We start from the raw sequence: 46,619 nt of genomic DNA, 5'->3' as shown, positions 1-46,619 counted from the left end.
GTTTTCCTAAATGTTTTAATCGTATCAGAAAGCTCGGCTATAAATGGAATCATAAACGGGTATATCGGGTGTATTGTGAATTAAAGCTTAACCTCAGGGTAAAGCGTAAAAAACGTATTCCTCTACGATGCCCGGAAAGGTTATTAGTCCCCAATAAACAAGGTGAATGTTGGTCAATGGATTTTATGAGTGACAGTAGTCGTAATCAACGTCGCTTTAGAACATTCAATGTCATCGATGACTTTAATCGTGAGGCGTTAGGGATTGATATTGCAGTAAGCTTACCAGCAGGAAGGATTACCCGTTACTTAGATAAACTGGCCGAATATCATGGATATCCATTAAAAATACGAGTTGATAATGGACCAGAATTTACAGGAAAAACCTTTATAAACTGGGCTAAATTACATGATATAACCATTGATTATATAAAGCCCGGTAGCCCTTATCAAAATGGTTACATTGAACGATTTAACCGGACTTATCGAACTGAAGTGTTAGATTTATATCTTTTTAACAACCTAGCGCAAGCAAGGAGAATAACCGAAGAATGGCTAACGATTTATAACACCGAAAGACCGCATGAGGCGTTAAATAACATGACACCGATTGAGTATAAAACACTAAAACAAGCAGCTTAATTTTCTACGTGAGTTGTGTGCTAAGTTTGGGGCATTTACAGTGCCAGTCTTCAACTTCAAAATTATAGACTTTTTTCTTAGTATAAAGAAAGTTTTGTCTTTTTACGCGGTACTATTTTTTATTTTTGGTTTGTATGTGGTCTTGTTCGGTGAGGTCGGCGGCATCTTTCCAGCCTTGTTTGGTGTAGAAGGGGTGTTCGGCGGTGGTTTCTATGGTTTCGCCTTCCAGTTCTATTTGTACGGTGGTGTCTATCTGTTTGCGGATTATGGCGGTTACTTTTTTTAGGCTTATTTCGCCACCGGTTGGGTTTTGCGACCATACCCGATCTCCCTCGCGTATTTGTTCTATTTTTTTTATGCCTTGCTGTGTGTGAACAGGCGTTCCGGCCGGGAAACAGGCGAATACTCATACTTTGCCGTATCGTATGGCTATGTCGTCGGCTTTTTTGGCAAGGGCTTTGGCTGCTACTTTAGCACTTGCTTTGGTTAGCAGTTTTCCGCCTGCGGTTAGGGCGGCTTTACTTATTTTGGATGCTGCCTTACCTACTTTACTGGCCGCTTTGGCCAGTTTTGCTGTTTTTACTGCTGCTGAAGCGGCATTTCCTGCGCCAAATGAAAATAAACCTCCTATATCTAGTGCTAAAAAGGCTGCGCTCAATCCAAATCCTACCCAGTCTCCTTTAATTCCTGAACGTACCATACCGACCACACCGCCTGCAAAGGGTACTATTTCTACTGCATCCCACCAACTTAAGCCTTCTTCTTCTTGCGGTGGGTCTTCGGCGTTTTCTTCGGTCAGTTTATCTAAGTCTTCTCGGCTTACGGGGATTTGTCCGCTGGTTATAAATTCTATTTTGCCGCCCAAACTGCACGGTAAGGTGCTTTTATAGAGTAGGGTTTGGTTGCCTTTGACTTTTACTTTGTAGGTGTCTTTCCATTCTAACGGAACCGGTACGCAAGGTTGTTGCGTTTTTTGACATATCCCAAATGCGGGTATATTGGTTATTGGGATTTTATCGGCGGCGGTGCAGACTTTACATCCGTTTATTTATTCTAAAAAGCTAAGGTCTATTCCATAAAATGAATTATTTATACAAGCTAAGGGAGTTTCTCCTGCTAAGATTGTCACATAATATTGTTGATGATTAAGGCTTGAAAAGGCATATTCAGCCCATTTTTTAGGATTTTTAATTAACTCTAATTCTTCTTTGAATTGTTTTTTTAGTAAATATAAACACGAGCAATATCTTCAAAATACCTACCGATAAAGATCGGCAGGTACACGTTAGATTATTTTAGGTGGTTTGCTGATTTTAATATCGCTATCAATAATTCCCAATAACGATAAACACTTTGAATGTTAACTTTTTCATCTGGTGAATGCGGTGAAACAATCGTTGGTCCAATTGATATCATATCCATATTTGGGTAACTTTGTTTGAATAAACCACATTCAAGACCTGCATGAATCACCATTATTTTTGCTTGCTGAGAAAAAATTTCGTGATATTTATCTTTGGCTAATTTTAGTAGTTGTGAATCTAAATTAGGTTCCCATCCTGAATAACCACCGCTTATTTCATAATTGGCATCTGCTAATTGACTAAGTGATGTCAATGTTGATACAACCGCATCTTTAGCACTATCGACTTGAGAACGAATTAGAAAATGGGCATTAAGTTGATTGTCCTCAATACTAACAATACCTAAATTGAGCGATGTTTCAACCACACCATGAAGTTGATTACTCATTCTAACTACACCATTAGGCGCTGAATTTAACCAGCTTATAATTTTATTTTGATGTTCTGTAGTTAATACGCGTTTTACTTTGTTTGATTCAACCTCCGATAACGTTATTTCGATAGCAGGCTCTACATGACCTAACTCATTGTGTAAAATTGTTTGATATTGTTTAACAATGGCTTCTAATTTTGGCAGATCTTGTTTATTTAGTGTAATTTCAATAAAGGCTTCTCTTGGGATTGCATTACGTAGTGAACCACCTTTTATATCAGCTAATCTAAACGAGATATCTTGTGCATATTGCGCTAAAAAGCGAGCCATCAATTTAATTGCATTACCACGACCAAGATGAATATCACAACCTGAATGTCCACCTTTTAATCCTTTAAGTGAAATATTCATATAACAATCATGCTTTTCTGGCATTACTGCATAAGTAACGGCAAAGGTTGTAGTAAAGTCAACGCCGCCAGCACATCCTGTAAATATTTCGCCTTCATCTTCAGAATCAGTATTAATTAGATAGTGACTTTTTAACCAATTAGGTTGTAAACCAAAGGCACCGTGCATCCCAGTTTCTTCTGATACTGTTATCAATACTTCAATCGGTCCATGTTCAACAGCAGGATCGATTAAAACGGCTAACGCAGATGCTAACCCAACGCCATTATCAGCACCTAATGTCGTTCCTTTGGCTTTTACCCATTCGCCATCGACATAAGCTTGAATTGGATCAGTTAAAAAGTCGTGACTAGTACCTTCATTTTTTTGTGGCACCATGTCCATGTGAGCCTGTAATGCAATTGATGGGCAGTCTTCCATACCTTTGGTAGCAGGTTTACTTAACAAAATATTACCTACTTTATCAAGTTTGCAATCAATACCATGAGTATTAGCAAAATCGACAATATATTTAGTTATCATTTGTTCATGGTGAGATGGGTGCGGAATTTTACAAATATCATTAAAAATCTGCCAAACAAATTTAGGCGTTAAGGTAGAAAGCATAATATAACCTCAATATTAAGTATGTAATAAATTAATGAGTGGTTTTTTTTATTGAATCACATTATAATAAGGTGCAATTTTACATCTATTTTTAGTTCATTAATATTTATTTATTCATACAATCGATTAAAATTGCAGGTTACTCAATGTCAACAGATCAAATTTTATTAACAGAAGAAGAAATACAAGCCAAAAAACAACATAAGGCAGAGCTTATTGCTGAAAAGAAAAAATTCAATGTTACTTGGGAAATGTTGCAATCCTATGGGCGCCAACTTTCTGAGCGCTTATTACCTGCAAATCAATGGAAAGGTATTATTGCCGTTAGCCGTGGTGGATTAGTGCCTGCTGCTATCTTAGCCCGAGAATTAAGTATTCGCTATGTCGATACTGTTTGCATTTCAAGTTATGATCATGATCACCAAAGAGAAAAATTAATATTAAAACAAGCTAATGGCGATGGTGAAGGTTTTATTGTTGTTGATGATTTGGTCGATACTGGTAATACCGCTCATACTATCCGTGAAATATACCCAAAAGCTCACTTTGTTACTATTTTTGCAAAACCTGCTGGCAAACCACTTGTTGATGATTATGTTGTCGATATTGCACAAGATACTTGGATTGAACAGCCATGGGATACAGGAGTCATGTTTGTTAAACCTATTAGCGATCATAAATAATTGATAAGGAAGTTAAGGTTGTTATGGCAACTACCGAAAATCTAACTGAACAGATATTTAAACCACAATTTGATTATCCTGAAACTTCAACACTTATCAATCGCATTGATAATAGTAATGGTAGTAGCATTAGCACCCTAGATGGGGAAATTGACTTCAGATGGTATCGAATTATTAATCCCATTTTATGGCATTGGCGTGGATTACCCAAATTAGAGGCTGAAGCGGTTTTATCAAAAATTGCCGCTTCAACTCGAATCCACACAAATGATACCTGGCTAGACACTGTTGTTGGTTATCAATCTGGCAACTGGACCTATGAATTTTTAAATCAAGCGGCAGTATGGCAAGCTAAAGCTGAATCAATTGATGAAGCAAATCTTATAGATGAAAATAAAAATAATTTACACAATTATTATCTTATAGCCAGCATATATGCAAGTATTGCTAGTTATCCTCATTTTAAAAATGACCAGCTAGCAATGTATGCCCAAACATGCGCTTATCAATATTATGCAAAAGCTCTTCAATTTTCGCCATTTTTGATAAAAGAACTGGAATTTAAAGTCGATAATCGTAGTGTCAAAACAATTTTACATTTACCAAAATGCGAAGGGACTTGCCCTGTTGTGTTGATTTGTAATGCGTTAGGCAATTTGCAGATCGATTATTATCGTTATTTTAGTGAATTTTTAGCGCCGCATGGATTTGCCATGCTAACTGTTGATCTACCAACTGTTGGTTATAGCCGTAACTTTGCTTTATCACAAAATAGTAGCCAAATTCATCAAGCTATATTAGAGCAGTTGTCTTCTGTTCCATGGATAGATGATCATCGGATTATTGTTGCTGGATTTAGGTTTGGTTCGCATATTGCTACACGCTTAGCTTATTTGATGCCAAATAAAATAAAAGGCGTATTTAATTTTACTCCGTTTATTCATCAAATCTTTGTTGATAAAGATCTGCAAAAAAATCTACCGAATAGTTATAAAGATATGTTAGCTAGCCGTTTGGGATTACCTTCAATATCCAACCAACAATTGGCAGCAGAATTAAATTATTTTTCACTAAAAAATCAAGGACTTTTAACTCATTCTTGTCATGTGCCTGTTATGAATATCCTCTTTAAGGGTGATAAGTTAAGTGATCTTTGTGAAGCAAAATTAATTCATTCAATCAAACAAAATAAAGTAATAACTGTACCTAAAACACAGTTACAAAAAAGTTTGCATAAGGCGTTAACACAATCAGTAAATTGGATGAAGTCTGTTATATAACGTGAAAAAATAAGAATATGCTATGACTATTAAAAAACAACAAACCCTAGTTGTTAAATTAGGTACCAGTGTACTAACAGGTGGAACGAAACAACTTAATCGAGCACAAATAGTTGAGTTGATAAGGCAATGCGCAAGCCTACATCAAGATGGGCATAAAATTATCATTGTTACATCTGGTGCAATTGCAGCAGGACGTGAATATCTTAACTTCCCTTCTCTACCTAATACCGTTGCTTCAAAGCAATTACTCGCTTCTGTTGGACAAAGTAAGCTTATTCAACTTTGGGAACAGCTATTTTCTATCTATAAGATCTATATTGGTCAAATGTTACTTACCCGTGCAGACCTTGAAGATCGTGAAAGATTTTTAAATGCACAAGACGTTTTAAAAGCAATGTTAGTTAATCATATCATTCCAATCATCAATGAAAATGATGCTGTTGCAACCGCAGAAATTAAAGTTGGCGATAATGATAACTTATCAGCGCTAGCTGCCATTTTAGCCGAAGCTGATAAGTTGATTTTATTAACTGATATTGAAGGTCTTTATACAGCCGATCCAAGAGCTGATAAAAGTGCCAAGTTAATTCATGAAATTGATCATATTGACGATAATTTACGAAGTATCGCCGGAGGTAGTGTTTCAGGGTTAGGTACGGGTGGGATGAGCACAAAATTACAAGCAGCTGAAGTAGCTGGAAGTGCAGGTATAGAAGTTATTATCGCTGCAGGAAATAAACCAAATGTTATTATTGATATTGTCAATAATAAACCTATTGGAACACATTTTTTACCACAAAAAACACCACTAGAACATCGTAAACACTGGTTGTTTGGTGCACCAAAAGCAGGCAAAGTGTTATTAGATGATGGTGCTGTTAATGCAATTTTAAATAATGGTAGCTCGCTATTACCTAAAGGGATTATCAGCGTAGAGAAAAATTTTTCTCGCGGTGAAGTTATTGATATTTGCGATAAATTTGGCAAACCCTTTGCGTGCGGTGTTAGTCGTTATAATAATGATGCTTTAAGGCAAATTGCAGGGCATCATTCGCAAGAAATTAGCAAAATTATTGGCTATGAATATGGTCATGTTGCTGTTCACCGTGATGATATGTTAATTAATTAAGTAATAAACAATAAGGAAAGAAAATTATGGAATTAGCTATTGTTGGTATAATTGCCAATTGGTTGGCAGTATTTTATATTAATGTTTCATTAAAATATGATGAGGCATCTCAGATACTTTTACCATTGGTTATTATTTTTGCTTTGGTTGCTACTATAGGATTAATTATTACAACACATAATAAAAAAATTGGAGGTATATTAATCATTATAGGTAGTATTCTTTTTGTACCGTTAGGATTAATTGGTGTTCTCGGTGGAAGAAAAATTATAAGTCAAGAAAATGCAAAATCTTTAGAAGAAAGACGTCATTTTTAGAACATAAAAAGATATTACAACAACATATAGGATAAAAAAAATGGAATCAAAAAATCAAACCATTAAACAATTTTATGCACGACATTTGGCAATGTTTGGTATTGTCTTTTGTATCATTGCTATCATAGCAATGTTAGTCATATCTCCAAAATTCGGGTATAACATTGCACCGTTACTATCTATACTAGTTATATCAATTTTGCAATATTTTATGGTATATATTACCATTGGTGAAGATTTTATTACATTCAGACCAGCACTAATAAGAAGCAATATAAACGTGCTTTTCGATGAAATCAAATCTATTAGATATGAGCCTAAAAAAGTATTTATAGAATACTGTAATAAAATAACTAAACAGGAATCTACTTTAAAGATATCTTTAAGTGTTTTAGATAATGACACAAAAACAGAGTTTTTAAACACTTTACATACAGTTTTAAAAGATAAAGAGTCATAAATTGATGCTTATTAGAGCAAAGAAGTACTGTTCTTTGCTCTTATTTTTATTCATACAGTAATACTTAAATAGAAAAATATTATTGTTATATCCTACTTAGATTTTATTTCTTTACAAGAAACGTATACTTTTGATATCTATCATCGGCATTAAGAGATGAATAAAATGTAGAAAAACACCAAGTAAATAATGAAATAAAAATTTTTTGGCAAATTTCAATATAATATTAACGTTATGCAAAAAATTATTTTATAAAAAATACCACTTAGCAAATAGAATTGTAAAAAATAAACTTTAGAGGCAACAATAATGTTACAACAAATAGGTAAAGCGGCCAAGCTTGCTTCATATCAATTGGCACAATGCCCTACTTCAACTAAAAATAAAGCTTTAACTATTATTGCTGATTTATTAGAAGAACACAGTGCAACAATTCTTGCCGCTAATAAGGAAGATATTAAATTGGCAAAAGAGCAAGAGTTAAATGAAGCAATTCTTGATCGATTATTGTTAACCCCCAAACGACTATCATCTATCACCAATGATGTCCGTAAAATCATTTCATTAACTGATCCTATTGGTCAAATCATTGATGGTTCTACTTTAGAAAACGGCTTGAAGTTACACCGTCACAGAGTGCCGCTTGGCGTTATTGGTGCGATTTACGAAGCTCGACCAAATGTAACAATTGATATTGCAGCTCTTTGTTTAAAAACTGGCAATGCCGCAATACTTCGCGGGGGTAAAGAAACAATCAATACTAATATGTCCACAATTTCTGTTATCCAAAAAGCGTTAAAGCAAGTTGGTTTACCTCAAACAGCTGTCCAATGTATTAATAATCCTGATCGTAAATATATCCATGAGTTACTTAAACTCGATAAGTATATCGATATGATTATCCCCCGGGGTGGTGCATCTTTACATAAATTATGCCGTGAGCATTCAACAATACCCGTCATTACTGGTGGTATTGGAGTCTGTCACATTTTTATTGATGAAAGTGCTAATTTTGATAATGCTCTACCAATTATTGCCAACGCCAAAACTCAGCGTCCAAGCACTTGTAATACGCTTGAAACGTTACTAGTCCACCGAAATATTGCAGAGCAGTTTTTACCAAAACTTTGTCAGGTCATGGCAGATAATAACGTCGTATTACATACCGACCAAGACTGTTATGACATATTAAAAACAGGTAATGCAACTATCCTACCAGTAAAAAATGAAGAATTACAGCAAGAATGGTTATCAAAAGATTTAAACGTGATCATTGTTGATTCACTTGAGCTGGCTGTAGAGCATATCCGCAAATATGGTACGGGTCATTCAGAATCCATTCTCACGCGTAACTTGCTTAATGCAGAACAGTTCGTAAATCAGGTTGATGCAGCTGCAGTTTATGTCAATGCATCAACACGTTTTACTGATGGTGGGCAATTTGGATTAGGTGCAGAAGTAGCAGTTAGTACACAAAAACTACATGCACGCGGACCAATGGGGCTCGAAGCTTTAACTACCTATAAATGGATAGGTTATGGAGACAATTTAATTCGTCAATAATAAGATTCTGTTTAATATAACTGTTCGAGCATTCCGAACAGTTTTTTATGCTTAACCAAACTAATCAAAATTACGCATTAATAATGCATAATTTAAATCGATTTCTTCAGGAATTGGAATATAAACAATATGTCCATCACCTAAACCAGCAGGAACAGGTTGTCCTTTTTTGTTTTCCATTCGCTCAATCGTGAAAGTTTTATTACCCTTCGGTGTCATAATTTCAACGCTATCTCCAACAGAGAATTTATTTTTTACGATAACTTCAGCCAACCCATTTAATCGTTTACCAGAAAACTCACCAACAAATTGCTGCCTTTCCGAAACTGAATGGCTATGTTCGTAGTTTTGCATTTCTTCATGCTTATGGCGACGTAAAAATCCTTCCGTATACCCTCGATGAGCAAGTGCATTAAGCTCTTGTAACAAGCGAGGATCAAAAGGCTTACCTTCACTCGCAGAATCAATAGCTTGGCGATACACTTGTGCTGTTCTTGCACAATAATAAAAAGATTTAGTTCTTCCTTCAATCTTGAGCGAATGGACACCAATTTTTGTTAAATCATCAACTAGTTCCACTGCTCTTAAATCCTTTGAGTTCATAATATATGTACCATGCTCATCTTCATAAGCTTGCATATATTCACCTGGGCGACCTGATTCTTCAAGCATAAATACTTTACTAGTAGTTTGACCAATTCCTAATGTTGGTTCAACTTGTTTTACCGAGATTGGTTCACATTTATGTATAATTTGCCCCACTTCGTCTTCTTTACCCTCAGCAACTTTATATTCCCAACGGCAGGCATTAGTGCATGTTCCTTGATTTGAATCACGCTTATTAATATAGCCCGAAAGCAAGCAGCGCCCAGAATATGCCATACACAATGCGCCATGGATAAACACTTCTAACTCCATTTCAGGAACTTTTTCACGGATTTCAGCAATTTCATCAAGTGATAATTCACGCGATAAAACGACTCGAGTTAATCCCATTTGATGCCAAAATTTTACTGTTGCCCAGTTAACAGCGTTCGATTGTACAGATAAGTGAATTTCCATATCAGGAAAATGTTCGCGAACTAACATGATTAAACCTGGATCTGACATGATGAAAGCATCAGGTTTCATATTTACAATGGGTTCTAAATCACGAATAAAAGTTTTGAGTTTAGAATTATGAGGAGCAATATTAACTACCACATAAAACTTTTTGCCTTGAGCATGGGCTTCGTTAATACCAATTGCTAAATTTTCATGATTAAATTCATTATTACGAACCCGCAAACTATATCTAGGTTGCCCTGCATATACCGCATCAGCCCCATAGGCAAACGCATAACGCATATTTTTTAAAGAACCGGCAGGAGAAAGTAATTCTGGTTTAGCATATAAAAGTGTCATCAAAAATGCCTCTGATTTCAAGTCAGTATTACATATTAAGTAATAGGTTAAGCAAAATAGAGGGCATTTTACGCTTTAGAATTTTGATTGGCAAATATATATTATCAAAGCAATCAAAGTATCACCATATTTAGCTTTATTTAAAAGCAAAGCAAATAAATCAGCTATTATCAGCATAGCAAATGTTTATAAGCCTACTGCACTAAAAGTTAATAAATATCTTATTGTATAAAGACAGAAAATTAAATTATAGATAAAACATTTATTGCAAATAATTTAATCAGCATTATTAAGTAAAGGTAAATATTCACTCCAGCGATATTCCCTAATAGGCATAGGTTTAGCCCCATTAAAATATAAAACTAATGCCGGTTTAATGTTATTCCAATTATCTACAAATTCATACCGAATAAGACAACCTTTTTTTATTAGATTCTTTGCTTTCGCATGATAATTAAAATAGCTCATAGCCTATCTCAATAAACTAAAAAATAAATATTAAAAACATGTTGAAATATTTAAAGTTAATATAAATCGTTAATATACAATATTTGATTAATGACAAATTCGCATAAAGTGATTATAAGATTATTCTAAATAAAGATTATTAAAATGGAGGCGCGTCCCGGAATCGAACCGAGGTAGACGGATTTGCAATCCGCAGCATGACCACTCTGCCAACGCGCCGTATAGAGCGTTCTATATGAATAGGTTGCAAATATTAGCATTGGCTTATTAAGAGGTCAAGGTAAAATAGATTATAATTACATCAGTCATATTTGAAATTGAAATTTATTTAATCATTCCAAGGTTATATGGTAATTAATCATACTAATTTTAGTATTGATAAAAAATTTTAACTGCAGTTAATATGATATGCCACCTCAATTTACACAAAATAACGACATTTTATTGTGTTGAAGGATGTCTATAAATCTATGTAATATCATTGTTATTCGCAAAATCACTAGGAAATAAATAAACACCACTTAGAAATGGAAAATTGATTGATTGCCAATTAACATTAAAATCGGGTTGAAATTTGATAATGGAATCAAAAAGTAACGTTGTACAATAAAGATGCAGCTCTTCACGAGGGGGTTAATATGAAAGCTTCCCCTTGTTTTGTTAAAAGATCACTAACAATTTGTTACTGTTGCTTATTAGATATAAAATTAGGTTTCGCTATAGCATATGTTTCGGCTAATCCAGGCGTTATAAACTCAGCTAAAGTTGATACAATATTAGCTTTTTTAGATTCTTTGAAAGAGTAATCTATATTTGCTATAACATAGCTATTTTATTTAAGATTAATTAGCCAGTTACCATCAGCCTTAATCACTGATATGTTTTTTTCATCATTAGTATATTTTACGGGTTCAGATTTGACTTTATCAATTCCACCATGTTCATCAGCAAATTGTTTACCTCGCTGTAGTACTTCTTGTATTTTTCTTTTAACGAACATTCGCATATCCATACCTTTATTATCATTATCTTTAGGAAAATTTATAAGATTCATAAGTATCTGAATCACCTTTGTAGATTGCTGTAGTAAATTTTTTTGCTACTTGTTCAGGAGAATCATTATTGGAACATGCAGTTACCATAAACCCTAATAAAATACACTTAAAAATTTCATTATCAATTTAAATTATAATTAATATATTACATAAACTCCCTTTGGTAAAATAAACAACATCAAAGGAAATAAGTTAAATAATACTAGGTAATCAAATAATTACAAAGTAATATGGAATAATGACTACTATTTAAAATTTAAAAGGATATCTTGCCAACTTTGATCTAATTTAGCTTCAATAACTATTGGTTTATGTTGGGTTGGATGTGTGATTTCAAGTTTGCTTGCGTGTAACATCAATCGTTTGATATTAAAATAAGTTGCAAATGCACGATTCTGATGTAAATCACCATGTTTGCTATCCCCCAATATCGGATGGAAAATATGTTTCATATGGCGACGTAGTTGATGTTTACGGCCTGTTTGTGGTTTTAATTCAACAAAACTATACCTTGCTGTTTCAAATTTGCTAACCTTAATCGGAACTTCAATTTTGCTGATAGATTTGTAAAATGTGACTGCATCTTGTGCTGATTTATTCTTATTAGAAAATTTATCTGCAATTTTATCTAATTCTTCAACTAAAGGGTAATCAATCACCGCTTCCCCCTCAACATAACCGCGCACAATCGCATGATACGTTTTTTCAATTTGTTTTTTTGCAAATTCTTCTGACATAATTCTTGCTACATCACTAGAAAGAGCAAACAACAAAACACCAGAGGTTGGTCTATCTAGCCTATGTATAGGGAATACATGTTGACCGATTTGATCACGCAATGTTTGCATCACAACAACTGTTTCATTTTTATCTAACCAACTGCGATGCACAAGCCAACCAGATGGTTTGTTAATGGCAATTAAGTCATCATCTTGATAAAGAATTTCAAACATAGAATATTTATTAAAATATCAATTATAAAAAGAGCTCTTCAAGCTCTTTAGCTATACTAGGGCCATTATTATCGCCAATGGCATAATTTGCTTTGGCTTTCACTTCATCATCAGCATTACCCATCGCAATCCCTAATCCAGCAATAGATAACATACTTATGTCATTATAACTGTCACCAAAAGCGACTATTTCGCTTAAATCAATATTTTCGTGCTCTGCCCAGTGAGTTAACCCATTTCCTTTGGTATTTCCTTTAACTGCTACATCTGCTCGATTTGACCAAGACCATTCACACGAAAACACTCCTAAGGAATCAACTGCATTTGAAAATTGTTGTAAAGCAGGTATATCATGGCTACTAGTAGCAAATTTAAATATAGCACCAGCTTCATCAATCAATTTCTCAAAGTTGTCAATTTTTTTGATCTCTGGTTGTAAAAATAAAGGTAAGGATTTTACCCACTTGAAAAACCCTTCAAGGTGATCATCAAGCACTTCATAAACCATCATTTTATCGGTATAAATTAAAGTATGAATGCCAAACTTATTGACTAAATTTAACAATATTTTAGCTTGTTCTTTAGTCATTGGTTTTGCAGAGAAAGTTTTCTGCCTTTCAAAATCATATAAATATGAGCCATTACAACATATCGCAGGCGTTGCTAATTTAAGTTGATAGTAATAAGGATAAATCACTGAATGATGACGCCCTGATACCAAAATAACTTTAACACCTTTAGCACTGATTTTTTCGATCATATCAATCGTTTCAGGCAAAACTAGACGGTTACTGGTTAATAGCGTACCATCCATATCAAAGGCAACAGCTTTATACTTCATATCAGACCTCGTTTCCTAACTCAATATACCAATAAAACATTTAATATCTTCAATCATTGAATGATAAATTTATAACAAACAAAAGTAATAAAATTCAAATTAGAATTCAATTTTTTGGCGACCTACAAACGAGTGCGATAACGTTGTTCCATCCACCATTTCTAATTCACCACCGACCGGCACACCATGAGCGATACGGGTTGCAATAACATTAAACTCGAAACACATTTGCGCAATATAATTTGCTGTTGCATCACCTTCTATGGTCGGATTGGTAGCCAATATGATTTCATTAATTGATTCAGAAGCCAATTTATTTTTAAGCAAATCCAAACCAATATCGCTTGGTCCAATACCATCTAATGGCGATAAGTGTCCCAATAACACAAAATAACGGCCACTATATTGCCCTGTTTGTTCAATAGCAACAATATCAGCAGGTGTTTCAACCACACAAAGTTGTCCACTACTTTGGCGACGAACATTGGCACAAATAGTACAAATATCTTTTTCTGTAAAAGTTCTACACTGCTGACAATGACCGATATTAATCATTGCTTCATGAAGCACATGCGCTAATTTGATGCCACCTTGTCTATTACGTTGTAATAAGTGAAAAGCCATTCGCTGTGCAGATTTGGGACCAACGCCCGGTAAACAACGGAAAGCTTCCATGAGAGATTCTAATAAAGGACTAATTTGCATAAATTTGTTTATTTATCATAATAAATAGAGTTAGCACTAATAATACCTTTTTTCAAGCTTCTATAAAACAAGAATTACACAACTTCTTAACTTATATGTATATAAAATTCTTAAACACATTTAAATATTTTAATAACGATAACCTAATCCATGAATTGTTTTGATTAATATAGGATTTAAAGGATCTACCTCAATTTGTTTGCGTAACTTTGAAATATGCTGATCAAGAGTTCGGCTATTTGGTGAATAATCATATCCCCAGACATAATCAAATAACATATCACGAGTAACAACTTGATTTTTATTTTTATAAAAACACTCCAGTATTTTAATTTGGCGTAGAGAAAGCTCTATAATTTGTTCACCACGTTTAGCACATAACTCCATAGGTTCAATCATTAAATCCCCAAAAATAAAGAATTCATTTATTGTTTGTTGTGGATATTGCGACTTTAAATAACGCTTTGCAATCGCTTTAATTCTGGCACGAAGTTCATGAATACCAAATGGTTTATTCATATAATCATCAGCACCAAGCTCGAGCGCAACGACACGATCAATTTCTTCATCTTTTGCTGATAAAAACAGAATTGGCACATCATCATTTTGTTTACGAATTTCACGACAAACACTGTAACCATCAAGTTCAGGCATCATAATATCTAAAATAATAAAATCAGGTTGATGCTGCTCAAATAATTCTAACGCAAATTTACCATTTTCAGCTTCAATAATAGTGTATCCTTCTTGTTCTAAAAGATCAGACATACCCCTACGGATATTTTGATCATCTTCGGCAATTAAAATTTTCATTTTTACTCCGATAAAATTAATGAAAAGGCAATGCCAGGCTCCTCATTAGTTACCTCAATTGTGCCACGCAATTGCAATGCTAATTGGTTCGCGATGGTTAACCCAATTCCGGTTCCAGAAACTCCTTCAGTTATTGAAGAATCGATACGATAAAAAGGTTTAAAGATCTGTTTTAAAAGATGATTTGGAATACCATCTCCATAATCTCGTACTGTAATAACTGTCTGTTTTTCTTCCTTATTAAGTAACAAGTCTACTTTTTTACCGTCCGCTGCATATTTTTCAGCGTTGCTTAAAAAATTACTGACAATTTGCATCACCTTGTCTTCATCAGTATTAATAACATAATCCTTATCACAATTAATAATCAAATTAAGCTGTAATGATTTTGTATCTAAAATCGGCTTAAATGTGTGATAAATTCGCTCTACTAACCCAGCTAAGTTAACTAGTTTGACATTAAGTTTAGTCTGCTTATTAAAGTTAAGCACATTTTGTACAAGCCTTGTAAGCCTTTTACTTTCACTAAAAATGACATCTAGATAAGTTGGAATTGGCTCGGGTTCATCAACCAACTGTTCTTTTAACATTTCAGAGTAAAGCGTGATATTGGTTAAAGGTGTTTTAAACTCATGAGACACCTGCCCAACAAAGCTGACTTGTTGTCTGGCTAAACGAACAGTTCGAGTATAATCTCGATAGGCATACCAAACAATTCCTACAATGAAAGTAACAAATATAACCAGAGCCCAACCACCTAACCAATATAGATTAACAATCTTTGGTGATGAGTAATAATAAGTCAATTGCCAATTTTGTAATGGATAATCAAGCATCACATTGATATTGTTAGCAGAAGGCAACTCACCATTAACATAAATTTGTTTATCCCCATCAAACAATTTGAAATTATCTATAATTGGCTGATTTTCGAATAAACAAATAACATCTAATGAAAAGTTAATTAGTGAAAGCTCAAAACCTCTAATAGTATCCCTTTGCTTTGACCAAAAAATAAGATAGCCATAAGATTGATACCAACCAGAAGTTGGCTGAAATAGTTCACTTGAGGTATTAGGACTAAATAAAATAGAATTATCATACTGTATCGACTCAACAATTTTAATCCATTGCAAGTCTGTATTATTACTTAAATAAATAATTTTATTACGATGAATTTCGAATGCATTTTTGATATCTGGTTGTGATGCCAATAAATTATCAAAACTATCGGCATTTTTTTCCAAAAGTTGAAACAAGCTAGTAAGATAAACCAAACGTTGATTAAACAACGATTCAATTGATGATTTTATATTATCGACTCGGCTTTGTGCTAACATTTTTTCATGATTTTCACGCATAAAGACTTCATGTTCAATGCTACGCCAACCTAAATAAATAAAAGCTGCAATTAATATAAAAATAGATAGAATCGCTGCTAATTTCTTCATCGTTTTATTTTTTAATAACACTTTGCTTAGATTCGTATTGTTTTTCCGCCATTTGTTTACGGTAAATTTTTTCATCTTCTTTATAAACAGCATCTGCCATGATCTTATTTTTTTCCATTTGCTCTTTTAATCTTATACTGGCTTCTGGCGCACTATTGCTTAACTTTAAAGCATGTGATTCGAGCATTTTGCTATTATCATCCAATATTTTTTTGGCTGCATCTAAATTTCCTTGATTGTAAAGTTCTAATGCTTTTTCATTTTCAAGTGTAACTTTTTGTATTTCTGATTCAGCCACCACATCTTGAAGAATTGCATCATCAACAACCTCTTGTCTGTCAGTATAAGCAATTTTAATGGTATCTGTCTTTTTTTCGGTCTTCTTAGTTCGCAAGTTATCATATTCAAAAGAAACTTCAGCTAATGTTTTATTTTCACCAACTTTACCTTTAGGTGGAATAACCTCCAATAAAAGATATTTTTCTTGATTTGAATAAATTTGATTCATTCTGACAGTAACTTGGTTATCTTTAATAACCCCATCACGACCGAGTAAACGAACAGGTTTAACACCATCTTTTAGTTGAATAGTAATAATAACATCTTGCGCAATAGCTGACATTACATCATTAAATTCACGTACAAACACATTCTCAAGATCTAAAGAATTATTAACAAATACGTGATTACCGTCACTATAACTAGCAATCGACGACATCAACAACTCATTATAGTCTGCGCCAATACCAAACGTACTAATAGCTATATGCTTTTTAGCAGCAATAATTGCCAGATCTGAAAGCTCACTGACTGAAGTTGGTCCAATATTTGCCTGTCCATCAGATAGTAAAATAATACGATTCACTTTGTCCTTAGAAAGTTGTTTTTCGACTTGATTAATACCTTTACTTAAGCCAGCAAATAAAGCTGTACCACCACCAGCAACAATATTTTCATTAATAAGATTAATCAGTTTCTGCTTATCTTTAACTTTAGTTGAAGGCACAATCACCTTAGCATCATAATCATAAGCAACAATTGATAAAGTATCATCTTCATTAAGCATGTTAACAGCGAAAATTGCAGCTTCTCGCGCTTTTGCAATGCGTTGCCCCGACATAGAACCTGAACGATCGATAACAATCGCCAAATTAATCGGCACTCGAACGGATGCATCTACTTTTTTACCTGTTAGGGATATTTTTAAATAATTTTTTTCTTGATTATTTTCTAAAATAATTGGTGATGCTAATTCAGAACGGATTTGAATATCATCAACTGATTTTGCATAGCAACCAAGAGTAAATATTGAAAGCCAGATAGCAGCTAATGTTTTTATAAATTTCATTGTTGACTCCTCATTCATAGAATAATTTATCCAATTATCGTATTTTTATCAATTAAATTGTCTAATTGATGTATCTAATTGTAAAAAATTGTAAAACACCAAAACATTGACAAATCCTATTGGAAAAAAGATTCGCATTACATAAACATTTTTATATTAATGAAATAACCTTATCACTTGAAAATATTTGATTTTTACAATATGTTGGATTTAAATTAGGTTATTACCCTAATCTACTGAAAAAAATAAATTCTTCATCACAATAAATTATCAACGCTATAAGTTTAATAAGTAAAATACTCAAATAAAAATATTCTATAATTTATTCAAAAATAACCACATTAAATCTGACATATTACACATATAATTCAAACAACATCATGGAATAACCTTTCATACTTAGCAAAGTAATATATCGAATTAATAATACATTCCAATAGCTACAATCTGGAAAAATGTAATGAATAATACTTATATGAATAAAAATATTTGCTTACTATGGCAAAATAATACTTATTTAATTGTATTAATTTATTTCTTATTATTTATGCATAATGTTAAATGCAGCTATTTCCTAAATATTAAATGAAAATTAATAACAATATTAAAAATTTTCAAAAGACAAAATCCTGATAAAAAATTAATTTTATTTTTTACAACGATGTGATCCTTGTTTATTGCAAGCATAAAGAGCAAAGGTATATAATAAAAAATTAGCCATTCTTATAGAGAATATTTAGAGAGCATTGAATATGACTCAATTACAAGAAAAACTTGCACTTATAAAAAATAGTATCATCACTATTCCAAATTACCCTAAAGAAGGGATTTTATTCCGTGACATAACAAGCCTACTTGAAAACCCTATCGCATTTAAAACATCGGTTGAACTTTTTATCGAACATTATAAAGATAAAAACATTGATAAAGTCGTTGGCACTGAAGCACGAGGATTTATCTTTGCTGCACCAATCGCTCTCGCCTTAGGGGTTGGATTTGTCCCTGTACGCAAACCAAATAAGTTACCGCGTAACGTATTTAAAGAAGAGTATCAACTTGAATATGGTACCGATACACTAGAAATACATACAGATGCGATTAAAAAAGGTGAAAGAGTTTTAATTATCGACGATTTACTTGCAACTGGAGGGACTGTTGCAGCAACAGCAAAATTAATTCAAAAAGCAGGTGGCATCGCTCAAAATGCTGCTTTTGTTATTAACTTACCTCATCTACAAGGTAAAACTAAATTAATCAATATGGGAATTAATTGTTTTACATTAGTTGATTTTTCAGGCGAATAAAAACATTATTTAGGGCGAAATATCGCCCTATTTTTAAATATGCCTTCATTAATTTATCTAATTAACTCTTAAATCCCCCTCTTCTTACTACCTCAATTATGACAAGCAAAAAAATAAATTTCTCTGTTTAGATTTCCTATTAACCAAATCACAAGATGCATAAAAAATCAATTTTAATCTTGAAACTCACTTTAACATGAATTATTATTCATAAATAAAGCATAATTATTAAAAGAGGTAAATTGAAATGAAAAAAATTAGCCACATTATCACCAGAACACCTGCCAAATCGCTTATAAATGGACTAACATCGGTTAACTTAGGAAAGCCTGATTATCAAAGAGCCTTAGAGCAGCACAATAAATATATTCAGGCATTACAGCAATGTGATGTTGATATTACCATTTTACCACCAGATGAACGTTTTCCTGATTCAGTATTTGTTGAGGATCCAGTGCTTTGCACTCCACATTGTGCCATCATTACCAGACCAGGTGTAAAAAGTCGACGCGATGAAACCAAAATCATTACTGACACCATTGAAAGATTTTACCCTAATAAAATTGAACGTATTACAGCACCTGGCACAGTTGAAGCAGGCGATATAATGATGGTTGGTGATCATTATTATATTGGTTTATCAGCACGAACTAATCAAGCTGGCGCTGATCAAACCATTGCAATATTAGAAAAATATGGATTATGTGGCTCAGTAATTAAGCTCGAAAAAGTCTTACATCTAAAAACAGGTCTTGCTTATTTAGAAAACAACAATTTATTAGCAGCAGGGGAATTTATTAAGAAACCTGAACTTCAACATCTTAATATCATTGAAATTCCTGAGCAAGAAAGTTATGCAGCCAACTGCATTTGGGTTAATGGTAAGGTAATTATGCCTGCAGGTTACCCAACAACCAAAAACAAAATTATCGCATTGGGTTATCATGTGATTGAAGTAGATACGTCTGAATATCGCAAAGTTGACGGCGGTGTTAGCTGCATGTCATTACGATTTTGAATCAATCCAAATTGTGCTTGATTAATAAAAACCAATAACAAGATTATATTATGAATATAAAAACCCAAATCAAACTAGGCATATTACCACTGACTTTATTAGTTGTAGGCAGTATTGTTGGCAGTGGTATTTTTAGCTTACCACAAAACATGGCTGAAGCATCAGGTCCTGGAGCTATATTAATTGCTTGGGTCATTACCCTATTTGGCATGCTAATGCTAACCAGAATATTTCAATATTTATCCATACGATTTTATAAAATCAATGATGGATTATATGGATACGTACGTAAAGGTTTCGGTGATTATATTGGTTTTAATGCTGCTTGGGGGTATTGGATCTCTGCTTGGATGTCATGCACCAGCTATTTAGTCATTTTATTTAGTGCATTAGGATCATTTGATTATTTTAGTTATTTTGGTAACGGTACCACTCTACCTTCAGTTATCAGTGCAATCATCTTTTTATGGATAGTTAATTTATCTATTTTAAAAGGTATTAACCAAGCATTTTTATTAAATTGCGTGGTAACATTAGCTAAAATTGTGCCTATTTGTTTATTTATTATCTGCATCATTTTAGCTTTTAAAGTGGATACTTTTAAAACCAATTTTTGGGGGACCCCGCAATTAGGATCGGTTGCCGATCAAATAAAACACACCATGCTTTATACCGTTTGGGTTTATTTGGGAATCGAAAGTGCCACAGTTTATGCATCACGCGCCAAAAGTATTTTAAGCATTAGCAGAGCCACTTTTTTCGGCTTTGCAATCACCAGTTTATTATTGATTTGCGTATCGGTACTCTCTTTAGGCATAGTGCCACAGCATGAACTGGCACAAATGAAGAACCCCTCCATGGCATTGGTGATTGAACACGTCGTAGGCAATTGGGGAGCTACCTTTATTAACATCGGACTAATTGTATCTGTTAGTGGCGGCTTATTATCATGGTTGATGCTAGCTACTGAAATGCTATTTTTAACCGGTAAAGGCAACAATCATACTGTACCAAGCTGCTTTGGAAAACTTAATAAAACAGGAACACCAGCCAATGCTTTATGCTTAACCTCAGCATTAATCAGTATATTGATGATTCTTGCACATTTTTATCAATCTGGTTATAACATTTTAATTCAACTATCAACTTCCATGGTACTTATTCCCTATCTACTTTCTGCATTTTTTGTATTAAAATTAGCAATTAATCGTGGTAATACTTTCCTAATTTTCTTAGGAACGGCCGGTTCAATTTATAGCACATGGCTTATTTATGCAGGTGGAGTCTCTTACCTATTATTATCGATGATTTTATATAGTGTTGGTTTAATATTTTATTTATATGCCAGAAAACAACGATCGCTCCCTGCTTTTAGCTTTATATACGATAAAATCTATGCCACCATAATAATCCTATTAGGCATTATAGCAATATTCTATTTTTATGTTATACCTAGTTAAACTTCTAAATAGCTGTTATTTTCGAAACAAATAAAATTCGGCTAATAATTTTCTAAATTCTTGGGAATAACATCCATTATCATCACGCATACAAAGTTGCTGTATTAAAATATTATCCTTTTTACTTAATGAAAATGCCATTAATGACAATGAAAAATCCTTGTTAGCATTGTACTTTACATTCATTACTTGTTGTAAATATAGTTGGTTTGATTCACTCTGCAACCTGAACTGATTAGATAAATTAAATGGCAAAACCAAACAAAATACCCCTTGAGGTTTCAATAATCTTTTAACTGTATCAATGAGTTGATGAAAATTCAAACTTTCTGTATAGCGGGCTAACTGCCTTGAAGCATTCCTACATTCAACTGCTGATGCAAAATAAGGTGGATTGGTCACAATCAAATCATAAAAAGAGGTAATACCGACTTGAAATTGATTGATATCTGCTTGTTGTACAATGATCGATTGAAATCCTGCTCGCTTTATATTTTTCTGACATTGTTTTACAGCGGCTTTATCAATATCAATTGCATCAATTTGGCAAATCTGGTTTTCTAAACGCTGTGCCAGCATCAAAGCGATTACACCACAACCACTACCAATATCGAGCACACGGTGCAATTCAGAGGGAATTGGCGCCCAAGCGCCGAGTAAACAACTATCAGTAGTTACTTGCATAGGGCTTTTGTCGTGTGCAACAAAAAAACGTTTAAAAGTAAAACCTCCTTTTTTTAAAGGCTTTTGATGATTATTTGTCATATAAAAATTTCTTAAATAATGGTTTATTCGACGCAATCGCATCAGCCCAACGTGTTGGTTCAGGTAAACGATAGCCACGCAAACAAAAGTTTACCCATTTTAATGCGCTTTCTTGGCTAACACGGTGTCCTGATGAAATAAATAATGGGTTACAATTATTTTTACTTTGTAATACCCAACCGATTTGATCTTGTTTATCTAATAATTGTGTTGCCTGTCCTACTTGTTGCAACTGAGGATCATATTGTCCGTAAAGCCTTTTTTTTGCCACGCCAATAGTTGGCATATCCAACAACAAACCAATGTGACTTGCAACACCCAATCGCCTTGGGTGAGCAATGCCTTGTCCATCGACCAAAAGTAAATCGGGTTTCTGCTGAATTTGTTGCCAAGCAGCAAGTAAAGCAGGATATTCTCGAAAAGACAAATAACCAGAAATATAAGGAAACTCAGTTTTTAAACGAGCAACATAATACTCAATCACTGTAAAATCAGGGTAACTTAACACAACAATTGCAGCTCGTGTAGTGTTACCTTTATCCTCAAATCCCACATCGGCACCACCAATAAATTTTACAGACTTATTAAAGTCATCTTTCAGTATCACCTGTTTGGCTAATGACTGTTGGGTTTGTTTTAATTGTTGTAAATTAATAGACATTTTAATTCTGTTCAGTATTATTACTTACAATAAATCGATTTTACCAGAATAAGTATGTCATATACATTAGCTAATCCCACAGAACTGACAGAAGAAATTAAAAAAAGCCGTTTTATTGTTAACGCTGCACCTGTTATATCAGCAGAGCAAGCTTTTGACTTTATTAATCAAATTAGCGACCCTAACGCCACTCACAACTGCTGGGCATGGAAAATTGGTCAACAATATCGTTTTAATGACGATGGCGAGCCAACCAGTACTGCAGGGAGACCTATTTTATCCGCCATTGAAGGGCAAGACTGTGATCAAATTGTAGTGGTGATAACACGCTATTTTGGAGGCATAAAATTAGGTACTGGCGGTTTGATTCGAGCTTATGGTGGTTCAGCTAGCCACTGTCTGCAACAAGCAGAACTAATAAAGCTAATCACCCGCATTCCATTGCAATTTCATTGCTATTACAATGAGTGGTCTATTATCGAAAATCGACTTAAAGAACTCAATGCCATTATTGAAAATCAGGATTTTGATGTTGAAGGAGTAAAAGTAAGCATTGCAATTACCCCAGATAACTCACTAATTTTAAAGAAAAACATCTGTGATATTACGCGTGGACGAGTGGTTATTGAATTGTAACTTGTCACTAAGCTAACACCTATTTTCGATTAGTCATTTAAACAAAGAGTTAAATGATTAATCTACTGCTAATTCATTTTATAAAATAGTCAGTTATGCAGCAAGCTTGAAAATAGATATATAAAATAAATGATATTTACATAATAAGTTAAGCGTTATAACAGTGCTGTCATCTTATCTATAAACTAATAAATTTAGGTTGAAAGTCTTAAAATAAAGATTTCTATATGAGCTTTGGACATATTATATTACATTGACGAGATGCAAACATCAAAAATTGACTACTGTAGAAAACTTCCTATTAAAAATAACATATCAATACAGATACCAAGATACAAGAATCATCTAAGTTTAATTGGATCCCCAATCTTCTTACTTACAGCCTTTATCAATACTTGTATTTGCTCATCGCCATTAATCAAAACATAAAAAGTACCTAAACACGGATAATATTATTTTAACATGTTGCCTTTTGGTGTTCCCGCTAGACAAAAATTAAAAGAAAGAATATTTGAGTTTGCCCTAATGCACATAAAACCATCTAAGCAGAATATTCCTTCCATTTTAGCATACTTAAACAAGATACTTTCCTAAAAAATGCATAGTAGTTTTCAACTGGTCATTTGAATTTACTATAAAATTTTTTCAATCTCCTTATCTCAATAAAGATTGTTATGTAATGACTTATAATCAAATATATCAGTGCGATATTGACAAACATTAATATAATAATATTTTGCTCTAACAGTTTATTTATTCCAAAAATAAAACCATATAAATAGATTGATAATGGTAAAACAATTAACAGGTTAACCAATGTCATTATTCTTCTTTAGGCTTCTAAGACAACTCGGGCTCTTTTGATACTAATTTTAAATGATGATCAAATAAAAATGATACCTGTTCTGGCTTAAAAGAATAATAAAGTTCTTTCATATATCCTTTCATCATATTTTCCTACACATAATTTTATTTTTATAAGAAAAAATGATTATAAAAGAAACAATCCAATTTATAAAATAAGATTATTTTTATCATATAGTTAAAACAATTAATTTTTCCATAAAAATCGTTTATTTAGTTCTAAAATTACTAACGATTTGAATCGTTTTGCTAAACTAAAAATTAATATATTAGCTACAATCTTAAGTGCCAAAGTTTAGCCATAATTCATTTGTTGCTTCATATCGATAATCTAATTACAATTAACTTTATCAACCTTTAATTTCTAACTCCATGATTAAATACAGTAATGCCACATTAGAAAATTTACCGTTTATTGTTGAGATATATAATTCAATCATTCTTATAATAAAACGACTGAAATCAGCTTGTACATTCCTAAAGATTTTCGTGGTAAAAAATTGGAAAATTTACTATTAACGAGATTGAACAATTTGCAAGAAATGTTGGGAACGAAGCTGTTTCAAGTTATGTATATCCTAGGAAAACAATTTGACTAACGGCCAAATATATTAACCGCATTTTGATTCATTGATAAGGATCCTTACCTAGATGAACATTCTACAAAATTTATTTTATTTAGGACGCCAAGCAAAAGTAACTAGCACATTAATAATTATCAACATTATATGGTTTACTATATCAAGATTGTTCGATAGTCGTAGTTTTAACGATACTTTAGAAGGCATATTTCTTATTGATTGGGGGGCCGATGTATCACTATTAACCTTTTCTGGCCAATATTGGCGGATGTTAACTAGCATATTCATGCATACCAATATCTCGCATTTAGTAATGAATATGCTGGCATTGCTAAGTGTTGGTACAGTGTTAGAAAAACATATACCAAAATTTGTCTTTATTGGTATTTATTTCCTTACAGGTTTAATTAGTAGCTTAACAAGCGACATAGCAACGATACAAAATGCTGTCATTAGTTGTGGCGCATCAGGAGCAATTTTAGGTTTAATTACTGCTTTACTCGGTTACAGCTTGGTTAATCGGACGAATTTAGAAAATATGCCTATTAAAGCAATAATCGCCTCTTTAATTCTTACTGCTGGGTTAGGTATGCTGCCATCCATAAATAATATGGCTCATTTAGGAGGGGCAATTTCAGGATTTATTTTAGGTTTATTAATATCTTTTTGTATTAAAGTGTTTCACTATCCAAATAGACTCACCTTTGTATTAATTAGCATTTTATACTTTATTACGGCATTGGGGTTATATATGGGTTACATGCATTTTAAACTTCCTGACAATTTCCAATTATACTATTAACAGCATAATCACATTAACAATTAAACGTACACAATACATTATGTTTAAATAGTTTTTAGTATAGAAAAACTAAAAACTATTTAAAATTCGTGCAGGATCGATTTTACATGCTCTTCTTGCCGGGTAATAGCTGGCAATTAAACTTAACAACAACGCTGTCATAAAAACAATTACAATATCCATCATATGGATCTCAGAAGGCAAGAAATCGACAAAATAAATATTACTATTTAAAAATTTGTGTCCAATTAATGACTCAAAGATCTCAATAATATTTGAAAGTTGCCACGCAATTACCACGCCTAAAATCACGCCGATTAGACTACCAATTACACCAGAGATCACGCCGTACCAAATAAAGATATGTTTAATTAATTGATTTGTGGCACCTAATGTTTTTAATATTGCGATATCCCGTTGTTTATCTTTTACTGCAATAACTAAGGTAGACACAATATTAAAACAAGCTACACCAATAACAACAATCATCGCTAAATACATAATTTTCCTTATCATTTGGATATCATGGTACATAAAACCATAGGATTTTTCCCAACTATTAACTATCAAATTTTCATCAAGATTTAAAGCTACGTGGTTTAAAATTTGATTAGCATTATAAACCTGATCAACATTAACCATTATCCCAGTGACACTGTCACCAATGTCAAGAAGTTTTTGTGCATCAGTTAATGGAATTAAAACAAGATTATTACTTAAACTACCACTCAATTCCAAAATACCAACAACTTGCAAACGCACTCTTTTAGGAGGTTTGAGCTGATTTTGATTACTTGACACAGGAATTAATAATGAAACCCATCCCCCTTCTTGAACAGACAATGATTTAGCCAAGCCAGCACCAATAATCACTTGTTGATTTTCTGCCTTAAAATTTTGCCATTTATTATTCAGCACATAATTCGGTAGTGAACTTACTTGCATTTCTTGTTCAGGGTCAAGGCCTTGTACTTGCACTGCACCAAGTTTGCTACCGTTTTCAATTAATCCAGTAAAATTAACAAATGGCAAGGCTGATACAATATTACTATTGTTTTTAAGTTCTTGTTGAACATGTTGCCAATTATCTAAATTGCCGTATTTTGGATAGAATTGTCCATGTGGCACTACCGATAACACTCGATTGTGTAATTCACGTTCAAAACCATTCATAGCACTTAAACCAATAATTAATGCCGCAATACCAATAGCAATGCTGAGTGTTGAGATAATCGAAATTAATGACACCATACCACTTTTGCGACGCCCTTTTCGAAATTTTATGGCGGTAATTAAAGATAAATTCATATTAATTATCCATTAATTGTTATTTGATGATGCGCTATCATCAGTAAGTTGACTATCTCTCATCACCCATTGCTTATCAAGTTTATTAGCTAATTCAAGATCATGTGTAACAACCAAAAACGCAGTGCCATGTTCACGATTTAATTTAATCAGTAGCTCAAAAATAGAATCCGCTGTTGATTTATCAAGGTTACCTGTTGGCTCATCAGCCATTACTAAAGCGGGGTTATTAATTAATGCACGCCCTATTGCCACCCGTTGGCGTTCTCCGCCAGACAGCTCGGAAGGGCGATGATTTGCTCGTTTGACTAAATTAACCGACTCTAGCATTGCCATAGCCCGTTTTTTAGCTTCGTTAGGTAAAATACCGCCAATTAATAGTGGCATCGCTACATTTTCAAGTGCGGTAAAGTCAGGCAATAGGTGGTGAAATTGATAAACAAAACCAATTTCTTGATTGCGTAGTTGAGCTTTTTCTTGTTCAGACAATCGATTTAAATATTGTGTTTTAAATACAATCTCACCTGATGTAGGTTTATCCAACCCTCCAAGAAGATGCAATAATGTACTCTTACCTGATCCAGAACTGCCAATAATTGCTAACAATGATTTTGAGTAAATATCAAATGATACATTTTTCAAAACTTCAGTTATCATTTTGCCTTCTTTATATGTTTTACAAAGATTTCTGGCAGAAAGAAGTATTTCAAGATTATTCATAACGTAATGCCTCAGCAGGTTGAATATTAGCTGCGCGATAGGCAGGGTAAACGGTAGAAACTAACGATAACGTAAGTAGTCCAACAATAATAAAAACAATTTGTATAGGTTCAACCAATGAAGGTAATAAAATACCAGCAAAGGATAGCCCAAATGCTTGCATAAATTCATTTAAATTAAACGCCAATAAAAGCCCAATAGTACTACCTAATAGCGTACCAATCACACCTGAGCTTGCGCCTTGAATAATAAAAATTAACATAATTTTAAAACGCGATAAGCCTTGCGTTTTAAAAATTGCAACTTCGCCTTGTTTCTCCATAACCAATAAACTTAATGACGTTATAATATTAAAAGCAGCCACAATCACAATCAGGCTAATTAGCAAGCTCATAACAGTTTTTTCCATTTTTATGGCTTGAAACAATTCGCCTCGTTTCGTACGCCAATCTTTAAATATTAACCCTTCTGGTAATGGCTCGTTAACAACCGATGTAATATTTAATGGTTGATCTAAAAAAAGCCGCCAACTAGTAATATTGTTAGCCGGATAACGTAATAAATTTTTAGCATCGTTTTGATTAACATAAATTAAAGATTGATTAATATCATGATTCACCGAAAATAAACCTGAAATATTAAACAAACGTTGTGAAGGTATGCGTCCAACAGGAGTAATTTGGCTTGCATCGGTGACCATTAAGCGAATTTTATCTCCAATCGTCACACCAAGTTGATTGGCTAAACTTTGCCCAAGAATCACATTATATTTACCAGCTTGAAGATCAAACACCGAACCACTGTAAATATAGCTATTAATAGGATCGTTATCTTCTGCGGTAATCCCCATTAACGTACTTACCGTAATACTTTGTTCGCTTTGCAATATCACATCACTGGTAACTAAAGGCGTAATACGATTAACACCTTTAAGCGTTTTGAATTGCTGATTAACAATCATAGTTGAATCAATTCTGCCATAAGAGGATGTTATTTGTGCCTGTGGTAAAAATTTTAAAATGCTACCTTGCATTTGATCTTCAAGACCATTCATAACCGACAAAACCAAGATCAACCCTAGTGAACCAAGCATAATTCCGATCATTGATAGCCATGAAACAAAACGACCAAAACCATCCATTTTTTGCCCATAGACATAGCGCAAACCAATATAAAAAACTAAGGGGCGAAATATTTTTGACATAAACGTAATATTAGTACCTAAAACTTTTTTACAAAGTCTGTCTGTTAAACGCAAGATGTTTATCATACAGGATTAATCTGTTCTAGAAAACAACCATATATTTACGTTATAATCTGATGATAAATTTTCAGCGACATCAACGAACTCATCATGTCTAAAAAAGTTAATATTTCAAACTTAATTCCTCAAAAATCAGGCGAAGTAAAGCAAATTGGGCAGCTAGTTGGCTCTTCCTTATCACAATTTTGCGCTCAAGCTATAAATGCACATGAGGGTATCGTTGTGATTGTCACTGATGATATGCAACAAACCTCGCGCATTCATGAAGAAGTAAAGCAGTTTACATCCTTTCCTTCTATTATCTTTCCAGATTGGGAAACATTGCCTTATGACAGTTTTTCTCCTCATCAAGATATCGTATCAGAACGCTTATCTTGCCTTTATCATCTTGGACATTTAACCAAAGGGGCGTTAATTTTACCCATTAATACCTTAATGCAAAAAGTCTGCCCACAAAGTTATTTGGGTGGACATGTTTTTATGATGAAAAAAGGCTTACAAATTAGCCGAGAACATTTACGTCTTCAACTTGAAAATGCTGGCTATCGTTCAGTCAGCCAAGTTATGGAGCATGGTGAATATGCTACTCGTGGAGCGCTTTTTGATATCTACCCCATGGGCAGTGATAAGCCTTATCGCATTGATTTTTTTGATGATGAAATCGACAGTATCCGTACTTTTGATGTCGAAACTCAACGTACCTTTGATGAAATTGCTGAAATACAATTGCTACCAGCCCATGAGTTTCCTTTTGATAAAACAGCTATTGAGTTGTTTCGTAGTCAATGGCGAGAACAATTTGAGGTTAGATTAGACTCAGAAAGCATCTATCAACAAGTTAGTAAAAATATTTTGCCAACCGGTATTGAATATTGGCAAGCGCTATTTTTTAACGAACCATTGACATCTCTATTCTCTTATTTTTTAGCAAATAGCTTAATTATCAATACAGTTAATATTGAACAATATGCTAATAAATATTGGCAAGATATTACCCAACGTTATGAAAGCCGCAAAGTCGATCCTATGCGACCATTACTTGCACCAAATGTTATTTGGTCTAAAACTGACGAGATTTTTGCCAATTTCAAAAACTACCCAAGAATGGTTTTATCGCATGCAATAACGACAGAATCAAATAAAAACGTTAATTTGCCTTATGTAGCATTACCTAATATTGCTATTGAGATCCAACAAAAAGATCCTTATTTGCAATTTCAAAAATTTGTTGAAAATTTTGCAGGAACAATCATCTTTTCGGTTGAATCAGAAGGACGCAAAGAGGCTTTACAAGAAATTCTTGGACGAATTCGTATTCATCCCACTACTATCGATTTACTTGATGAACGAAAAAACAGTGATAGCCGATTTTATTTAATTGTTGGAGCTAGTGAACAAGGCTTTATCAATCAGCAAGATAATTTTGCCTTTATTACTGAAAATGAGCTATTAGGACGGCGAGTAGTTCGTCGCAAAAAAGAAAATAAACAAGCTATCAATACTGATTCACTTATTCGTAGTTTAGCTGAGCTAACACCCGGCAAACCCGTTGTCCATTTAGAACATGGCGTTGGTCGATATGCAGGACTTACCACATTAGAAACAGGCGGGATTACGGCTGAATATCTTATTCTATTATATGCCAATGACACCAAGCTTTATGTTCCTGTTTCATCATTAAATCTAATTAGCCGTTATTCTGGTGGCGATGAAGAAAACGCACCATTGAATAAATTAGGTACTGATGCTTGGAGTAAAGCACGGCAAAAAGCGGCCGAAAAAGTACGAGATGTTGCTGCTGAATTACTCGATATTTACGCTGAACGTGAAAGTAAACCCGGGTTTGAATTTAAACAAGACCGAGAGCAGTATGAACTATTTTGCCAAGGGTTTCCTTATCAAGAAACTGATGATCAACAAAATGCTATTGGGGCAGTAATTGGCGATATGTGCTCTCCTTATGCCATGGATAGATTAGTCTGTGGTGATGTTGGATTTGGTAAAACAGAAGTAGCGATCCGCGCTGCTTTTTTAGCCGTTATTAATCATAAACAAACAGCAGTTTTAGTTCCTACAACTTTACTTGCAGAACAACATTACGAAAGCTTTTGTAATCGCTTTGCAAACTGGCCAGTTCGCATAGAAAGCCTGTCTCGATTCAAAACCGCCAAACAACAAAAAAGTATTATAGAAGCTCTTGGTGAAGGCAAAATTGATATTGTAATTGGCACACATAAATTGTTACAAGAAGATATCAAATGGAAAGATTTAGGCTTGTTGATTGTTGATGAAGAACATCGTTTTGGCGTCCGCCAAAAAGAACGAATTAAAGCAATGCGAGCAAACATTGATATTCTAACACTAACCGCAACGCCAATTCCAAGAACCCTCAACATGGCAATGAGTGGTATGCGGGATCTCTCTATTATTGCGACCCCTCCAGCTCGCCGATTAGCAGTGAAAACCTTTGTTCGAGAATATGATGATCTCGTGATTAGAGAAGCCATTTTGCGTGAAATTTTACGTGGTGGTCAGATTTATTATTTACACAATGATATTTCTGATATCAAAAAAGTAAGCGAAAAACTGGCAGAACTGGTGCCCGAAGCACGAATTACCATTGGTCATGGACAAATGCATGAACGCGACTTAGAGCGCGTAATGAATGACTTTCATCATCAACGTTTTAACATACTTGTTTGTACAACCATTGTTGAAACTGGTATCGACATTCCTAATGCCAATACCATTATCATTGATCGTGCCGATAAATTTGGTTTAGCCCAATTACATCAGCTCAGAGGACGAGTTGGACGTTCTTATCATCAGGCTTATGCTTATCTATTAACCCCACATCCTAAATTACTCACTAAAGATGCCAAAAAACGCCTAGAAGCAATTGCCTCACTTGAAGATTTAGGTGCAGGTTTTGCTCTAGCCACACACGATCTTGAAATTCGAGGTGCTGGTGAGTTATTAGGCAGCGATCAAAGCGGTCAAATTGAGACAATTGGCTTTAACCTTTATATTGAGCTACTTGATGAGGCCGTTAAATCACTAAAAGAAGGTAAAGAGCCAACACTTGAATCATTACTCAATAATCAACAAACAGAAATTGAGTTACGCTTACCAACACTTATTCCTGATGATTTTATTCCCGATGTTAATACGCGTTTATCACTGTATAAACGTATTGCGAGTATCACCGATCTTACCGAACTCACCGATATTCAAGTTGAAATGCGAGATCGTTTTGGTAAATTGCCCGATGTAGTGCTTTTTTTACTAGAAACCACCAAAATCCGTTATCACGCAACCCAATTAGGTATTACTAAAATCGAATTTGGCGAAAAAGGCGGTTATATTGAATTCGGCAGTGATAATAAAGTGTCAGTTGATTACTTGATTGAAATTATTCAAAAACAACCAAAATATTATCGTTTAGAGAGTTCAAATCGATTGAAATTGCAAAAATCTGAACTACAAAGAACTGATCGTATTGAATATATTAAACAATTGTTGACTGATTTTTCTCAGCATCAAGTATAACTTATGAAGTTTAAAAAATATAAAATGTGATGAGTAAAAAGGATACATTAGCTTTTGGCATCATTGCTATATGAGAGATTAGATATATTGGAACAACGTGACATAAATAAAATACTACAAAAATGATATCGATAGTAAACTAAATTAAGTGGTTAAGCAAATTAATTGTGGTTAAATGAATATCAACATCAAAAGTTACATTGTCACTTTATAATAAACTACTAAGCTAACCTTTGTATTTGATGATAATGACTATTCACCATGAACAATTCTCATTGTTGGACTAACAAAAGGATATTTTGTGCACAAATAGCATGATTTGAATGTCAATTTGCAAAAAACATAATTCAAACTTTGGAGGCTGCGTATATCCCATAATTTATAAAAAGTAATACAAAGGCCTGTGATAACAAATATTTCTCTACGAAATTTTTTAATAGAGCCATTACAACCGCAAGTTTTTATTACCCTATTCTACTTAAAAATGAATACTAAAATAATATCATTAATCAAATAATAGAAAGACAACCATAAAAATATATGCTAAAAGGACAAAATAGTCGATAAACAGACGAAGATCGATTAAAATTAATGAAATCAGAATAAATACAAATCATCTATTTCGCTTATAAAGTATATATAATTTGTTGACTACTGATATTCCTCAATATGAAATAACCTTTAAAATATTATGAACTAGTAGAGAATCACAATGAAAAAAAGTATTTTAGCTGTTGGCATTATTGCAGTATTAGGAGTTGGAACTATTTTTACCTCATGGCACACAGGTAAAGCTATTGAAAGTAATATCGATAATAATCTTTCGAAAATTACTGATATAGCGAATAAAAATCAGGATCTTTATAACCTTAATATTACCAAAAGCAACTATGAAAGAAATATCTTTTCTACAAAATTACATCTTATTATTACCCTCTTACCGAAAGATAAAACAGAACCAAACGAAAAGCCTTTAAAAGTGTTTGATGATGATATTACCATTCATCATGGTCCATTCCCCCTTTCTGCAATTAAAAATGGTATTTTAAAACCACAAATGGCTTGGATTGAATATGAAATGAATGAAGAAACATCGCCAAAACTTTGGAAAATTGCTGGTAATAGTTCTTTAATCAATGCACATCTAGGAATAAGTTATGGTAAATATTTAACATTCAAACTTATTAATAAAGCTATCACTTTAACCAATAATGAAATAGATTCATTAGATGGTCAATTAGATATCTCTAAAGGTCAATTATCTTTTGAAGGAGATGAAAGCCTAAGTTGCATATCATCAACCGCGCAATTTGCTAAATTGAATTACGCATTAGATAAAAATAATTTTTTTTCCATGGAAAAATTAAACATATCAGCAACCTCTAATAATAGCTCTAATGTTGATTATAAAATAAATATCGGCAATCTTCATATTAATACTGAAAATACAAATGAATTGATAAACTTGGATTCTGATAATATTGAAAATCAAGGAAACTATACATTTAATATCAACAGAAATGGAAATTTTACTATTTCAAGTTATAAAAATGACACCAGCTTTCAAAAAATAAAAATAAGAAAAGAAAACACACTAAAACAAGAATTACCATTAATTCAAATAAATCAATTATCAATAAAACAAAATGGTCAATTAAACAATATAAAAATGGCAAATGGATCATTGAGTACAAATATTAATTCTATTATATTTGGTAAGCAAAATTTAGGTTCAGGTGTATTTGATTTTAATTATGAAGGCATTGTTCCGAAATTCATTAACTATCCTTTATATTCTAATCAAGATATGCCTGAATTAGATGAAAATACACAAACAAATATGAAATTTTCAATTAAAAGCTTAAACTGGCATAATGAAGAAGGCGATATCAACGTTAGTGGTGATATCGATATACTTGGTAGCACTGGTTCACTGTTGTTAGAGGACATCGATCAAGTTAAATCAATAAAATTAAAAATTGATGCTCCATTCAGAATCATTGCTCATTTTCTTGCACAAATTGAAAAACCGTCTGATACTACAGTAACATCAGAGGAAGTTAACAAAACAAGTAAACACCTTGAATTGATGGCATCTTTATACGCAAATAACAATATACCATTTATTACGTTAAAAAAAGATAATGTTAAAGGAATTTTTACTGACATTGACTACTCAAGAGATCGTGAAGAAACCTACATTAATGGTAACACAATGACTAAAAAAGAATTCTTCAAAAATTTCTTTGGTTATTATTAATTTATTCAAATGAAATTAATCATCGCCTATATCATTACAGCCTAAATGGTATAGGCTTTTTACTATCATTAATCTATAAACATTTAAAAAATTAAAATGATATTAAAATCATCATTGAGCCTTTATTGAAATAGAACATGATAAATAATAACAGAATGATGAGATAAATGGGATATAACAAAATAAACAGGGAAATAATGAAATTGTTTTTTGAAAAAGTGTTACAAAATATGAAATAAAAAATTGCCTAAAAATTTTTGCTCAAAAATTAATTAGGCGTCATTAAAATCAAACAGTGTTGGTTGTTTTTCTTTTATCATTCGTTTATGAACTCGGTCGATTACTTTTCTGATACCTCGTTCTGTCATTTTATATTTTTGACTTAGTTCTGCGTAGTTATTGCCTTTAAATGCATTATAGATTTGCAAGTCACGTTGGTTTAGTTTGAATCTGTAGTCACGTGGAAACGTAATGTTCTGACCGCCAAACAGTTCTGAAATTGTATTTGCAATACTATCACCAAGATGAACTGCAATATCTTCAGGTAAACCGTAATCCATCGCATCGTTAGCTACAGATAATGATACATGTGTTAGTAATTCATGACGTTTAATAGACATTGCAGATTTAGTCATAATTTACGCTCCTGTTTTCTTCTTATACCAATCTAGTGCGCCAGGTATATTTTTTTCTAATTTACTAAAGTCAACACCAGCCCTATACATCTGTTCAAAATATTCTTCATTACTACTACGAATTGGTTTGTCTTCTTCTTTATGTTCAACATATGCAAATAAATGCTTAGTTGATTCATAAACAGATTTTAAGTAGTTATGATTTTTAAACGGTTTATACTCACTAGTTAAACGCTTAGCGTGAATATTATTAACTGTTTCCCGTAGTGCGTGAGCTAGATGCCTGCTTGGTTGATATAATTTCAGAACTTCATTAATTAAGTTTACTGCTCTAGAATTACTTAAATTTGATTTTTGAGTACGAAATAAACCAATATAGGCAATCATCGGTTTAGCACAGCCATAGTTTAAATTACTTACTAATATAAGTAGTTCTCTGCCAGAATCATCTTCGACTAATGCTTCTAAATTAATTTCGTTATGACAAATTGGGCAACGTGTTAATTTCATGCTTCTTCCTTTATATGCGAGCTTGCCAACTTTTTAGGCTTTCAATTACAACCATTGCTTGTTTTTGAGTCAGCCAATCCATCACTTCAACACCAGTAATACGTTTTACATAAGAATTGATAGCTTTTTCAGAACGATTTTTGATTTCACCTGCATCAGCTAGTGCTAGCCATAATGAGCGTATTTTTTTATGAACTGGTTCTGTAGCTGTTATCTTCCCCGTTTTTTTTGATGATTTAACTTTAAAACCTTTTAATTTCAAATTAGTTATAACTTTTTCTAGTTCCCAAACTGTCATATCCTTAGTGCTAGTTTTTTTAGTTATAGTCAGTAATAGATGACGATATGTATCGTCATCTAGATTAAGTTGAGATTTTGCAATATGAATCAGCTTGATGTATTTAGATTTCATCTATTTAACTCCTATTAATGATGGAGAATTACCTGAACCAGATAAACCATGATTCAGTTTTATGTTTTTTCCAGCTAAATACCCTTTATATTTAGCGTCATCTGCACCATTGCAGTTTTTAGTATTGCGTAATGTTGCTTCTGATAAATCAAGCTTTTCCTGTTCATATTTATTTAGTATTTTATTTTCATCATCAGGTATAACGAACTTACTTAAAACATTATAAATTCCATTAATCCACCCAATGCAAAATTGATCTGCTCTAGCCATTTTTGTTGATTTTTTAATACGCTTATTTTGGCCATTCAAAAACTCTTTACGCGCCTTAATAATCAATCTTACAAGAACATCAAACGCATATGCTGCAAGCTGAGGGCGTTCTCTCATTCCATAAAATTTAACAGTCATGTGATTCGTTTCATTGTTATAACAAAAATAACCTTTAACCCCAAATGCAGAACAAATAACATTAGCCAATATACCGACATAAGACGGTTGTTTTTCTGCATCAGTTGGTGTACGTTTTGCCATTGATTCGTTAATTGAAAATAGTTCAACATCACTAGCATTAATATCGTGTTCTTTCATTAACTTTAGTGCTCTTTGCATAGCAATAGCAGCTTCATGTGGATTAGTTGATTTTGCTAATGCTAAAAGTTTTTTGATTTTATCAATGTACTTTTCATTATTATTTGTCATAAAAACACCTTAAAAAAACTAACCAAACGTTGTTTTAATGTTTTAGCTGATTTTAATTTTGTATATTCAGCATAAAGTTCATCGTACTGCTTTCCATCAACATAGCCCTGACTAGTTACCTCACGCATAAATGAATGTTCATGGCTGATGGAGATATAATGGTCGGGCATATAACGCTTAGGGTTAGAGAATTTAGCCATTTGCTAATTCCTCTAACTCGTCAACAATACGATCGGCTTCACATGCCGATAAGTCACGTTCTTTACAATACTCAATAAAATTAGGCATTTGACTAAGGATAAATTGATACAAAATATAAAAATCTTGTGTTTGCATGATTAGATAACCTCCTGTTCGAATGGCACTATCGCAAAATCTTCAACATCTTTTTTGATAGTGATGCCAGGAACATGCGCTACTGCATTTGGCTCGTTTAAAATAGCTTCTTTGTTGATTTCTTCTTTAGTACGAATAAATCGCGTTAATTTGAGTTCTTTCAATGCCTCAATAACTGATTCGGAACCACGAATAGTGCAAGATGGCGGTCGATTACGCCACTGAACCTCACCAGTAACTAGATTTGCAGACTTAACTTTACCGCCATTAGTCAGTTCATCACGATTTGCTTCGCACCAAATTTGGATACCTTTTTGTATTTCTACTGACTTCTTTTTTAATACTTCAATACTTGATGAATAACTTGCAGTAATTTCAGCGATCTTATCGTTCATTTCGGTTTCTAATCGGATTAATTCACGCTGTATATCGCCTAAATATTTAATAGCCTCTGTTGCTTGATCTTTTGATTGCACAACATAGATTGATGCGGTAGTTTTAATACGTTTTTTAGTCTTTATCATTTCTATAGCTCCTATTCGATTAATGCAAGCGACTAATATCGCGTTCTTTCCATATAACTCGGCAGCCATTTAATTCAAATTGCCCAAACCTGTAATAACCTTCATGTCGGTAATACATCGCTTTACCCACAGCTATAAACTTATTGCACTTTGGGTGATGCTCAATTTCAATAGTTGGCTTTGAAAGTGAATCATGATAAAAACCAATGACGGTAAATTCTTCATTAGATAATATAGTTACAGCCTTATTAACCGCATTGATGCTATTATTGATGAGTTGGTTCTTTTTCATCAGATATCTCCTCGGTCTTTGATACACTCAACAATTACTTCACCTGTAACTTTTAGCGCACCAATGCGTGCAGCTAGATTTAATGCGTTAGAAACAAGGTTATTTACTGCTAATGGATAACATAATGAACGCACTTGCTTTTCACCTCGACGTGTTGTTGCAACACGTAACCGATTGATGATTTCATTAAATGCAGATGAATCAAATAACGTTGTATAGTCCATATCAACACGTGAAAATTTATGCTTGATATATTCTTCAACTTTAAAATCAAGTGGTTTTAAGTTCACAACTTCACAACGCTGAACCACTTCACGAACTTCAGGGTTGTATTCTGATAGTTTTGTTTGTAGCTCTGTTTGCCCAATCAAGATAATTGACAGTAGTTTTTTAAAGCCTTCTTGTAGCTCGTAAAAGCGTTTTAAATGCTTAAGCGTATGAATTGATAAACCATGAGCTTCTTCAATAATCATTAAATGTTTACGACCTGATAATGCACTATTTTTAAGTAAAGTATGCATTTGCCGTGCTCGTGCTTCAGCACTGCGTTTTGGTTTGGTCTGTGGATCAATCGCATTAATGATTGCGCCACTAATATCCATGCTTTTTATTGATTTACCTTTGACTTCGTTATCTTCCAACCCTAATACATACGGCTCAATAACCGTTATTGGTTCATGATTAATATTGATCCAATCAATTAAATCGTGCCGTAGTGTTGATTTACCGCTACCCGACTCACCAATTACGGCTAGCATTCCGCCGTGTTTTGCTGTTTGGCGCATTGCAGCACGTACATAACGAATATCATCAGATAGATAAACGTCGGCATCTTCGGTCATTTCATCCGTAAATGGATCCCTAGGAATGCGGAAATGTGCCCGTGCATCTCGATTTATAGTTTGTTTTCGTAGTAACATATAGGCTGACTCCTTTGTTAAGTTTTCATTTGAGTCAACTGGCACAGCGTCGTCCGCCAAGATTTCGGCTGTGTCAGTTTCTTCTTCAAAAATATTTAGTAAATAATCATTGCTTAAACCTAATTTTATTAATGCCTTTTCAATCTTCTGCTCTAGTTCTTCATGCTTAATAGAGCGTGGCCAAATATTGTGATTAACAAGCTGGCTAATTACTGCTTGGCTGATTGAATTGCCTTTATAATCAATATGCTTGGCGAGTTGCGCTTGTTTGATATTGAATTGCGTCATTACGCTTTTTAATTTCAGCATTATTTAACACTCCTAAACCCTGTCGTACCGTTACCAACTGCAACAGGTGTTGTAAATGTACGAATTAGTGAATCTAACGAATCTTCCGGTACACCATCTTGATAACGAGCGGATAGCCACTTATTTTCATCAGTTGTTAATCTGCGACCGATTGAATTGGTAATACGCATTAAAGCTGCGGTTAGCGTTAATGTTGTGGTAGCTGGCTTTAAATGTTCCGGTGTTTTAATTTCATTGCCTTTTTGTTCAAAGTAAGCAGGATGATTAATATCATCTAGATAACTGAGTGTATTGAGCTGACCACCGAACGGTGCTACTTGTTTTTGCTTCGCTTTTTTGATTTCATCTTCGGTCATGTTCGGGTATGCAACTTGATCCATCGCTTTTGCTGCTTGTTCAATTTCAGTATCACCTTTAGATTTATATTCCTCGCCAATCACTGGTGCATCTAAACGTTGTCCAAACTTATCAAAATTGCGATCTGGCTCAATACGGTAGATTAATGACTCGCCGTCATAACGTGGTACTTCGATTTGTACAGCACAGTCGCCATACACTAACGCCCGAACACTGACTTTATCTTTTACCGTAATGCCGTCTAAGCCTTTTAAACTATAGACTAATGATGATTCTGATTGTGGATGTTTGAAACTAATGGTTAAATCAGCTTTAACTTGGCGCTCTTGCTCACGACTTGCCATAATGGCTTGGCAAACTTCTATTGATGGCAATGTGCGTAATTGCTCTGCCGTAATATGTTGCCAAAGTGATTGACGTGATACGGGTTCTGATAATCCAATACGACGCAAACGTGTATCTTGTCCTGGTAAACGATTGGCGTTATATGCCTCCGCCCAGTTCATTGCTGCATGATTTAACTCATCAATACTGCTGACAGGTTGAAACTTTAAACGGCTTTCAAATTGTGTTTCGATGATATTATTGGCATTTTCAACACCACCTTTAGCCCTTGCATTGCCTGCCTCGTGTTCTAGATATTTAACTTCTAAATGGTCTAGCAAGTTCTTGATTGCTGATGATGTATTAGCCGAACCTTTATCCCAATAGAGAAGTTGTGGTACACCGTGAAATAACCGCCCATCTTGCTTACCCCAGGCAAACATTAAAAATTGGAATAATGAGTGTTGGTTTTCGCCTGCTGCTTCGACATACCAAGGTATAATCATGCCAGATGCACGGTCATACAATGTGTAACGCCAAACTTTGTATTTAACTTTTGCGTAGTTCTCTAGCTTGTTTTTATAAAAATCACGGTCACGCATAATATGTTGTTTATCTTTCATGTAATAAATTAGGCATAGAGAGGGATCTACTTCGTGCACATGATTGGGATGCAATGCACGTAATGACTGAACAGGATTGGCCACTTGCTGTGCTTTTACATTCATTTTGCGGTTTCGTAATAATCTTGCAAAATGATTAGTACTTACACCAATTTCATAACCATTTTGTTTTGCAATACTTGTTGCTGTTGTTGTAAACATAGTTTGTTTACCATTATCACGCACTGACTCTTTACATATTGCTCCGACCGCATTTAAAGCAATATCAGAAACACTTGTATCACCTTTATCAGCTCTGCATTTCCGATCACTTGACCAACCACAAAACTCTTTTAATTGTCGGTAAATAGTTTGTTTAGAAATACCTAAAAAGGCTTGTGCTTCACTCATAATAGCGCTTCTTGAACCAAAATCTGTTTTATCTAACTTAATTGCTAATTCATTTAAATAGTTGCGAATATTAGGTGATACCATTTTAAATTCCCTTGATATGAAATATCATTTATATAAATCTTGGATATTCTCATTTACTAAAGATTCTTGTCGCTGTTGAGCTTCCATAATATCGCTATCAAATTTGCTCCAAAGTTCACGATGCACATAACGAGCTTGATCTAAAGTTAATACAGCTGAACCATTCAATGTTAATAATGCAATTTGCATTGATTCGGGCAATGAATATGGTTTTTCGGGATCGTAATCAGGGTCATTCTCCAGTATTTCGAGCATTAATTTATACATAATGTCTACATACTGCCTTTGTTCTTCAAATAGCTTATCCATGCGTGATTGCGTTTCTGCTATTTGTTTTTTAAACGGCTCTAAACGCTCATCAAGTGGTATGGTTTTCATTTCAAATTGAGCCAATTTTATTGCTAATTCTTCCTTTTCTTTCGCTACATCAGCATTACGTTTGCTTAATGCTTTATAATCAGCTTGCAAATTACTATTTTCTTTTTTGAGCTGCTCTTTTTCCTTAGCATTTTTAGCAATAAACTCTTCTGCCAATTCAACTAATGCCTCTTTATCACCAGCTTTAGCAACTTCAATTAATGCCGTTTTTTGGTCTTCGGGTAACTTACGATATTGGCGTAACTCACGGTAGCCAATGCCCATGCGAGACATAGATTCAAGGGCTTCCTCGCCGAATGATTTTAGGTTTGCTATATCTTGATTAGCTTTTTCATCAGATACTCCTAACAATGAACAAAATTCTTCCCAAGTTCCTTTTAACTCCAAACCGTTTGGAGTTTTTTTCCCTGATAAATTACGATAAAGCTTGTTTTCTTTAACAAAATTTAATTTAGAAGCCCAAACAGTTTGGGAAAATTTCCCAAAAGCATCAGCCATTTGAGCCTGACCTAAAAGTTGGTTAACTAGGTCGCGTTCTTCGTTATATTCACTTTGAATAGTAGTCATGGTATTCATTGCATCATTAATCCCTTGCTCATCAATTGCAGGTAGTTCAATTTCTTCTTTTGCTTTGTTTGCGGTTCTTGCCATTTTGGTTATCCTTATCTTGCGCCAGCCGTAATACGCTGATTGATTTCTGTTATTTGGTCTTGCATTTTAGTGATGTGAATTGCATGTGCTTGGGCTATTTGCAACATTTGCACACTATGAGCAAACAAACCATTATCTAACTTAATTACTAGTCCTTCCTCGATTAGTGTTTGAAGTGAACGCGTTACATTAACAGGTGATTCATTAATCATCTTTGCGATATCGCCGTTAGATAATCCCGTTAACGTATAACCTTTAAGCGCTTTTAGTACCTTAAGTATTCGAGTGCCAGACGTTGAAATTTGTGATCTATGCATGTCTTTCGCCCTTTTTCTGTATATGAAAAACTGTTACAATCAGCATTAGTAAGCTTGTTTTAAGCCAAGTTTTACTGCTATATCGTGTGTTTTACCACGATGAGCACGGCTTAAACCGTTTAAAACGTTATAAACAACAACGGGGTGGTAACCATTTTCAATCGCCCAAGATTTGATAGTTTTACCTTTTTGTTGAAATTGTTGTTTAACTTGTTCGGGAGTGAGAACTTTAGACATTTTTAGCTCCTTTTGATATAAGTTATTAATAAGTGATTTATAAATTATGTGTTAAATTATGGTATAAATATTTATACCTGTCAAGATAAAAAGTATGCAAAAAAATATCGGATTAAGACTAAAAGAAGAACGTGAACGTATGGGCCTTAGCCAAGTTGCTATGGGGGAAATTGCTAATGTAAAAAAATTAACTCAACTTAATTATGAAAAAGGTGAGAGATTTCCTGATGCGTTATATTTATCTACATTAGCTAATTTTGGGTTAGATGTTCAATATGTTGTAACTGGTATTAGAACAACAAATAATTTATCTGTTGATGAGCAAGATTTAATTGACAAATTTAGAATAGCACCATTGGCAATTAAAGCGGCAGCCTTAGGTGCACTAACGGCGGGAACGGCTCAGCAGACAGGGGTTAATATTTCGAATAATACAATTCGTGGTGAAGGTCAAATTGCTGGTGGAAATATTTATACAACTAGGAGGCGGAAAATAAAGTGACGGTTGGACTTCAGGATAATACGGCAGAACAAATAGCTGGTAGAGATATTTATAATATTACGTCAAGTAATGATGATGAGTTAGATACTCGCCCGTTGGTTCCCGCTCAACGAAAATCCCTTAATAGTTTAATTTCTGATATTGAAAACTACGGGGAGTTAACGGCACCAGAACTATGGCTTAAACTACACGCTACTCTTGGTGTTTGTAGTATTAATGAAATAACTGTTTCACAATTTCCTATTGCTGATAAATTTTTAACTGATGAATTTGAAGCAGCTAAAGAAAAAGCATCTTGCAAAATGCTTATCCATTTGATTCTTTGTGAAATTAATGGCAAAGATGAATTAAAAAATAAGATGAATCATTACAGTAAACGGCAATTTTGTACTTCAGATTTAAAACGGCTTAATAAAATGCAGCTACAAAATGTATTAAATTATGTTGAAGAACTTTCTAATTTAGAGAAATTAAATAATCAAAATTTTTATAATCAAGTAATAACATTATTTAAAACTCAAACAAAACCTACGTTAGCGATATTTGCCGTGGGTTTTATTTTTGGTGCGATTATTTTTTAAGGATTAAAGATGAAAAATTTATGGCTACTTTGTACTTCAATTATATTTAGTATTTTTTTATTAGTTGGCTGTGATTCTCACCCAGAATATGAGAAAAAAATAAAAAATTATATGATGGGTAAACTGAAAGATCCTGATAGTGCACAATATATATTTAAAGGTTATATGCAAGGAAAAATAGATGGTCATGATGCAACTATTTATATTGTATTTATTAATGCTAAAAATGGGTATGGTGCTTTTACTGGTTATAAAGAATATGAATTTGCAATCTATAAAAACCCATCTGAACTAAGTGGATTACTTTTATCTCAAGGTGGTGTTGAAGAAGTTAGCCATTTAACAAGCACAGATAGATTTGAAATTATTGAGAAAATGAAGCTTATTAATGATTAATTTATAATATTAAAAAAAACTGTAAAGCATTTGATGTTGGTCAACGCTCTTGTGTTTGGGGTGATTTTTTAGAGTGTAATCAGTTTAAAGTTACCTATCAGTATCAGTGTTTGGAAGAAAATTAGACAAAGGTAATATGGAAAGAAACATCTTTATAACAGAATATAAAATAAAATTTAGTTAAACTAGAGGAAATGGGAATGGCATACACAATTCAAGCTGGTATTATCCACCAAATAAAAAAAGAACAAAATACAAAGGGTTCAGCTGCAACGTTACAACTACAAGAAGCATTGCATTCAAATAATGAGCATTTAAAAAATTTTGTTGAATATGCAGAACAACAGCTACAAAAATCAGGACGCAATAGTTCTATTAGTGGTGGTTTTGGTATTCAAAATACTCTTTCTAAGGCCTTAGCAGATGATTATTTTTCTACTAACGACCAAATTGATTACCTTCTATTATCCAAAGAAATAGCAAAAGGATTATTCCATTTTGTCACTAAGAAAAGTGCGACGACTGGCGAATACGTGCCAATGATATTCTATCGAGATCGCAGTAACACAGATTACTTATTACTCTCATTAATTAGCTTAAATAAATATATCAATATCAATACAAACGGTGAATTTTCTAATACTAGCGTTATAGATAATGATGCGTTAAAAGTAGGACTTAAAATCAATCTAGTTCAGATGGCACTGCATCATGCAAATCCAAATGACCCACCACAAGATAACTATATTCAATGGATCCAACGTGGCAGTAGCAAACTACCAGAGTATATCCAAGAGTTTGTACCTGTCAGTGAACAAATTGATAACGGTAAAACAACAAATTTGCTATTGCAAAGTGTAATGAATTACACTGAATCAACTTTTGATGACTTAAAAACTCGCCAGAAGGTTGAAACAGATATTACAACATTAATGCGAACCAAACTAGATCAAGGTGAACCAGTTCACATAGAAGAAGATATTGATAAGCTACTAGACACAGCACTTACAACACATGGTTTAAATGATAAACCTAAATTTAATGAATACCGTCAAACAAATAATATAGTATTAGACTCTTCTTTTCGAGTGGATGGACAAAAATTACAGCGTTATGAAAAATTTGATTTATCATTGGCCGAAAAAGGTATTACAATTAAAGGAACGAAATCAGAAATAGGCGAGTCTATTAAAGCGGTTACCATTGAAGAAGATAAATACCTTCAAATTAAAATTAGTGATGATGAATATACCGAATTAACCACACGCTATAAGGCTTTAGTACAGTAATGTTGAATGAATTTTTTAGTTTAGTAACGGAGATGAAGGTAAGCAAAAAAGAGCTTACAGGATTTGTTACGCCTAAAAATCAAAATGATATTACTAATTTACTGACGTGGAATGATAACCATAGTGATCAATTTCAGCTTAATAAAACAGATATCACCATTGGTGAAAACGTTGGGTTTACATTAAAACCAATTCTTCAAGATGGGTTTGGATATGCCAGTTATGAACACTATTTCGAAAATAAAACTAAATGGTGGGATAATTTAAACCTTGAGACAATAGTAGAGCATCAATGGTTAGTATTTAGTAAAAAAAATACTAGCATAAATTCACAAAATTTAGAAAAAATAATTGAATTATTGCAGTTATTAAAAGGAAAAGATAAAGTTAATGGGTTGTTTTATTCTAAATCAGATACTGTTATAGTATTTTTTAATCAAAAACCTTTTGAACTTTCATTAAAACCACAAAATGCAGCCGATTTCATTAATTTATTAAAAAAATTAGATGAAAAGAAAATTAAAGCAATTACAGAGCTATGCTCATGGTTTGATGGTAATATTGAAAAAGAGCATTTCCATGCTAAGAAAAATGCTTTCTCCGTTGCTGTTACTGACTATTTGACCGAAAAAGAAGGCTCAAATAAGCACGATATTTGTCATTTACTGGAAAATGTTGTTAATATTAATCATCAAACAGTTATTCAGTATGAACTTTATTTAGAAGATTTTTCTTACAGCAAATTTGTGAAAAAAATTGAAGAGCGTGGTGCAAAGTTCATCACTCGAATTAA

Annotated in this window: 48 protein-coding genes, 1 tRNA gene and 1 pseudogene (1 of these 50 only partly in view); 19 read left to right on the top strand and 31 right to left on the bottom strand. The window is 33.4% G+C overall.

The annotated features are described in order from the left end of the window. The coding region (locus A9G34_RS05350; RefSeq protein ID WP_141670346.1) for an IS3 family transposase at window positions 1–641 on the top strand (641 nt) is incomplete at its 5' end. A 112-nt stretch (window positions 642–753) separates the two neighbouring features. Here A9G34_RS05350 and A9G34_RS11120 read toward each other — a convergent pair. From A9G34_RS11120 to A9G34_RS05335, 4 genes and pseudogenes are all read right to left on the bottom strand, one after another. Further along, window positions 754–981 carry a polymorphic toxin-type HINT domain-containing protein gene (locus tag A9G34_RS11120; protein WP_442902685.1) on the bottom strand — a complete coding sequence of 76 codons (228 nt, stop codon included), beginning with the start codon at window positions 979–981 and terminating at the stop codon, window positions 754–756. Window positions 982–1,047: 66 nt separating this feature from the next. Next, window positions 1,048–1,341 (bottom strand): hypothetical protein, encoded by a 294-nt coding sequence (locus tag A9G34_RS10970; RefSeq protein WP_255306766.1) that lies wholly within the window; start codon window positions 1,339–1,341, stop codon window positions 1,048–1,050. 141 nt (window positions 1,342–1,482) lie between these two features. Then, window positions 1,483–1,689 (bottom strand): annotated as a pseudogene (locus tag A9G34_RS11115) (PAAR-like protein); the annotation flags it as partial. A 242-nt stretch (window positions 1,690–1,931) separates the two neighbouring features. After that, entirely contained in the window at window positions 1,932–3,395 is a 1,464-nt protein-coding gene (locus A9G34_RS05335) for an aminoacyl-histidine dipeptidase (protein ID WP_065569135.1), read from the bottom strand. 146 nt (window positions 3,396–3,541) lie between these two features. Here A9G34_RS05335 and gpt point away from each other — a divergent pair, with 146 nt between their 5' ends. The 6 genes from gpt to proA all read left to right on the top strand — a co-directional run bounded on the left by gpt (window position 3,542) and on the right by proA (window position 8,830). Then, complete coding sequence (gene gpt / locus A9G34_RS05330; protein ID WP_080715877.1) at window positions 3,542–4,078, top strand: xanthine phosphoribosyltransferase; 537 nt, start codon at window positions 3,542–3,544, stop codon at window positions 4,076–4,078. Window positions 4,079–4,101: 23 nt separating this feature from the next. Then, window positions 4,102–5,358, top strand: a complete 1,257-nt coding sequence (locus tag A9G34_RS05325) for an alpha/beta hydrolase (RefSeq protein ID WP_065569134.1) — start codon at window positions 4,102–4,104, stop codon at window positions 5,356–5,358. Between the two features lie 28 nt (window positions 5,359–5,386). Then, window positions 5,387–6,490 (top strand): glutamate 5-kinase, encoded by a 1,104-nt coding sequence (proB, locus tag A9G34_RS05320; RefSeq protein WP_065569148.1) that lies wholly within the window; start codon window positions 5,387–5,389, stop codon window positions 6,488–6,490. A 26-nt stretch (window positions 6,491–6,516) separates the two neighbouring features. Continuing rightward, entirely contained in the window at window positions 6,517–6,807 is a 291-nt protein-coding gene (locus tag A9G34_RS05315) for a hypothetical protein (protein WP_065569133.1), read from the top strand. Window positions 6,808–6,847: 40 nt separating this feature from the next. Next, entirely contained in the window at window positions 6,848–7,267 is a 420-nt protein-coding gene (locus A9G34_RS05310; protein WP_065569132.1) for a hypothetical protein, read from the top strand. A 309-nt stretch (window positions 7,268–7,576) separates the two neighbouring features. Next, window positions 7,577–8,830 (top strand): glutamate-5-semialdehyde dehydrogenase, encoded by a 1,254-nt coding sequence (gene proA / locus A9G34_RS05305; protein WP_065569131.1) that lies wholly within the window; start codon window positions 7,577–7,579, stop codon window positions 8,828–8,830. A gap of 60 nt (window positions 8,831–8,890) precedes the next feature. Here the strand turns inward: proA and trhP are convergent, their stop codons facing one another. The 9 genes from trhP to A9G34_RS05255 all read right to left on the bottom strand — a co-directional run bounded on the left by trhP (window position 8,891) and on the right by A9G34_RS05255 (window position 17,868). Continuing rightward, on the bottom strand, window positions 8,891–10,234 hold the full coding sequence (gene trhP, locus A9G34_RS05300) for a prephenate-dependent tRNA uridine(34) hydroxylase TrhP (protein ID WP_065569130.1): 1,344 nt from the start codon (window positions 10,232–10,234) through the stop codon (window positions 8,891–8,893). A 613-nt stretch (window positions 10,235–10,847) separates the two neighbouring features. Continuing rightward, window positions 10,848–10,921 (bottom strand) — tRNA-Cys (locus tag A9G34_RS05290). A 613-nt stretch (window positions 10,922–11,534) separates the two neighbouring features. Beyond that, window positions 11,535–11,756 (bottom strand): hypothetical protein, encoded by a 222-nt coding sequence (locus A9G34_RS05285; RefSeq protein WP_065569129.1) that lies wholly within the window; start codon window positions 11,754–11,756, stop codon window positions 11,535–11,537. Between the two features lie 246 nt (window positions 11,757–12,002). Then, a complete protein-coding gene (gene truC, locus A9G34_RS05280; RefSeq protein ID WP_051825185.1) occupies window positions 12,003–12,710 on the bottom strand; it encodes a tRNA pseudouridine(65) synthase TruC in 708 nt (235 codons plus the stop codon). 22 nt (window positions 12,711–12,732) lie between these two features. Then, window positions 12,733–13,551 carry a pyridoxal phosphatase gene (locus tag A9G34_RS05275; RefSeq protein WP_065569128.1) on the bottom strand — a complete coding sequence of 273 codons (819 nt, stop codon included), beginning with the start codon at window positions 13,549–13,551 and terminating at the stop codon, window positions 12,733–12,735. 99 nt (window positions 13,552–13,650) lie between these two features. Next, entirely contained in the window at window positions 13,651–14,256 is a 606-nt protein-coding gene (gene recR / locus A9G34_RS05270) for a recombination mediator RecR (RefSeq protein ID WP_065569127.1), read from the bottom strand. A gap of 129 nt (window positions 14,257–14,385) precedes the next feature. Further along, window positions 14,386–15,069, bottom strand: coding sequence for a response regulator transcription factor (locus tag A9G34_RS05265; RefSeq protein ID WP_034945419.1), 684 nt, complete (start codon window positions 15,067–15,069; stop codon window positions 14,386–14,388). Window positions 15,070–15,071: 2 nt separating this feature from the next. Beyond that, window positions 15,072–16,520 carry a sensor histidine kinase gene (locus A9G34_RS10580; RefSeq protein ID WP_065569147.1) on the bottom strand — a complete coding sequence of 483 codons (1,449 nt, stop codon included), beginning with the start codon at window positions 16,518–16,520 and terminating at the stop codon, window positions 15,072–15,074. A 4-nt stretch (window positions 16,521–16,524) separates the two neighbouring features. Beyond that, the gene (locus tag A9G34_RS05255) at window positions 16,525–17,868 is read right to left on the bottom strand and encodes a vWA domain-containing protein (protein ID WP_065569126.1); all 1,344 of its coding nucleotides are present in this window, start codon (window positions 17,866–17,868) and stop codon (window positions 16,525–16,527) included. 752 nt (window positions 17,869–18,620) lie between these two features. Between A9G34_RS05255 and apt the strand changes: the two genes are divergently transcribed. The 3 genes from apt (at window position 18,621) to A9G34_RS05240 (ending at window position 21,650) form a co-directional block, all read left to right on the top strand. Beyond that, entirely contained in the window at window positions 18,621–19,172 is a 552-nt protein-coding gene (apt, locus tag A9G34_RS05250) for an adenine phosphoribosyltransferase (protein ID WP_065569125.1), read from the top strand. A gap of 247 nt (window positions 19,173–19,419) precedes the next feature. Then, window positions 19,420–20,190, top strand: coding sequence for a dimethylargininase (gene ddaH / locus A9G34_RS05245; protein WP_065569124.1), 771 nt, complete (start codon window positions 19,420–19,422; stop codon window positions 20,188–20,190). A 50-nt stretch (window positions 20,191–20,240) separates the two neighbouring features. Then, entirely contained in the window at window positions 20,241–21,650 is a 1,410-nt protein-coding gene (locus A9G34_RS05240) for a basic amino acid/polyamine antiporter (protein ID WP_065569123.1), read from the top strand. Window positions 21,651–21,665: 15 nt separating this feature from the next. Here A9G34_RS05240 and A9G34_RS05235 read toward each other — a convergent pair whose 3' ends face one another. Further along, a complete protein-coding gene (locus A9G34_RS05235; RefSeq protein ID WP_034945392.1) occupies window positions 21,666–22,415 on the bottom strand; it encodes a tRNA1(Val) (adenine(37)-N6)-methyltransferase in 750 nt (249 codons plus the stop codon). Then, window positions 22,405–23,076 carry a deoxyribonuclease V gene (nfi, locus tag A9G34_RS05230; RefSeq protein ID WP_065569122.1) on the bottom strand — a complete coding sequence of 224 codons (672 nt, stop codon included), beginning with the start codon at window positions 23,074–23,076 and terminating at the stop codon, window positions 22,405–22,407. Before nfi ends, A9G34_RS05235 begins: the two co-directional genes overlap by 11 nt. A gap of 54 nt (window positions 23,077–23,130) precedes the next feature. On the opposite strand from nfi, the gene A9G34_RS05225 reads away from it, so the two are divergent. Together A9G34_RS05225 and A9G34_RS05220 are read left to right on the top strand one after the other, a co-directional pair. Further along, entirely contained in the window at window positions 23,131–23,712 is a 582-nt protein-coding gene (locus A9G34_RS05225; RefSeq protein WP_065569121.1) for an IMPACT family protein, read from the top strand. 1,515 nt (window positions 23,713–25,227) lie between these two features. Further along, complete coding sequence (locus tag A9G34_RS05220; protein WP_065569120.1) at window positions 25,228–25,959, top strand: rhomboid family intramembrane serine protease; 732 nt, start codon at window positions 25,228–25,230, stop codon at window positions 25,957–25,959. A 69-nt stretch (window positions 25,960–26,028) separates the two neighbouring features. Here the strand turns inward: A9G34_RS05220 and lolE are convergent, their stop codons facing one another. The 3 genes from lolE to lolC are packed head-to-tail and all read right to left on the bottom strand — an operon-like array spanning window position 26,029 to window position 29,182. Then, window positions 26,029–27,267, bottom strand: a complete 1,239-nt coding sequence (gene lolE / locus A9G34_RS05215) for a lipoprotein-releasing ABC transporter permease subunit LolE (protein ID WP_065569119.1) — start codon at window positions 27,265–27,267, stop codon at window positions 26,029–26,031. 12 nt (window positions 27,268–27,279) lie between these two features. Continuing rightward, window positions 27,280–27,987, bottom strand: coding sequence for a lipoprotein-releasing ABC transporter ATP-binding protein LolD (lolD, locus tag A9G34_RS05210; protein ID WP_065569118.1), 708 nt, complete (start codon window positions 27,985–27,987; stop codon window positions 27,280–27,282). Beyond that, window positions 27,980–29,182: a lipoprotein-releasing ABC transporter permease subunit LolC gene (gene lolC, locus A9G34_RS05205; RefSeq protein WP_065569146.1), complete on the bottom strand. Its 1,203-nt coding sequence runs from the start codon at window positions 29,180–29,182 to the stop codon at window positions 27,980–27,982. The genes lolD and lolC overlap by 8 nt, the downstream gene beginning before the upstream one ends. Before the next feature lie 159 nt (window positions 29,183–29,341). On the opposite strand from lolC, the gene mfd reads away from it, so the two are divergent. After that, complete coding sequence (mfd, locus tag A9G34_RS05200; protein WP_065569117.1) at window positions 29,342–32,800, top strand: transcription-repair coupling factor; 3,459 nt, start codon at window positions 29,342–29,344, stop codon at window positions 32,798–32,800. Between the two features lie 712 nt (window positions 32,801–33,512). After that, window positions 33,513–35,060, top strand: a complete 1,548-nt coding sequence (locus A9G34_RS05195) for a DUF945 family protein (RefSeq protein WP_065569116.1) — start codon at window positions 33,513–33,515, stop codon at window positions 35,058–35,060. Between the two features lie 272 nt (window positions 35,061–35,332). On the opposite strand, the gene A9G34_RS05190 is transcribed toward A9G34_RS05195, so the two are convergent. From A9G34_RS05190 to A9G34_RS05135, 13 genes are read right to left on the bottom strand one after another with little or no spacing between them, the layout of a single operon-like run. After that, window positions 35,333–35,695 (bottom strand): Mor transcription activator family protein, encoded by a 363-nt coding sequence (locus tag A9G34_RS05190; RefSeq protein ID WP_065569115.1) that lies wholly within the window; start codon window positions 35,693–35,695, stop codon window positions 35,333–35,335. A gap of 3 nt (window positions 35,696–35,698) precedes the next feature. Beyond that, window positions 35,699–36,205 (bottom strand): hypothetical protein, encoded by a 507-nt coding sequence (locus A9G34_RS05185; protein WP_065569114.1) that lies wholly within the window; start codon window positions 36,203–36,205, stop codon window positions 35,699–35,701. A 10-nt stretch (window positions 36,206–36,215) separates the two neighbouring features. Next, window positions 36,216–36,617 (bottom strand): gp16 family protein, encoded by a 402-nt coding sequence (locus A9G34_RS05180; protein ID WP_065569113.1) that lies wholly within the window; start codon window positions 36,615–36,617, stop codon window positions 36,216–36,218. Further along, window positions 36,618–37,316 (bottom strand): DUF2786 domain-containing protein, encoded by a 699-nt coding sequence (locus A9G34_RS05175; RefSeq protein ID WP_065569112.1) that lies wholly within the window; start codon window positions 37,314–37,316, stop codon window positions 36,618–36,620. Continuing rightward, window positions 37,313–37,516, bottom strand: a complete 204-nt coding sequence (locus tag A9G34_RS05170; RefSeq protein WP_065569111.1) for a hypothetical protein — start codon at window positions 37,514–37,516, stop codon at window positions 37,313–37,315. Before A9G34_RS05170 ends, A9G34_RS05175 begins: the two co-directional genes overlap by 4 nt. Next, entirely contained in the window at window positions 37,509–37,652 is a 144-nt protein-coding gene (locus A9G34_RS10745; RefSeq protein ID WP_176701474.1) for a hypothetical protein, read from the bottom strand. The genes A9G34_RS05170 and A9G34_RS10745 overlap by 8 nt, the downstream gene beginning before the upstream one ends. Before the next feature lie 2 nt (window positions 37,653–37,654). Further along, the gene (locus tag A9G34_RS05165; protein WP_065569110.1) at window positions 37,655–38,176 is read right to left on the bottom strand and encodes a host-nuclease inhibitor Gam family protein; all 522 of its coding nucleotides are present in this window, start codon (window positions 38,174–38,176) and stop codon (window positions 37,655–37,657) included. Between the two features lie 19 nt (window positions 38,177–38,195). Continuing rightward, on the bottom strand, window positions 38,196–38,468 hold the full coding sequence (locus A9G34_RS05160) for a hypothetical protein (protein WP_065569109.1): 273 nt from the start codon (window positions 38,466–38,468) through the stop codon (window positions 38,196–38,198). Then, window positions 38,468–39,697 (bottom strand): ExeA family protein, encoded by a 1,230-nt coding sequence (locus A9G34_RS05155; RefSeq protein WP_065569108.1) that lies wholly within the window; start codon window positions 39,695–39,697, stop codon window positions 38,468–38,470. Before A9G34_RS05155 ends, A9G34_RS05160 begins: the two co-directional genes overlap by 1 nt. Further along, on the bottom strand, window positions 39,697–41,475 hold the full coding sequence (locus A9G34_RS05150; protein ID WP_065569107.1) for a DDE-type integrase/transposase/recombinase: 1,779 nt from the start codon (window positions 41,473–41,475) through the stop codon (window positions 39,697–39,699). Before A9G34_RS05150 ends, A9G34_RS05155 begins: the two co-directional genes overlap by 1 nt. Window positions 41,476–41,499: 24 nt before the next feature. Then, window positions 41,500–42,504, bottom strand: coding sequence for a hypothetical protein (locus tag A9G34_RS05145; protein ID WP_065569106.1), 1,005 nt, complete (start codon window positions 42,502–42,504; stop codon window positions 41,500–41,502). 11 nt (window positions 42,505–42,515) lie between these two features. Continuing rightward, window positions 42,516–42,821: a helix-turn-helix domain-containing protein gene (locus tag A9G34_RS05140; protein ID WP_065569105.1), complete on the bottom strand. Its 306-nt coding sequence runs from the start codon at window positions 42,819–42,821 to the stop codon at window positions 42,516–42,518. 45 nt (window positions 42,822–42,866) lie between these two features. Next, window positions 42,867–43,058 carry a DNA-binding protein gene (locus A9G34_RS05135; RefSeq protein WP_065567015.1) on the bottom strand — a complete coding sequence of 64 codons (192 nt, stop codon included), beginning with the start codon at window positions 43,056–43,058 and terminating at the stop codon, window positions 42,867–42,869. A 94-nt stretch (window positions 43,059–43,152) separates the two neighbouring features. On the opposite strand from A9G34_RS05135, the gene A9G34_RS05130 reads away from it, so the two are divergent. The 5 genes from A9G34_RS05130 to A9G34_RS05110 all read left to right on the top strand — a co-directional run. After that, a complete protein-coding gene (locus tag A9G34_RS05130; protein WP_065569104.1) occupies window positions 43,153–43,560 on the top strand; it encodes a helix-turn-helix domain-containing protein in 408 nt (135 codons plus the stop codon). Continuing rightward, a complete protein-coding gene (locus A9G34_RS05125; RefSeq protein WP_065569103.1) occupies window positions 43,557–44,141 on the top strand; it encodes a hypothetical protein in 585 nt (194 codons plus the stop codon). Before A9G34_RS05130 ends, A9G34_RS05125 begins: the two co-directional genes overlap by 4 nt. A 9-nt stretch (window positions 44,142–44,150) precedes the next feature. Further along, window positions 44,151–44,537 carry a hypothetical protein gene (locus A9G34_RS05120; protein ID WP_065569102.1) on the top strand — a complete coding sequence of 129 codons (387 nt, stop codon included), beginning with the start codon at window positions 44,151–44,153 and terminating at the stop codon, window positions 44,535–44,537. 200 nt (window positions 44,538–44,737) lie between these two features. Further along, on the top strand, window positions 44,738–45,826 hold the full coding sequence (locus A9G34_RS05115; protein ID WP_065569101.1) for a nucleoid-associated protein: 1,089 nt from the start codon (window positions 44,738–44,740) through the stop codon (window positions 45,824–45,826). A 32-nt stretch (window positions 45,827–45,858) separates the two neighbouring features. Further along, window positions 45,859–46,619 carry the 5' portion of a hypothetical protein gene (locus A9G34_RS05110; protein ID WP_081295277.1) on the top strand. The gene runs 403 nt beyond the window's last position, so the window shows 761 of its 1,164 coding nt (coding positions 1–761); its start codon is at window positions 45,859–45,861; its stop codon lies beyond the right edge, outside the window.

It is taken from the genome of Gilliamella sp. Choc4-2 (assembly GCF_001690355.1).
GTDB lineage: Bacteria > Pseudomonadota > Gammaproteobacteria > Enterobacterales > Orbaceae > Gilliamella > Gilliamella apicola_A.
The sequence above is the reverse complement of the archived record's forward strand: the minus strand, read 5'-3'. Positions and strand labels throughout refer to the sequence as shown.

Bases quoted from the DNA above. Each gene is read 5' to 3' on its own strand.
- A9G34_RS10970 (WP_255306766.1), bottom strand. From the start codon at position 1,341: ATGGTACGTTCAGGAATTAAAGGAGACTGGGTAGGATTTGGATTGAGC.
- A9G34_RS05335 (WP_065569135.1), bottom strand. From the start codon at position 3,395: ATGCTTTCTACCTTAACGCCTAAATTTGTTTGGCAGATTTTTAATGAT.
- gpt (WP_080715877.1), top strand. From the start codon at position 3,542: ATGTCAACAGATCAAATTTTATTAACAGAAGAAGAAATACAAGCCAAA.
- A9G34_RS05325 (WP_065569134.1), top strand. From the start codon at position 4,102: ATGGCAACTACCGAAAATCTAACTGAACAGATATTTAAACCACAATTT.
- A9G34_RS05315 (WP_065569133.1), top strand. From the start codon at position 6,517: ATGGAATTAGCTATTGTTGGTATAATTGCCAATTGGTTGGCAGTATTT.
- A9G34_RS05310 (WP_065569132.1), top strand. From the start codon at position 6,848: ATGGAATCAAAAAATCAAACCATTAAACAATTTTATGCACGACATTTG.
- proA (WP_065569131.1), top strand. From the start codon at position 7,577: ATGTTACAACAAATAGGTAAAGCGGCCAAGCTTGCTTCATATCAATTG.
- trhP (WP_065569130.1), bottom strand. From the start codon at position 10,234: ATGACACTTTTATATGCTAAACCAGAATTACTTTCTCCTGCCGGTTCT.
- A9G34_RS05285 (WP_065569129.1), bottom strand. From the start codon at position 11,756: ATGAATCTTATAAATTTTCCTAAAGATAATGATAATAAAGGTATGGAT.
- truC (WP_051825185.1), bottom strand. From the start codon at position 12,710: ATGTTTGAAATTCTTTATCAAGATGATGACTTAATTGCCATTAACAAA.
- A9G34_RS05275 (WP_065569128.1), bottom strand. From the start codon at position 13,551: ATGAAGTATAAAGCTGTTGCCTTTGATATGGATGGTACGCTATTAACC.
- recR (WP_065569127.1), bottom strand. From the start codon at position 14,256: ATGCAAATTAGTCCTTTATTAGAATCTCTCATGGAAGCTTTCCGTTGT.
- A9G34_RS05265 (WP_034945419.1), bottom strand. From the start codon at position 15,069: ATGAAAATTTTAATTGCCGAAGATGATCAAAATATCCGTAGGGGTATG.
- A9G34_RS10580 (WP_065569147.1), bottom strand. From the start codon at position 16,520: ATGAAGAAATTAGCAGCGATTCTATCTATTTTTATATTAATTGCAGCT.
- A9G34_RS05255 (WP_065569126.1), bottom strand. From the start codon at position 17,868: ATGAAATTTATAAAAACATTAGCTGCTATCTGGCTTTCAATATTTACT.
- apt (WP_065569125.1), top strand. From the start codon at position 18,621: ATGACTCAATTACAAGAAAAACTTGCACTTATAAAAAATAGTATCATC.
- ddaH (WP_065569124.1), top strand. From the start codon at position 19,420: ATGAAAAAAATTAGCCACATTATCACCAGAACACCTGCCAAATCGCTT.
- A9G34_RS05240 (WP_065569123.1), top strand. From the start codon at position 20,241: ATGAATATAAAAACCCAAATCAAACTAGGCATATTACCACTGACTTTA.
- A9G34_RS05235 (WP_034945392.1), bottom strand. From the start codon at position 22,415: ATGACAAATAATCATCAAAAGCCTTTAAAAAAAGGAGGTTTTACTTTT.
- nfi (WP_065569122.1), bottom strand. From the start codon at position 23,076: ATGTCTATTAATTTACAACAATTAAAACAAACCCAACAGTCATTAGCC.
- A9G34_RS05225 (WP_065569121.1), top strand. From the start codon at position 23,131: ATGTCATATACATTAGCTAATCCCACAGAACTGACAGAAGAAATTAAA.
- A9G34_RS05220 (WP_065569120.1), top strand. From the start codon at position 25,228: ATGAACATTCTACAAAATTTATTTTATTTAGGACGCCAAGCAAAAGTA.
- lolE (WP_065569119.1), bottom strand. From the start codon at position 27,267: ATGAATTTATCTTTAATTACCGCCATAAAATTTCGAAAAGGGCGTCGC.
- lolD (WP_065569118.1), bottom strand. From the start codon at position 27,987: ATGAATAATCTTGAAATACTTCTTTCTGCCAGAAATCTTTGTAAAACA.
- mfd (WP_065569117.1), top strand. From the start codon at position 29,342: ATGTCTAAAAAAGTTAATATTTCAAACTTAATTCCTCAAAAATCAGGC.
- A9G34_RS05195 (WP_065569116.1), top strand. From the start codon at position 33,513: ATGAAAAAAAGTATTTTAGCTGTTGGCATTATTGCAGTATTAGGAGTT.
- A9G34_RS05190 (WP_065569115.1), bottom strand. From the start codon at position 35,695: ATGACTAAATCTGCAATGTCTATTAAACGTCATGAATTACTAACACAT.
- A9G34_RS05185 (WP_065569114.1), bottom strand. From the start codon at position 36,205: ATGAAATTAACACGTTGCCCAATTTGTCATAACGAAATTAATTTAGAA.
- A9G34_RS05180 (WP_065569113.1), bottom strand. From the start codon at position 36,617: ATGAAATCTAAATACATCAAGCTGATTCATATTGCAAAATCTCAACTT.
- A9G34_RS05175 (WP_065569112.1), bottom strand. From the start codon at position 37,316: ATGACAAATAATAATGAAAAGTACATTGATAAAATCAAAAAACTTTTA.
- A9G34_RS05170 (WP_065569111.1), bottom strand. From the start codon at position 37,516: ATGGCTAAATTCTCTAACCCTAAGCGTTATATGCCCGACCATTATATC.
- A9G34_RS10745 (WP_176701474.1), bottom strand. From the start codon at position 37,652: ATGCAAACACAAGATTTTTATATTTTGTATCAATTTATCCTTAGTCAA.
- A9G34_RS05165 (WP_065569110.1), bottom strand. From the start codon at position 38,176: ATGATAAAGACTAAAAAACGTATTAAAACTACCGCATCAATCTATGTT.
- A9G34_RS05160 (WP_065569109.1), bottom strand. From the start codon at position 38,468: ATGAAAAAGAACCAACTCATCAATAATAGCATCAATGCGGTTAATAAG.
- A9G34_RS05155 (WP_065569108.1), bottom strand. From the start codon at position 39,697: ATGCTGAAATTAAAAAGCGTAATGACGCAATTCAATATCAAACAAGCG.
- A9G34_RS05150 (WP_065569107.1), bottom strand. From the start codon at position 41,475: ATGGTATCACCTAATATTCGCAACTATTTAAATGAATTAGCAATTAAG.
- A9G34_RS05145 (WP_065569106.1), bottom strand. From the start codon at position 42,504: ATGGCAAGAACCGCAAACAAAGCAAAAGAAGAAATTGAACTACCTGCA.
- A9G34_RS05140 (WP_065569105.1), bottom strand. From the start codon at position 42,821: ATGCATAGATCACAAATTTCAACGTCTGGCACTCGAATACTTAAGGTA.
- A9G34_RS05135 (WP_065567015.1), bottom strand. From the start codon at position 43,058: ATGTCTAAAGTTCTCACTCCCGAACAAGTTAAACAACAATTTCAACAA.
- A9G34_RS05130 (WP_065569104.1), top strand. From the start codon at position 43,153: ATGCAAAAAAATATCGGATTAAGACTAAAAGAAGAACGTGAACGTATG.
- A9G34_RS05120 (WP_065569102.1), top strand. From the start codon at position 44,151: ATGAAAAATTTATGGCTACTTTGTACTTCAATTATATTTAGTATTTTT.
- A9G34_RS05115 (WP_065569101.1), top strand. From the start codon at position 44,738: ATGGCATACACAATTCAAGCTGGTATTATCCACCAAATAAAAAAAGAA.